51 protein-coding genes, 1 tRNA gene and 2 pseudogenes (2 of these 54 running past the window's edge) are annotated in these 57,378 nt (G+C 64.5%); 16 read left to right on the top strand and 38 right to left on the bottom strand.

The genetic code is table 11. The annotated features are described in order from the left end of the window. From AC5RUQ_RS20295 to AC5RUQ_RS20275, 5 genes are all read right to left on the bottom strand, one after another. Positions 1–310 carry the 5' end (the start) of an MFS transporter gene (locus AC5RUQ_RS20295; protein WP_493949061.1) on the bottom strand. 1,331 nt of this gene lie to the left of the window's left edge, so the window shows 310 of its 1,641 coding nt (coding positions 1–310); it begins with the start codon at positions 308–310; the stop codon falls past the left edge of the window. A gap of 12 nt (positions 311–322) precedes the next feature. Next, complete coding sequence (locus tag AC5RUQ_RS20290; protein WP_493949060.1) at positions 323–799, bottom strand: MarR family winged helix-turn-helix transcriptional regulator; 477 nt, start codon at positions 797–799, stop codon at positions 323–325. A 290-nt stretch (positions 800–1,089) separates the two neighbouring features. After that, a complete protein-coding gene (locus AC5RUQ_RS20285) occupies positions 1,090–2,787 on the bottom strand; it encodes a thiamine pyrophosphate-binding protein (protein ID WP_493949059.1) in 1,698 nt (565 codons plus the stop codon). Between the two features lie 5 nt (positions 2,788–2,792). Next, positions 2,793–3,857: an agmatinase gene (gene speB / locus AC5RUQ_RS20280; protein WP_163165588.1), complete on the bottom strand. Its 1,065-nt coding sequence runs from the start codon at positions 3,855–3,857 to the stop codon at positions 2,793–2,795. 149 nt (positions 3,858–4,006) lie between these two features. Continuing rightward, positions 4,007–4,582, bottom strand: a complete 576-nt coding sequence (locus tag AC5RUQ_RS20275; protein WP_493949058.1) for a cupin domain-containing protein — start codon at positions 4,580–4,582, stop codon at positions 4,007–4,009. Between the two features lie 274 nt (positions 4,583–4,856). Here AC5RUQ_RS20275 and AC5RUQ_RS20270 point away from each other — a divergent pair, with 274 nt between their 5' ends. Continuing rightward, the gene (locus tag AC5RUQ_RS20270) at positions 4,857–6,377 is read left to right on the top strand and encodes a sodium:solute symporter family protein (protein WP_493949057.1); all 1,521 of its coding nucleotides are present in this window, start codon (positions 4,857–4,859) and stop codon (positions 6,375–6,377) included. An 80-nt stretch (positions 6,378–6,457) separates the two neighbouring features. Here the strand turns inward: AC5RUQ_RS20270 and AC5RUQ_RS20265 are convergent, their stop codons facing one another. Next, positions 6,458–6,682: a hypothetical protein gene (locus AC5RUQ_RS20265; RefSeq protein WP_493949056.1), complete on the bottom strand. Its 225-nt coding sequence runs from the start codon at positions 6,680–6,682 to the stop codon at positions 6,458–6,460. Between the two features lie 250 nt (positions 6,683–6,932). On the opposite strand from AC5RUQ_RS20265, the gene AC5RUQ_RS20260 reads away from it, so the two are divergent. Next, on the top strand, positions 6,933–8,132 hold the full coding sequence (locus AC5RUQ_RS20260; protein ID WP_493949055.1) for a VIT1/CCC1 transporter family protein: 1,200 nt from the start codon (positions 6,933–6,935) through the stop codon (positions 8,130–8,132). 60 nt (positions 8,133–8,192) lie between these two features. Next, positions 8,193–9,128, top strand: a complete 936-nt coding sequence (locus tag AC5RUQ_RS20255) for a matrixin family metalloprotease (protein ID WP_493949054.1) — start codon at positions 8,193–8,195, stop codon at positions 9,126–9,128. 27 nt (positions 9,129–9,155) lie between these two features. On the opposite strand, the gene AC5RUQ_RS20250 is transcribed toward AC5RUQ_RS20255, so the two are convergent. Both AC5RUQ_RS20250 and AC5RUQ_RS20245 read right to left on the bottom strand, forming a co-directional pair. Continuing rightward, complete coding sequence (locus AC5RUQ_RS20250; RefSeq protein WP_493949053.1) at positions 9,156–10,289, bottom strand: LOG family protein; 1,134 nt, start codon at positions 10,287–10,289, stop codon at positions 9,156–9,158. Further along, positions 10,231–10,819, bottom strand: a pseudogene (locus AC5RUQ_RS20245) (MFS transporter). The gene AC5RUQ_RS20250 and the pseudogene AC5RUQ_RS20245 overlap by 59 nt, the downstream one beginning before the upstream one ends. 282 nt (positions 10,820–11,101) lie before the next feature. Between AC5RUQ_RS20245 and AC5RUQ_RS20240 the strand changes: the two are divergent. Genes AC5RUQ_RS20240 through AC5RUQ_RS20230 form a run of 3 tightly spaced genes read left to right on the top strand, consistent with a single transcriptional unit; the run spans position 11,102 to position 13,813 of the window. Next, positions 11,102–11,842, top strand: coding sequence for a GntR family transcriptional regulator (locus AC5RUQ_RS20240; protein WP_493949052.1), 741 nt, complete (start codon positions 11,102–11,104; stop codon positions 11,840–11,842). Between the two features lie 17 nt (positions 11,843–11,859). Then, positions 11,860–12,753 carry a 5-deoxy-glucuronate isomerase gene (iolB, locus tag AC5RUQ_RS20235; protein WP_493949051.1) on the top strand — a complete coding sequence of 298 codons (894 nt, stop codon included), beginning with the start codon at positions 11,860–11,862 and terminating at the stop codon, positions 12,751–12,753. Positions 12,754–12,796: 43 nt separating this feature from the next. Then, the gene (locus AC5RUQ_RS20230; protein WP_493949050.1) at positions 12,797–13,813 is read left to right on the top strand and encodes a LacI family DNA-binding transcriptional regulator; all 1,017 of its coding nucleotides are present in this window, start codon (positions 12,797–12,799) and stop codon (positions 13,811–13,813) included. Between the two features lie 76 nt (positions 13,814–13,889). Here the strand turns inward: AC5RUQ_RS20230 and AC5RUQ_RS20225 are convergent, their stop codons facing one another. The 7 genes from AC5RUQ_RS20225 to AC5RUQ_RS20195 all read right to left on the bottom strand — a co-directional run bounded on the left by AC5RUQ_RS20225 (position 13,890) and on the right by AC5RUQ_RS20195 (position 21,129). Continuing rightward, positions 13,890–14,930, bottom strand: a complete 1,041-nt coding sequence (locus AC5RUQ_RS20225; RefSeq protein WP_493949049.1) for a Gfo/Idh/MocA family oxidoreductase — start codon at positions 14,928–14,930, stop codon at positions 13,890–13,892. Then, positions 14,927–15,712, bottom strand: coding sequence for a TIM barrel protein (locus AC5RUQ_RS20220; protein WP_493949048.1), 786 nt, complete (start codon positions 15,710–15,712; stop codon positions 14,927–14,929). The genes AC5RUQ_RS20225 and AC5RUQ_RS20220 overlap by 4 nt, the downstream gene beginning before the upstream one ends. Next, positions 15,712–16,800 carry a Gfo/Idh/MocA family oxidoreductase gene (locus AC5RUQ_RS20215; protein ID WP_493949047.1) on the bottom strand — a complete coding sequence of 363 codons (1,089 nt, stop codon included), beginning with the start codon at positions 16,798–16,800 and terminating at the stop codon, positions 15,712–15,714. Before AC5RUQ_RS20215 ends, AC5RUQ_RS20220 begins: the two co-directional genes overlap by 1 nt. Before the next feature lie 144 nt (positions 16,801–16,944). After that, positions 16,945–17,880: an ATP-binding cassette domain-containing protein gene (locus AC5RUQ_RS20210; protein WP_493949046.1), complete on the bottom strand. Its 936-nt coding sequence runs from the start codon at positions 17,878–17,880 to the stop codon at positions 16,945–16,947. An 11-nt stretch (positions 17,881–17,891) separates the two neighbouring features. Beyond that, on the bottom strand, positions 17,892–18,941 hold the full coding sequence (locus tag AC5RUQ_RS20205; protein WP_174175979.1) for an ABC transporter permease: 1,050 nt from the start codon (positions 18,939–18,941) through the stop codon (positions 17,892–17,894). Between the two features lie 24 nt (positions 18,942–18,965). Then, complete coding sequence (locus AC5RUQ_RS20200; protein WP_493949045.1) at positions 18,966–19,961, bottom strand: substrate-binding domain-containing protein; 996 nt, start codon at positions 19,959–19,961, stop codon at positions 18,966–18,968. A gap of 154 nt (positions 19,962–20,115) precedes the next feature. After that, entirely contained in the window at positions 20,116–21,129 is a 1,014-nt protein-coding gene (locus AC5RUQ_RS20195) for a LacI family DNA-binding transcriptional regulator (RefSeq protein WP_493949044.1), read from the bottom strand. Between the two features lie 152 nt (positions 21,130–21,281). Between AC5RUQ_RS20195 and AC5RUQ_RS20190 the strand changes: the two genes are divergently transcribed. Together AC5RUQ_RS20190 and AC5RUQ_RS20185 are read left to right on the top strand one after the other, a co-directional pair. Then, a complete protein-coding gene (locus tag AC5RUQ_RS20190; RefSeq protein WP_493949043.1) occupies positions 21,282–22,460 on the top strand; it encodes a Gfo/Idh/MocA family protein in 1,179 nt (392 codons plus the stop codon). Beyond that, positions 22,457–23,476, top strand: coding sequence for a sugar phosphate isomerase/epimerase family protein (locus AC5RUQ_RS20185; RefSeq protein ID WP_493949042.1), 1,020 nt, complete (start codon positions 22,457–22,459; stop codon positions 23,474–23,476). The genes AC5RUQ_RS20190 and AC5RUQ_RS20185 overlap by 4 nt, the downstream gene beginning before the upstream one ends. A gap of 700 nt (positions 23,477–24,176) precedes the next feature. Here AC5RUQ_RS20185 and AC5RUQ_RS20180 read toward each other — a convergent pair. The 9 genes and pseudogenes from AC5RUQ_RS20180 to AC5RUQ_RS20140 form a co-directional block, all read right to left on the bottom strand. Further along, positions 24,177–25,634 carry a sugar porter family MFS transporter gene (locus tag AC5RUQ_RS20180; RefSeq protein WP_493949041.1) on the bottom strand — a complete coding sequence of 486 codons (1,458 nt, stop codon included), beginning with the start codon at positions 25,632–25,634 and terminating at the stop codon, positions 24,177–24,179. An 11-nt stretch (positions 25,635–25,645) separates the two neighbouring features. Then, positions 25,646–26,518 (bottom strand): sugar phosphate isomerase/epimerase family protein, encoded by an 873-nt coding sequence (locus tag AC5RUQ_RS20175; RefSeq protein WP_493949040.1) that lies wholly within the window; start codon positions 26,516–26,518, stop codon positions 25,646–25,648. A 42-nt stretch (positions 26,519–26,560) separates the two neighbouring features. After that, entirely contained in the window at positions 26,561–27,574 is a 1,014-nt protein-coding gene (locus tag AC5RUQ_RS20170; protein WP_493949039.1) for a Gfo/Idh/MocA family protein, read from the bottom strand. A 33-nt stretch (positions 27,575–27,607) separates the two neighbouring features. Next, on the bottom strand, positions 27,608–28,525 hold the full coding sequence (locus tag AC5RUQ_RS20165) for a sugar phosphate isomerase/epimerase family protein (RefSeq protein ID WP_493949038.1): 918 nt from the start codon (positions 28,523–28,525) through the stop codon (positions 27,608–27,610). Positions 28,526–28,710: 185 nt separating this feature from the next. Next, positions 28,711–30,219, bottom strand: a pseudogene (locus tag AC5RUQ_RS20160) (CoA-acylating methylmalonate-semialdehyde dehydrogenase); the annotation flags it as partial. A gap of 45 nt (positions 30,220–30,264) precedes the next feature. Continuing rightward, on the bottom strand, positions 30,265–32,193 hold the full coding sequence (gene iolD, locus AC5RUQ_RS20155) for a 3D-(3,5/4)-trihydroxycyclohexane-1,2-dione acylhydrolase (decyclizing) (protein ID WP_493949037.1): 1,929 nt from the start codon (positions 32,191–32,193) through the stop codon (positions 30,265–30,267). Between the two features lie 40 nt (positions 32,194–32,233). Next, positions 32,234–33,184, bottom strand: coding sequence for a Cgl0159 family (beta/alpha)8-fold protein (locus tag AC5RUQ_RS20150; protein WP_493949036.1), 951 nt, complete (start codon positions 33,182–33,184; stop codon positions 32,234–32,236). Further along, positions 33,181–34,185 carry a 5-dehydro-2-deoxygluconokinase gene (gene iolC / locus AC5RUQ_RS20145; RefSeq protein WP_493949035.1) on the bottom strand — a complete coding sequence of 335 codons (1,005 nt, stop codon included), beginning with the start codon at positions 34,183–34,185 and terminating at the stop codon, positions 33,181–33,183. Before iolC ends, AC5RUQ_RS20150 begins: the two co-directional genes overlap by 4 nt. A gap of 182 nt (positions 34,186–34,367) precedes the next feature. After that, complete coding sequence (locus AC5RUQ_RS20140; protein ID WP_493949034.1) at positions 34,368–34,772, bottom strand: tautomerase family protein; 405 nt, start codon at positions 34,770–34,772, stop codon at positions 34,368–34,370. 149 nt (positions 34,773–34,921) lie between these two features. Between AC5RUQ_RS20140 and AC5RUQ_RS20135 the strand changes: the two genes are divergently transcribed. Then, entirely contained in the window at positions 34,922–35,281 is a 360-nt protein-coding gene (locus AC5RUQ_RS20135; protein WP_430229549.1) for an ArsR/SmtB family transcription factor, read from the top strand. Further along, positions 35,278–35,760 (top strand): SRPBCC family protein, encoded by a 483-nt coding sequence (locus tag AC5RUQ_RS20130; RefSeq protein ID WP_493949033.1) that lies wholly within the window; start codon positions 35,278–35,280, stop codon positions 35,758–35,760. Before AC5RUQ_RS20135 ends, AC5RUQ_RS20130 begins: the two co-directional genes overlap by 4 nt. 147 nt (positions 35,761–35,907) lie before the next feature. On the opposite strand, the gene sucD is transcribed toward AC5RUQ_RS20130, so the two are convergent. The 5 genes from sucD to AC5RUQ_RS20105 form a co-directional block, all read right to left on the bottom strand. Next, the gene (gene sucD / locus AC5RUQ_RS20125; protein ID WP_493949032.1) at positions 35,908–36,810 is read right to left on the bottom strand and encodes a succinate--CoA ligase subunit alpha; all 903 of its coding nucleotides are present in this window, start codon (positions 36,808–36,810) and stop codon (positions 35,908–35,910) included. Between the two features lie 12 nt (positions 36,811–36,822). Continuing rightward, complete coding sequence (gene sucC, locus AC5RUQ_RS20120; RefSeq protein ID WP_493949031.1) at positions 36,823–37,992, bottom strand: ADP-forming succinate--CoA ligase subunit beta; 1,170 nt, start codon at positions 37,990–37,992, stop codon at positions 36,823–36,825. Positions 37,993–38,214: 222 nt separating this feature from the next. Beyond that, the gene (locus tag AC5RUQ_RS20115) at positions 38,215–38,913 is read right to left on the bottom strand and encodes a hypothetical protein (RefSeq protein WP_493949030.1); all 699 of its coding nucleotides are present in this window, start codon (positions 38,911–38,913) and stop codon (positions 38,215–38,217) included. A gap of 68 nt (positions 38,914–38,981) precedes the next feature. After that, positions 38,982–41,534 (bottom strand): DNA helicase PcrA, encoded by a 2,553-nt coding sequence (gene pcrA / locus AC5RUQ_RS20110; RefSeq protein WP_493949029.1) that lies wholly within the window; start codon positions 41,532–41,534, stop codon positions 38,982–38,984. 77 nt (positions 41,535–41,611) lie between these two features. Next, positions 41,612–42,442 carry an inositol monophosphatase family protein gene (locus tag AC5RUQ_RS20105; protein WP_493949028.1) on the bottom strand — a complete coding sequence of 277 codons (831 nt, stop codon included), beginning with the start codon at positions 42,440–42,442 and terminating at the stop codon, positions 41,612–41,614. Positions 42,443–42,474: 32 nt separating this feature from the next. On the opposite strand from AC5RUQ_RS20105, the gene AC5RUQ_RS20100 reads away from it, so the two are divergent. Continuing rightward, positions 42,475–43,107: a hypothetical protein gene (locus tag AC5RUQ_RS20100; protein ID WP_493949027.1), complete on the top strand. Its 633-nt coding sequence runs from the start codon at positions 42,475–42,477 to the stop codon at positions 43,105–43,107. Here the strand turns inward: AC5RUQ_RS20100 and AC5RUQ_RS20095 are convergent. Beyond that, positions 43,104–43,865, bottom strand: a complete 762-nt coding sequence (locus AC5RUQ_RS20095) for a DUF998 domain-containing protein (protein ID WP_493949026.1) — start codon at positions 43,863–43,865, stop codon at positions 43,104–43,106. The two genes, AC5RUQ_RS20100 and AC5RUQ_RS20095, sit on opposite strands and share 4 nt — an antisense overlap. 83 nt (positions 43,866–43,948) lie before the next feature. Between AC5RUQ_RS20095 and AC5RUQ_RS20090 the strand changes: the two genes are divergently transcribed. The 3 genes from AC5RUQ_RS20090 to AC5RUQ_RS20080 all read left to right on the top strand — a co-directional run bounded on the left by AC5RUQ_RS20090 (position 43,949) and on the right by AC5RUQ_RS20080 (position 44,918). Further along, positions 43,949–44,021: transfer RNA gene (locus tag AC5RUQ_RS20090), tRNA-Arg, on the top strand. Position 44,022: 1 nt separating this feature from the next. Next, positions 44,023–44,499, top strand: a complete 477-nt coding sequence (locus tag AC5RUQ_RS20085) for a DUF6314 family protein (protein ID WP_493949025.1) — start codon at positions 44,023–44,025, stop codon at positions 44,497–44,499. Then, positions 44,496–44,918, top strand: a complete 423-nt coding sequence (locus AC5RUQ_RS20080) for an NUDIX hydrolase (RefSeq protein WP_493949024.1) — start codon at positions 44,496–44,498, stop codon at positions 44,916–44,918. The genes AC5RUQ_RS20085 and AC5RUQ_RS20080 overlap by 4 nt, the downstream gene beginning before the upstream one ends. On the opposite strand, the gene AC5RUQ_RS20075 is transcribed toward AC5RUQ_RS20080, so the two are convergent. Both AC5RUQ_RS20075 and abc-f read right to left on the bottom strand, forming a co-directional pair. Then, positions 44,915–46,828 (bottom strand): ABC transporter ATP-binding protein, encoded by a 1,914-nt coding sequence (locus tag AC5RUQ_RS20075; RefSeq protein WP_493949023.1) that lies wholly within the window; start codon positions 46,826–46,828, stop codon positions 44,915–44,917. The two genes, AC5RUQ_RS20080 and AC5RUQ_RS20075, sit on opposite strands and share 4 nt — an antisense overlap. Then, complete coding sequence (gene abc-f, locus AC5RUQ_RS20070) at positions 46,825–48,468, bottom strand: ribosomal protection-like ABC-F family protein (protein ID WP_493949022.1); 1,644 nt, start codon at positions 48,466–48,468, stop codon at positions 46,825–46,827. The genes AC5RUQ_RS20075 and abc-f overlap by 4 nt, the downstream gene beginning before the upstream one ends. 248 nt (positions 48,469–48,716) lie before the next feature. Between abc-f and AC5RUQ_RS20065 the strand changes: the two genes are divergently transcribed. Continuing rightward, positions 48,717–49,454 carry a hypothetical protein gene (locus tag AC5RUQ_RS20065; protein WP_493949021.1) on the top strand — a complete coding sequence of 246 codons (738 nt, stop codon included), beginning with the start codon at positions 48,717–48,719 and terminating at the stop codon, positions 49,452–49,454. Beyond that, on the top strand, positions 49,451–50,188 hold the full coding sequence (locus tag AC5RUQ_RS20060) for a hypothetical protein (RefSeq protein ID WP_493949020.1): 738 nt from the start codon (positions 49,451–49,453) through the stop codon (positions 50,186–50,188). Before AC5RUQ_RS20065 ends, AC5RUQ_RS20060 begins: the two co-directional genes overlap by 4 nt. Before the next feature lie 228 nt (positions 50,189–50,416). On the opposite strand, the gene AC5RUQ_RS20055 is transcribed toward AC5RUQ_RS20060, so the two are convergent. The 6 genes from AC5RUQ_RS20055 to AC5RUQ_RS20030 form a co-directional block, all read right to left on the bottom strand. Next, on the bottom strand, positions 50,417–53,455 hold the full coding sequence (locus AC5RUQ_RS20055) for an alpha-mannosidase (RefSeq protein WP_493949019.1): 3,039 nt from the start codon (positions 53,453–53,455) through the stop codon (positions 50,417–50,419). Between the two features lie 150 nt (positions 53,456–53,605). Then, a complete protein-coding gene (gene fdhD / locus AC5RUQ_RS20050) occupies positions 53,606–54,493 on the bottom strand; it encodes a formate dehydrogenase accessory sulfurtransferase FdhD (protein ID WP_493949018.1) in 888 nt (295 codons plus the stop codon). Positions 54,494–54,577: 84 nt separating this feature from the next. After that, positions 54,578–55,957, bottom strand: coding sequence for a molybdopterin molybdotransferase MoeA (locus AC5RUQ_RS20045; RefSeq protein ID WP_493949017.1), 1,380 nt, complete (start codon positions 55,955–55,957; stop codon positions 54,578–54,580). Beyond that, a complete protein-coding gene (locus AC5RUQ_RS20040; protein WP_205484411.1) occupies positions 55,954–56,247 on the bottom strand; it encodes a DUF6457 domain-containing protein in 294 nt (97 codons plus the stop codon). Before AC5RUQ_RS20040 ends, AC5RUQ_RS20045 begins: the two co-directional genes overlap by 4 nt. A gap of 15 nt (positions 56,248–56,262) precedes the next feature. Further along, positions 56,263–56,907: a molybdenum cofactor guanylyltransferase gene (gene mobA, locus AC5RUQ_RS20035; RefSeq protein ID WP_493949016.1), complete on the bottom strand. Its 645-nt coding sequence runs from the start codon at positions 56,905–56,907 to the stop codon at positions 56,263–56,265. A 46-nt stretch (positions 56,908–56,953) separates the two neighbouring features. Then, positions 56,954–57,378, bottom strand: partial view of an HNH endonuclease gene (locus tag AC5RUQ_RS20030; protein ID WP_493949015.1) — the 3' portion only. It continues 76 nt past the right edge of the window; the window shows 425 of its 501 coding nt (coding positions 77–501); the start codon falls outside the window, past its right edge; the stop codon is at positions 56,954–56,956.

Here is a 57,378-nt window from a genome sequence, read left to right as displayed (position 1 = left end):
GCTGGACCAGGACCTTTTTGTTGTAGAGGTCGGCGAGCTTGCCCCAGATCGGCGTAGTGGCGGCGTTGGCCAGCAGCGCAGCTGTGATGACCCAGGCGAAGTCTGTCTGGGTGCCGTGCAGGTCGGACATGATGGTGGGCAGCGCGTTGGCCACGATGGTGCTGCTGAGGATCGCAGTAAAGAACGCGGCGAGGAGCCCGGTGAGGGCTTCCATGATCTGGCGATGGGACATTTCGGGCGGTGCCCCCGCCGGTGCGGTGGATATTGTGGCCGCGGCGGGGGCTTGGCTTGCCGCAATGTGGGTTGCCATCGGGTTCAGCTCCTAGGAGGTGTGGGTTGTGGTGGTGCCGGCCGCCTTTGCCCGGGCTGATTGCTTAAGTGAGTCGGTGAGCTTGTGCAGGACTTTTGCCGTAGTGCCGGCGTCTTCCTCGCTCCAGTCGCGCAGGTAGTCCTGCAGCGCCGCCGCTCGCTGCTCCTCGATGGAGCGGAGTTTCTCCGCTCCCATGGGTGTGAGGGCAACCAACTGGGCCCGGCCGTCGTCGGGATCCTGCCTGCGGATCACCAAGCCATGCTCTTCCAAGTCCGCGATGTGCCGGCTGAGGACCGGGGCGCTGACGCCCAGCCGCTCGGCGAGCCTGGTGGCCCGGGACTCCCCCTCCCCCACGAAGCGCAGGACACCCTGGAGCGCTACTCCGGTGTCCTGCCCGCGAACGCTGGCAGTGGCTATGCACCGCACTGCGCGTTGGAGATCGAAGATTTGGTACACGAGATCCGCTGCCGTATCCGGTGCTACTGCCATGACTTCAGGCACTCCTTACTTGTTTGCCTGAAGCAACTATATCCCAAGTTGGTTGCTTTGGGAAACTAAGTGCACGTGCGGGTGGGTCAGAGCTCGCAGAATGGGGCACAACTTCCCGCGAACAGAACCGGCCGCAGCCGAAGCTTGAAACGTAAGCATGCTTTCTATTACTCTGGTTTCAGCTACTCCGCTTGTCCCCCATCAGGCGGAGCGGTTGCCAAAAAGGCCCCGCAACACGGACTCGTGCTGCGGGGCCTTTAGCTTTCGGTTCCGGCGCAAGACCGGAGCAGTTAGGCAGGCAAGTGGGTGGGCGCGAACATCTTCAGGAGCGTTTCCACCACGACGACGTTGGGCCCGTCGCCAATGAAGCCCGCCTTCAGCGCCTCCCCCACGTCCTCGGGGGCCACTTTCGTGGCAGGCACGCCGAACGCTTCGGCGAGCTTGACGAAATCCGGCCGGGCGAGTTCGGTGGCGGTGGCCTTGCCGAACGCACCCACCATGTATTCGCGAAGGATTCCGTAGCCGCCGTCGTCCACAATCAGCCAGGTGACCGGCACGTTGTGCTGCTTGGCAGTGGCCAGTTCGGAGATGGAGTACATCGATGAGCCGTCGCCGGACACGGCAAGTACCCGGCCGGGCCTGCCCACCGTTTCCAGTCCCACTGCCGCGCCAATGGCTGCCGGGAAGCCGTAACCCAGGCCGCCGGCACCCTGCGCCGAGTGGAACTGGCCCTCCCGCGCATCCCAGCAGCTCCAGCCCCAATAAGCGGAGATCGTCATGTCCCAGAAGGTTTGCATGTCCGCGGGGACTGCTTCGCGGATGTCGGACATGAACTTCAGTTCCTTGCCCAGGTCCTGGGATTCCAGGCAGGCACGGACCTTCGCGAGCGATTCCTTCACCAGGTCCTCCGGCGACGTCCCGTGCCAGTTCGGCCTGGTTTCCGCATGCTCAACCACCAGCGCTTCGTCCAGGGCGGCCAGTGCCTGCCCGGCGTCGGCACGGATGCCCAGACCTGGTCGATTGGACTCCAGGACCCGGGGCTCGGCGTCAATCTGGATGATCCTGCCCCGCGGCTCAAAGGTGAAGTAGTTGGAGGTGACCTCACCCAGGGACGAACCGATCACCACCAGGACGTCAGCGTCCTCCAGCACATCGGTCATGTGGCGGTCCTCGATCCAGGACTGCAGCGACAGTTCATGGTTCCAGGGGAACGCGCCATTGCCGCCCGGGGTGCAGATCACGGGAGCGCGAAGCTTTTCTGCGAGGGAGAGCAAGGACTTCTCTGCCCGGCCCCGCCGGGTGCCGCCGCCAGCAATGATGGCCGGACGTTCCGCGGCCCGCAGCCATTTCACCGCTTCACGGACCAGCTCCACCCGCGGCGGGTTGTCCGCCGCTTCCGCCAGCGCGTCCTCCACGGGAGGCACCATGATCGGGTCCAGCAGGACGTTCTGCGGGATTTCGATCCACACCGGCCCCTGGGGCGATGAGATGGCTTCGGTCCAGGCGTCCTGGATGGCCGACGGGATGCCCGATGCGTGCTGGATCAGCCGCTGGCTCTTGGTGACGTTGGCGGCCGACGCCTTCTGGTCGTCCAGCTGGTGCAGCATGCCCTTGCGCCGGGCGCCCAGCCCCTCAAGCGGGATCTGGCTCGCCACCACCACCATCGGAACGCCGGTGGCATACGCTTCCTGCAGCCCGGCCAGGGACGTCAGGGCGCCGGGGCCGGTGGACAGGAAAAGGACACCCACCTCGCCGGTTGCCCGTGAATACCCGTCAGCAGCGAACGCGGAATTGTTCTCCACCCGCGACGACACGAACTGCAGGTTGCCGCGCCCCATTGCATCAAAGAGCCCCAGTGCATGCTGGCCCGGGATGCCAAAGACGGTTTTCGCGCCCAGGGCTTCCAGCGTTTCGACTACGAGGTCCCCGCCATTGCGGGCACCCGTCGCCTTTGTGGGAGCGGCCGTACCCGGGTCGAAGTCGATCATGCCGGCTACTCCTTGCCGGCCGCGGCGAAGCCTGCCGGGCGGCGGACTTCCTGGCCGAGGGCCTGGGCCGCGTAGCCCGTGGCCGCTCCGAAGCGGTCCCCCGCCACGGCATTGTCTGCCATCAAGGTGACGAGTTCGAAGGCCACGTGGCTTGCGGCCACGCCAGTTATTTCGGCGTGGTCGTAGGCGGGGGCAACCTCCACGACGTCGGCGCCCACCAGGTTCATGCCGCGGAAGCCGCGGATGATTTCCAGCAGCTCGCGGCTGGTGATGCCGCCGGCTTCGGGTGTGCCGGTACCCGGGGCGTGGGCCGGATCCAGGACGTCGATGTCCACCGAGATGTACAGCGGGCGGTTTCCGATCCGGTCCCTGACCTTGGCCACGGTCTCCAGGACGCCCTGGTAGTAGACGTCCGCGGAGGTGACGATGCCGAACCCAAAGCGATGGTCGTCGTCGAGATCCTTTTTGCCGTAAAGAGGCCCGCGGGTGCCGATATGGCTGATGGCCTCGGTATCCAGGATGCCTTCCTCGACGGCGCGGCGGAACGGTGTGCCGTGGGTGTACTCGGCGCCGAAGTAGGTGTCCCACGTGTCCAGGTGCGCGTCGAAGTGCAGCATCGCGATGGGTTCGCCGGCACGCTCGGCGGCGGCGCGGAGCAGGGGCAGCGCAATGGTGTGGTCACCGCCGAGGGTCACCAGCTTGCTGCCGCCGGCTGTGAGGTCGAGCGCGTTCTGCTGCACGGTCTCGATGGCCTCATTGATGTTGAAGGGGTTGACCGCCATGTCACCGGCGTCGGCCACCTGGATGTTTTCGAAGGGGCTCACGTCCCAGGCAGGGTTGTACGGGCGCAGCAGCCGGCTGGCTTCCCGGACGTGGTTGGCGCCGAAGCGGGCGCCGGGGCGGTAGGAGACGCCGGAGTCGAAGGGAACGCCCACCACCGTGACGTCCGCTTTTTCCACCTGGTCCAGGCGCGGAAGGCGGGCATAGGTGGCAGCCCCGGCGTAACGGGGAATACGGGATGAATCGATGGGGCCAAGGTTGCCGTTGGCTTCGATGCGCAGCTCTTCCAATGGAGGCCTCTCCTTCGAGGAGTTGAGGGACTGATGTGACTGCCATCATACAGATTGTTTCCCTGTGTGCACCAGTTGTTTACTCTTTCGACCCTTTCGAGGGTGTGCCTATCAGGGCGGGAGCGGGATGGGGACAAGTCGTCTTGGGATCAGCGACTGGCAGCCGGGACCAGGACCCAGAGAACTTCCACCGGCTTGTCGGTGGGGTTGATCCAGGTGTGCGGCTCCCGGCCAGGGAAGGTCACGGTATCCCCGGCGCTGAGGTCGTACTCCTCGTTGGTAAGGATCAGCCTGATATTGCCCTTAATGACATGGAGTACGTCCACGTCGCAGTCCACGGCGTAGAGCTCGGTCTCGCCGCGGCCGTGCGGTTCGATGCAGGCCTGGATGATCTGGATGCGCCGCTCTGAACGGGCGGTGAGCAGGCGCTCCACGATGCCTTGGCCGCCGAGCGAGATCCGCGGCCCGTCATTGCGCTTGGTGAGGTGGGTCTCCGGCGCAGCAAAGAGCTCCCCGATGGAGATTGAGAGCACCTGGCAAAGGGTCACGAGGGAAGCCACCGAAGGCGAGGTCAGGTCGCGCTCCACCCGACTGAGGAACCCTTTGGTCAGCCCGGTGGCGTCAGCTACCTGTTCAATAGTGAGCCGCTGGGCCTGCCGTGCGGCCCGGATCCTGGAACCGATGGCAACGGGCACGTTACTCGGCTCAACTGGCAGTGCCTTCATCTGCGTACCTTTCATGGCCGGCCGCCCGGCCCCACTCTGGAGCAATACTAATGGCCAGCAGCTTCTGTGACGCCTGCGTGGCGCGCGTGGCTGCCGGCAGCAACATCCCTTGACTGTTACCACGGTCACAGCCTACTCTTTGGAAAACACTTGTTGCCTATAAGGCAATATCTGAGAACTTACTCTCATCCCACCCCTCGTGCAGCGGCTTCCGGCTTCCCCACCAATTCCCCGGAGGCCACCCCGGCTGCCAAACAGCTCCAAGGAGTCCAACGTGGACGCAAATGTCATCAACATCGCCATCGTGGTGGTGTACCTTCTCGCAATGCTGGCATTCGGCTGGTGGGGCAAGTCCCGCACCAAAAACAACAGCGACTTCCTTGTCGCCGGCCGGCGCCTTGGCCCCTTCCTGTACACCGGCACCATGGCCGCCGTCGTCCTGGGCGGCGCCTCCACAGTCGGCGGTGTAGGACTTGGCTACAAGTTCGGCATCTCAGGCATGTGGCTCGTGGTCGCCATCGGCGCTGGCGTCCTGCTCCTCAGCCTGCTGTTCGCCGGGACCATCCAGAAGCTGAAGATCTACACCGTCTCGCAGATGCTTACCCTGCGCTACGGCAGCCGGGCCACTGAGGCATCGGGCATCGTGATGCTCGCCTACACGCTCATGCTTTGCGCCACGTCCACCGGCGCCTACGCCACCATTTTCGTGGTGCTCTTCGGCTGGGACCGCGCCATTGCCATCGCCATCGGCGGCGCCATTGTGCTGGTCTACTCCACGGTGGGCGGCATGTGGTCCATCACCCTGGCGGACCAGGTGCAGTTCATCATCAAGACTGTTGGCATCTTCTTCCTGATGCTCCCCTTCACCCTCAACGCCGCAGGCGGCATCGACGGCATCCGCAGCCGTGTTGACGAGAGCTTCTTCCAGATCGACGGCATCGGCCTGCAGACCATCATCACCTACTTCGTGGTGTACACCCTCGGCCTGCTGATCGGCCAGGACATCTGGCAGCGCGTCTTCACGGCCAAGACGGCCAAAGTGGCCCGGTGGGGCGGCGCCACGGCCGGCATCTACTGCATCCTTTACGGTGTTGCCGGCGCGCTGATCGGCATGGGCGCCAGCGTGGCCCTGTCAAACATGGAGATTGCCGCCAAGGACGACGTCTATGCCGAAGTGGCCCAGACCCTGCTGCCCGTCGGCATCGGCGGACTCGTCCTGGCAGCCGCTGTTGCTGCCATGATGTCAACAGCTTCAGGCGCCCTCATCGCCGCCGCAACCGTTGCCCGCGCCGACGTCCTGCCGTTTGTGGCCAGCTGGTTCGGCAAGACCATTAACACGGAGGACACGGACAACCCCGAGCACGACGTCAAAGCCAACCGCATCTGGGTCCTGTCCCTGGGCATTATCGCCATCGTCATCGCCATCATCACCAAGGACGTGGTCGCGGCCCTGACTATCGCGTACGACATCCTGGTGGGCGGCCTCCTTGTGGCCATCCTCGGCGGCCTGGTCTGGAAGCGCGGCACCGGTGTGGCCGCGGCCGCTTCTATGGCTGTGGGTTCGGTAGTCACGCTCGGCACCATGATCATCCTGGAGATCAACGCCAAAGCGCCGCTGGACGGCATCTATGCGAATGAGCCCATTTACTACGGCCTGCTCGCCTCCGCCGTGGTGTACGTTGCGGTCTCCCTGCTGACCAAGCCCACGGACCCCCAGGTGATGCGCAACTGGCAGCGCCGGGTCGCCGGGCAGGAAGCCCCGGATGCTCCGGCGGAACCGGTGTCCGCCCCGTAGCAGCAGCTAACTGCCCCGCATACGACGGCGGCACCTCTCCTTCGCATTCCGCGGAAGGGGAGGTGCCGCCGTCGTCCGTTCTATTCGGTCTCGCGGATCTCGTCCGGGTCCAGCGGAACCGGGCGGTCCTCTGCGTCGATGACTATCGGGGCCGGGTGTACCACCGGCTCCTCTTCGTCCAGGAGGTCATCCTCGGTGTCCCAGTCGTCCTCATTGACGGGTGCATCCTCTGCGTAGTCGTAAGCGGGGTCCGCTTCGACGGCTTCCAGGTGCGGCATGTCCGCGTGCGGTCCGGTGGTGCCCATGATCCAACCTCCGTTTGTTCGCCTGACGTGCTCTTACAGGGCGCTGGCGTGCGCCACAGTTTCATCACAGCACCGCCGGGAGCCGCGGTCAAGGGTGCGCTGCTTGCCCCAAATGCCTCCGGAAGCCTGCTGATTTTGAGGGTCACCGAAACCCAGGAGTGAGGGAAGCCAGCCGAAAAACCGCGGATTTCCTCTGTAAGCTGGCGGAGCAATGGGGCCGAACCATGCCCCGTCCAGCCCAGGAGTTTTCGTGTCCCAGCACGCCAATCCAGACCACCACCGCGACTCCCCTGCAGGGTCCGTTCCCTCGGATTCTGTTCCGTCAGTTCCCGCTCCATCCCTGCCAGGCGCGGAAGCCCGGCGCGTAGCCCAGCCCACACCCGCGGACATCCGGCGCTGGCGCCAGTACCTGGCGGACGAACGGGCCGAAGCCGCCGTCTACCGGGACCTTGCGCAGAACCGGCAGGGCGAAGAACGCGACATCCTGCTGGCCCTGGCCGAAGCGGAGGGACGGCACGAGGCCCACTGGTTGGGCCTCCTCGGTAAACACGCCGGCAAGGCCCGGCCGGCGTCAATCCGGAGCCAGCTGCTCGGTTTCCTGGCGCGCCACTTCGGCTCCGTCTTTGTCCTGGCGCTGGCCCAACGGGCAGAAGGCCGCTCCCCCTACGCCAAGGATCCCAACGCCACTGCTGCAATGGCCGCAGACGAGCAGATCCACGAGGAAGTAGTACGGGGGCTGGCCACCCGGGGCCGCAACCGGCTGGCTGGCACCTTCCGTGCCGCCGTGTTCGGTGCGAACGACGGCCTGGTCAGCAACCTTTCCCTGGTGATGGGCATGGCAGCATCGGGCGTAGCCAGCAGTGTGGTGCTGCTCAGTGGCATCGCCGGGTTGCTGGCCGGTGCGATGTCCATGGGAGCCGGCGAATTTATCTCGGTCCGCTCCCAGCGCGAGCTCCTGGCAGCCACCCGCCCCACGCAGGTCACACTGGCAGCCGCCCCGAAGCTGGACATCGAGCACAACGAACTGCTGCTCGTTTATCTGGCCAGGGGAATGTCCCAGGAAGCGGCGCAGCACAGGGTCGCCGAACGCATGGGCCTCCTGTCCTGCGACTGCGACCCCAGCCTGTCCCTGCAGCCGGAGCTTCCCGAGGCCGAGGACCAGCACGAGGCCGTGGGCACCGCCTGGGGCGCAGCGTTGTCCAGCTTCTGCTTCTTTGCTTCAGGCGCCATCGTCCCCATCCTTCCGTTCCTGTTCGGACTGACCGGAGTGGCTGCCCTGGTGGTGGCGGGCGTACTCGTGGGCCTCGCCCTGCTGGTGACCGGCGGCATCGTGGGCCTGCTCTCCGGCACTTCGCCGCTGACCCGCGGCCTGCGGCAACTCGCCATTGGCCTGGGCGCCGCCGCCGTCACGTACCTGCTGGGGCTGGTCTTCGGCACTGTCGTCCACTAGCAGTAGGGTTTCACTGGCAGTAGTGGATAAGCGGGGGGACAGAATAATGGGGATGCAGTAGTGGAGGGCCAGCCGCGCCACGCCGGAAGGCGGGCACGCACTGGAAGTACCGGCAAGGCCCTTCGGTTCGTGCTCACAGGCGCCCTGTTCTCCGCAGCGTTGGTGGGGGCAGCGCTGGTGCTTGACGATCCGCGGTTCAAGGATCTCCTCGATGTCCGCCTTGGTCCGGGGCCCTTTGGGCAGGGCACCGGCGGGCAAGAAGGCGGCGTGCCCCAAGCCGGGACTGCCGGGGAGGCCGGAGCGCAAACCCCTGCAGAGGCACGGACGGGAGCGCCGCCGGTGGGAGTTGAGGAAAAGGATGCTCCCCTCGGCCAGCCCACGCCACCCACGATGGGCAGTGACGCGTACCGGTTCCTGGCAGTCAACGGCGACGGCAGCCCAGTAGGTTACTCCCCGTGCCGGCCACTGCACTATGTCGTCAACGATGCTTTGGCGCCGGCGGGGGCGCAGCAGCTGGTCGCAGACGCCATCACTACTATTTCCGCAGCCACAGGCATTGCTTTCGTTTACGATGGCACCACAACCGAACAGCCGTCGCCCCAACGGCCCCCGTACCAGCCTGATGCCTACGGCGAGCGCTGGGCTCCGCTGCTCATTGCATGGACCACACCGGATGTGGCGCCGCAGCTGAAGGGCAAAGTAATCGGCACCGGCGGCAGCACCCACTACAGCTACGGCGACGGCCCGAAGACCTTTGTTACCGGCGGCCTGGACCTGGACGCACCGCAGATTGCGGACGAACTGCTGAACCCCGATGGCCACCTCTATGCCACGGCAGTGATCCTGCACGAACTCAGCCATGTGATGGGCCTTGACCACGTAACGGACCCCACTCAGCTGATGTACCCGGAGATCGGCACTCCTGAGGGGTTGTCCGCAGGGGACCTCAACGGCCTGTTCGAACTCAGCAAGGCCCAGTGCCGAAAGGATCTCTGAGCAGCCTGATCCACGCCGATGTCCTGGCTAGCCGTGAAGGACGGCCACTGCCTCGTCCACTGTGTCCACCAGGAAGAGCCGTTCGGCCATGGGCCTCCCCTCAGCCAGGCTGCGGAGCATGGGCCACGCCGGATACCGGTGTTCCCAATGGTGCCTGCCCACCAGCACCATGGGCGTGATTTTCTCGCGGGCGCCGTAGTAGTTCTCGCAGGCGTCCTGGAAAATCTCCTGGACCGTCCCTGCGGCTCCGGGCAGGAAGATGATGCCCCCTTGGCACAGCTCGAGCAGGATGGCTTCGCGGATGGCGTTGGCGAAGTACTTGGCGATGTGGGTGGCGAAGTAGTTGGGCGGCTCGTGTCCGTAGAACCAGGTGGGGATGCCAAGCGACGGTGTTCCGCCCGGAAAACGTTCGACGACGGCAGCGGCCGCCCGCGCCCACGCGGACACCGAGGGACGGAACCCCGGAACGGAGGCGAGGCCCGCCAGCGCAGCCTGCAGCCCGCCGTCGTCCGCTTGGCTCAGGTAGGCGCCCAGGTTGGCTGCCTCCATTGCTCCCGGTCCGCCGCCGGTGGCCACCACGTGCCCGTTTCGGGCAAGCAGCCAGCCGAGCCGTGCTGCCTGGGTATAGTCCGCACTCCCCCGCTGGGCAGCATGTCCACCCATCACACCCACCACGGACCGGGCTGCGAACGGCCCGGAATGGATTGCCTCCTCGAGGGCATCGCCGACGGCGTGGTCGTGCAGCGCTGAGGCGAGGGTGGCGTCAAGCCGGTGCCGTTGCCCCGGTTGGATACTCCACTGGTAGATGCGGGCGTCGGGCAGTTGCTCGTACGGGGCATCGGCGAGCCCGGCGTAAAGCTCTGCGGGCGAATACAAACTGCCCCGGTAGGGGTTGAACGGAACGGACTCGAGGCGCGGAAAAATCAAGGCGCCGCGGCGGCGGAGGGTATCCTCTGTCCCATCGTCAAAGGTGCAGCCAAGGAAGATGGCGCCTTCAACGTTCATACCCTCCAGCGCGGCCGTCCTCCCCCGCAGGTCCAGGGACTGCGCATGCCAGCCGTGCATGTCCGGGGCTCCTGCGCCGACCAGCTGGTCGAAGCTTTCAAGGTCCTGGACTTCGAGGGTGTGGGGGTGGGGGCCCAGGTTTCCGGAGAGGTTCACGCTCTAAACCTAAAGCAAAGCGGGGCCAGATACCGCCCGTCCAGGAGTTCCGGATGGGCGGTATCTGACCCCGCGTCTGTGGAGCCAGCATCTGGCCTGTCACAATCATGAGCACATTAATGGTCACCATCCGGCCGCGGAGGTGGGAGGGTGCCATCTCCGCCAGGTACAGCGGGCAGGTGACGGCTGCAGCGCCCACGCCCAGGCCCAGCAGGATGCGGGCCGCGATCATGAATGGCGCCGAAGAGGAACAGGAGCGCGCAAATCAGCAGGGAGCCGCGGCGTCCAAGTATGTCAACCATGCGGCCGCCGGCCAGGGCGCCAACCGCCGCGCCAGGAAAGAGCAGCGCACTCACCACTGTTGCTTCCTCAACGGAGTTCATGTTTAGCGAATCGTTCATGTACAAGAGTGCGCCGGAGATAACGCCTGTGTCGTAGCCGAAGAGCAGGCCGCCGAGGGTGGAAATCACTGTCAGCCGCGCGAGGTAGCCGCGGCTTTTGGCGCCAGGGGATTGGTTCTGCAACAGCATTGTTGCCTCAGATTCTCTCAGGGACGGTTGCTTCGATGTGATGCGTGCCACCGTCTTTAGAGCGCTCTGACAGGGGCTGTCAATGAAAAGTCCTAATGTCAGAACAATTACCTCAGCCCATGCTGCCCTGCTCTATTCCGCCGCGGGCTCTTGACCGGCCAATCCGGCCTGCTACCATCGAGGAGGAGACTATGTCCTATCAAGCGAACATATTGCGAAGTGGTCAAGCGCTTCCTGGCCCCGACCGGGTCGAAGCTGTAACCGAGGAGCAGGAACGTAAAAGTGGCAAACAACCTGGGTCTCAGCGTGGATCGATCTTCCCCTGTGCCCCTTTATCATCAAGTGGTCCAGGGCATAGAAGCGGCGATCTACAGCGGCGTCCTGGAACCGGGCAGCCGGCTGGACAACGAGATCGACCTCGCGGCCCAGCTGAACCTTTCCCGCCCCACCATGCGCAAGGCCATGGACGAGCTGGTCAGGTCCGGGCTGCTGGTGCGGAAACGAGGTGTGGGAACCCAGGTGGTGTCAAGCCAGGTGCGGCGCCCGCTGGAACTCTCCAGCCTCTATGACGACCTCACCAACAACGGCAAGAAACCCACCACCGAGGTTCTGAGCTTCGCCCATATCGAGGCGGACGAAGCCACCCTTGCCACGCTGCAGCTCCCGGCCGGTTCAAAGGTTTACCACTTCACCCGGCTGCGGAAAGTGGGCGGCAAGCCCTTGGCCCTGATGGAGAACTGGGTCCGCGACGACATCACGGATATGGACGAGGCGATGCTGTCCGCAGAGGGGCTCTACGCCATCCTGCGCCGCGGGGGCGTCAACTTCCGGCTGGCCACCCAGCGGATCGGGGCAATGACCGCAAACGAATACCAGGCCGGCATGCTCGACACAGAGCAGGGATCCGCCTTGGTCACCATGGAACGCACCGCAGTGGACGATACCGGCCGCCGGGTTGAAACCGGCCACCATGTGTACCGCGCGGATTCCTACAGCTTTGAAATGACACTCGTACAGCGCTAATCCAAGGAGTCAACTCCATGACCAACTGGGTCTACCCCCTGGGCACCGCCGCCGACGGCAAGTGGGACGTCTCGATCGGTACCTCCGATTCCGCGCTCGCCGTGGAAGGGTGGGCCCACACCGGCCTGAAAGTTGCCACCCTCGCTGCAAGGGCCGACGTCGTCCTCCCGGCCGCAGACGAGGAACGCATTGTGGTCCCGCTCAACGGGTCCTTCACCGTCACCATGGACGGCGCGGAATACGAGCTGGCGGGACGCTCCTCCGTGTTCCACGGCCCCAGCGACGTCCTCTACTCCGGCACGGGGCGGCAGGTCACCATCAGCTCGGCCGACGGCGGCCGGGTGGCGGTTGCCACCGCACCGGCAAAGGATTCGTACCCCACCCGCCTGGTGACCGCCGCCGAAACCCCGGTGGAACTGCGCGGGGCCGGCAACTGCTCACGCCAGGTCCACAACTTCGGGACGCCCGCCGCACTAGAAGCCGACAGGTTCATCGTCTGCGAAGTACTCACCCCCGCCGGCAACTGGTCCTCCTACCCCCCTCACAAACACGATGAGGAAAAGGACGGCGAGACGCACCTGGAGGAGATCTACTACTTCGAGACACAGGTGGCCGCCGGTTCAGCTGCCCCGGCCGACGCCGATGCCATCGGCTACCAGCGCGTCTACGCTTCCGATGACCGTCCCATCGAGGTGTCCGCCGAGGTCAGGACCGGCGACGTTGTCCTGGTTCCCTACGGCTGGCACGGTCCCGCGATGGCCGCTCCCGGCTACGACCTGTATTACCTGAACGTGATGGCCGGACCTGGACCGGTGCGCGAATGGCTCATCAGTGACGACCCCCACCACGGCTGGGTGCGCCAGACGTGGGACGGGCAGGACATCGACCCCCGACTGCCGTTCGGCGCCTGAACGCGGCACGGCCGGACGATGGCATAGTGGACAGTGGACACCTGTGAAGCAGACTTCCCCCGCCCGGTCCGTGACCATGGAGGATGTGGCACGTGAAGCCGGCGTGAGCCGGGCGCTGGTCTCCCTGGTGATGCGCGATTCCCCGAAGGTCTCGCCCGCCAAGCGGACGGCGGTGCTGGAAAGCGCCGCCGCCCTGGGGTACTCCCCCAACCGCCTGGCCAGCAGGCTGGCGAGCCGCCGCACCAACACCCTGGGCGTCCTCTTCCTTGACCTGCACAACTCGGTCTTCGCCGACATTTACGACGGCATTGCCGAGGGCCTCGCCGGCAGCGGCAACCAGGTGATGGTCGCCGTCGGCTCCGCTGATCCCCGCACTGAACTCGAAGCCGTGAAGAACTTCGTGGACCTGCGGGTGGACGGTGTGATCCTGGCCGGCTATACCGGCTCGGCCGGTGAACTGGAGGCCGCACTCCGCGGAACGCCCGCCGTCGTCATCACCAGGGAATTGGAGGCCGACGGCGTTGATTCAGTTTTGACCGATGACTTCCGCTCCGGAGCACTCGCCGTGGAGCACCTGCACGGACTGGGGCACCGGCGGATTGCCCACGTGGATATTTCGGACTGGCTGCCGTACACCGCGCGACGCGAAGGCTACCTGCACGCCATGAAGCAGTTCGGCCTTGAGCCGATGCTGGTGCACAGCGACATGACCGAGCGCGGCGGCCGGGACGTCATGGAACAGTTCCTGGCTTCCGGCGCCGCCCTGCCCACAGCGATCTTTGCCCACAACGACCTCACTGCCATCGGCATCATGGAAGCCCTCGCTTCCCGCGGACTGCAGGTCCCGGATGATGTGGCAGTCGTGGGCTGTGACAACATCGAGGTGGCGGCCTCTCCTCTGATCGGCCTGACGTCCATTGACCAGCACGCCGGGGAACTCGGCCGGCTCGCGGCACAGGTGATGCTGGAGCGCGGGGCGGGCAGCCAAGGACCGCCGGTGACCCGTAAGCTGGAACCCGTCCTGATGGTCCGGCGCTCCTCCGGACTGGCCGCCACCTAGAGTTTTTGTCCACATATGCGGACTCAGGCACCACCTCAAGGCCTGCATATCTGGACAAGAACTCGCACCCGAACTTTCAGCGGACGCCCGCCGTGGCTGGTTCCACCCTCACCGGGACACGAGTGGCCAACGATTCCTGGGCGGCGTCGGCCACCCGGGAGGCGGCCACTGCGTCCTCCGGCGTGCAGGGATTGCCACGCTGGCCAAGGACAAGCTCAACGAACGCGGCCATTTCGGAACGGTAGGCCTGGTCAAAGCGCTCGGCGAACGTCCTGTGCGGCTCACCGGAAGGGAAACCTACGCCGGGCTCGGCCGACGCCATGGCGGTCTTCTCATCCAGTCCCACCGTCAGCGACCGGCTGGACCCTTGGATCTCCAGCCGGACATCGTGGCCGGCCCCGTTGTAACGCGTCGCTGAGACAGTGCCCACGGTGCCGTCGTCGAAAGTCACCAGCGCCAGCGCGGTATCCACGTCCCCTACTTCGCCGATTGCCGGATCACCGTTGTTGGAGCCTTTGGCGTAGACCTCGACAATCTCGCGGCCGGTCAACCAGCGCAGGATGTCAAAATCGTGGACGGAGCAGTCGCGGAAGAGTCCCCCGGACGTGGCCAGGAACTCCACGGGGGGCGGTGCCATGTCACAGGTGACAGCGCGCAGGGAATGGATCCAGCCCAACTCGCCTGCCTGGTAGGCCCGTTTGGCTGCCAGGTAGCCGGAATCGAAGCGGCGCTGGTGGCCAATCTGGACTACGCCGTTCCTGCTGCGGATGTAATCGAGCACGGGGAGGGCATCCGCCACATTCATTGCCACCGGTTTCTCGCAAAAGACCGGGATGCCGGCGTCCACCCCGGCTTTGATCAGCTCGGGATGGGTGGCGGTGCCTGTTGCCACCACCAGGCCGTTTACGCCGGAGGCAAGGAGGGCTTCAACGGACGGCATGAACCCGGCGTCCAGGCCGGCTGCCACGGTCCGCGCGTGCTCTTCGGCCACATCCGTGAGTCTGAGCCTGACGTTGATGCCCTTCGGGTTGAGCACCCCGTTGAGGCCTGCGATGTTGGTGGCGTGCATGACGCCGATCCGGCCAACCCCTACCAGGCCAAGCGTTACATCCTTCATTGTTTTTCCTCTGCATACACGGTAAAGGCGTTCCGGAAGGCATCGAGGGCCTGGGCGCTGCTGTCGCTGGCCCATGCTTCCAGGCCAACTGTGCCCTCGTAGCCGGCATCGGCGAGGGCCCTGGCAACAGCTGCGTAGTTGATTTCTCCGGTTCCGGGCTCGCAGCGGCCGGGTACATCCGCCACCTGGATTTCCCCGATGTACGGCAGGGCGCGCCTCACCAGTTCGATGAGGTTCCCCTCCCCCAGCTGGGCGTGATAGAGATCCAGCATCAGCTTGGCGTTCGGGTGCCCGGCGGCCTCCACCAGGGCGAGGGTGTCCTTGGCCCGTGCCAGTGGAATGCCGGGGTGGTCCAGGATGGTGTTCAGGTTTTCCAGGCAGAACGTCACGCCGTGCTTCTCGCCCAGGTTGCCGAGCCTTTCCAGCGTCCGTGCGCCGGTGGCCCACATGCGGCCGGTGGAACGGTAGGCGGGGCGGGCGGCCCGGCCTTCCACCAATTCCGCCGGGTGCACCACCATCCGGCTGACGCCAAGTTCAAGGGCTGTGGGGAGCAGGGATTCAGCTGTCCGCACCACGTCATCGGCCGTGTCCGGATCCACCAGGCTGCCGGACGCGTAACCGGTCATCGAGGAAAATACTGCGCCGGTGGCCGCTAATGCCTTGACGTCCTTGGTCCGCGAATCCCACAGTTCAACATCGAATCCGGCCTCGTGGACCCGGCGGACCCGTTCCACGAAAGGCAGGTCCAGAAACACCATTTCCGCACAGACGGCCAGCCGCATCAGACGTTTGCCTTCTGGGCGACGGCAGCCGGGGCGCCGCTTTTGACCGACTCGATGCAGGCGAGGGCCATCGCCAGGGCGCGGCGGGCGTCGGCGGCGCCGGGCGTAAGGGTGACATCCGACGACGGCGAGGCCACGCCGTCGCGCCTTGCCCGCACCGCGGCGGCGAAGTCGGCGAGTTCGTCCGTATAGGCCTGGCGGAACAGCTCCACGTTGAGCCGGGGCGTGTCCGCCGAAAGTCCTTCTGCGGTATAACGCCGGGACGCCGTTTCGGTGGCCCGGCCGGCCTGCACCATGCCTTTGGAGCCGAAGACTTCGCCGCGGACGTCGTACCCGTACAGTGCACTGAAATTCGCTTCGGCCACGGCCACGGCGCCGTTGCTGTACCGGATTGTCACCACAGCCGTATCCAGGAACCCTTGGTCGCGCAGGGACGGCTCCACGAGCGCATCCGCCACCGCGTAGACCTCCACGGGCTCGGCCCCCTCGTTGAACCAGTTGAGGGTGTCGAAGTCGTGGATGAGCGTCTCCAGGAAGATGGTCCAGGCCGGGACCCTGGCGGCGTTGGGGATGTTTCCCGTCCCGGGATCGCGGGTCAGCGAGCGCAGGAGTTGAGGGGTCCCCGCCACTCCGGCGGCGAGATCCTTCTTCGCTGCCTGGAAGTCATCCGCGTAGCGGCGGTTGAAGCCGATCTGGAACAGGACGCCGGCTTCGTCCACAGCGGCCAAGGCGGCATCGAGTTCGGCCAGGGACTGGCCGGCCGGTTTTTCACAGAAAACGTGTTTTCCGGCTGCAGCGGCCTGGGCAATCAGGGCGGAATGGAACCGTGCCGGGCTGGCGATGATCACGGCGTCAATCTCCGGATCGGCCAGGATATCGTCGGCAACCGCCGTCACCTTCGCGGTCCCCAGTTCCTGGGCAAGGTTTTGCGCGGACTCCACGTTGGGGTCCGCGATAGCGGTTAGATCGGCACCGGGGACGCGGCGGGCAATGCTTTCGGCATGGAACGCGCCCATCCAGCCTGAGCCGATGAGTCCAATCCGGACCGGTACGGGCGCTGCCGCAGGGTGCTGTGAGATATAAGCCAATGGCTCGTCCTTTCGATGGTGTGAACAGGGATGGATCAGGCGACGCCAACCCGGATCGTCATACTGTCTTCCCGTCTGATGTTGTGGTGCACTTGCGGCATGGCGAGGGGGCGCATTCTAGCCGCGGGTCCCCTCCTCCCCCTGCTAGGCGTGCCGCGGGCTGCTTTCCCTTGGCGTTTCTGCGCCGTGGGTGACGTCGGCGACCTCGGCCTGGACTTCCTTGACCACATCACCGTGACCGCCGAGCTGCTCCAGCTCGTGGGCGAGCTCTGCGAGTTCTGCGCCGCCGGCCATCTGGGCCGTCAGCTCGTCCAGGGAAATGTCCTTCTTGTCGTAGTAGCCGATTGATTTCCCGCGCTTGAGCAGCAGGAACCTGTCCCCCACCGGGAAGGCGTGGTGCGGGTTGTGGGTGATGAAGATGACTCCGAGTCCGCGGTCCCTGGCCTGCAGGATGTAGCGCAGGACGACGCCCGACTGCTTCACGCCGAGGGCCGCCGTCGGCTCGTCCAGGATGAGGACCTTGGCGCCGAAGTACACCGCCCGGGCGATGGCCACACACTGGCGCTCACCGCCAGAGAGCTGGCCGATGGGCTGTTCCACATCGCGCAGGTCGATGCCCATCTCGGCCAGTTCCTTGAGCGTGATGGCCTTCATCTTCTCGACGTCCATGCTCTTGAACGGGCCGAAACCGCTGGTCAGTTCCGAGCCGAGGAAGAAGTTCCGCCAAATCGGCATCAGTGGCACCACCGCGAGGTCCTGGTACACGGTGGCAATGCCTGCATCCAAAGCATCACGGGGGGAAGAGAACTTCCGTTCCTCGCCCATGATGTTCAACACCCCTGCATCATGCTGGTGCAGGCCTGCGATGATCTTGATCAAAGTTGACTTGCCTGCACCATTGTCGCCAAGGACGCAGGTGACCCGGCCGTTATCCACGGCCATGGTGACGTCGCTCAGGGCGATGATGTTGCCGTAATGCTTGCCCACGCCCTCGAGGGAAAGCAGGTGGACGGGGGTGTGGGTGAGGGGGTCCCGTTCGTTCTGGAGCAGCGTTTGCTGGTCTATTTCATGTGCGTTCATTTTCCGGCCCCTTACTTCAGTTCTGCGCGGCGCTTGACGATAAGGTTGACGATGGTGGCCAGGAGCAGCATCAGGCCCAGGAAGAACTTGAACCAGTCCGGGTTCCACTGCGCGTAGACGATGCCCTTGTTGGCCATGCCGAAGATGAACGCTCCAATCGCGCCGCCGATCGCAGAACCGTAGCCGCCGGTCAGCAGGCACCCGCCGATCACCGCGGCGATGATGTAGAGGAACTCGTTGCCCACACCTTCACCGGACTGGACGGTATCGAAGGCGAAGAGGTTGTGCATGCCGAGGACCCAGCCACAAAATCCCACGCCCATAAACAGGCCAATCTTGGTGGCCTTGACCGGCACGCCGACTGCGCGGGCCGCGTTCTCGTCCCCGCCCACGGCGAAGATCCAGTTCCCAACCCGGGTCCGCATCAGCACCCAGGTGGCTACGGCGACCAGTGCGATCCAGATGAAGACCGTGATTTTTACTTCGATGCCGGCGATGTTTACCGCGGAGGCGAAGACCCCGCGGGCCGTATCGAAGCCATCCATGTTGGAGATTGACGGCGATGAGACGGAGCCACCGATCAGACGCGTAAGGCCCAGGTTTAGGCCGGTCAGCATCAGGAAGGTTGCGAGAGTGACGATAAAGCTTGGCAGCTTGGTCTTCATCAGGATCCAGCCGTTGATGAAGCCGATACCGAGGGACACCAGCAAAGCCAGGAGGACCCCTACCCAGACATTCGTGCTGAAGTACCAGCTGAACATAGACGCCGTCAGCGCCGATGAAATCACGGCGACACCTGTGGAAAGGTCGAACTCCCCGCCGATCATCAGCAGCGACACCCCTACGGCCATGATTCCGATTGTGGAGCTGCCGTAGAGAATGGTTGCCAGCGCATTGGGCTGGGTGAACGTCGGGGACACCAACGCGAAGAAGACAAAAAGGACGATTGCGCCCACCAGGGCACCGACCTCAGGCCGGCCGAGGAGCTTCTGCAAGGGATTGCGCTTGGCGACGCGCTCATCGGTCGCCGGTGATGCGATCTTGGTCTGGGTGATGGTCATGATGTTTCTCCTTGCTGCCGGCTGTTAGCGGATTCCCTGTTCGGCAAACTTCAGGACTTCGGTTGCATTGGACTGGTCGACGATTGCCGGGCCAGTGAGGACTGACTGTCCGCCACCGAGCTTGAAGCCGCCCCGCTTGTTCTGCCACAGCGCATCCACTGCGCCGTAGCCCTGCAGCCAAGGCTGCTGATCCACGGTGAACAGTACGCTGCCATCGGCAACCTTCTGCGCGAGTTCCTTGTTCAGGTCGAAGCTGGCAACCTTGGCCGAGCTTCCGGCCGTAGAGACTGACTTCATGAGCGTCAGCGTGATGGGTGCGCCGAGGCCGATGATGACGTCAGCATCCGCGGAAGCCTGGAGCTTTGCGGTCGCCGTCGATTCAACAGACGTCATGTCTGCACCGTTGACATACAGGATTTCGGTACCGGGCACTTTGGCCTTCACGCCGGCGCACCGGGCCTCGAGCCCCACGTGCCCCTGCGCCTGGATGACGCAGACCGGGTGCTTGTAGCCGCCCTCGGCAAGTTTCGAACCCACTGCTTCACCGGCGAGCTTCTCATTCGAGCCGAAGTGGGTGAACGCCCCGAGTTGGGCAGAAGCCGCTTCGCCAGCATTAAAGCTCACGATCGGGATTCCCGCATCAGAGGCCTTCTTGAGCGCACTCTTCAGCGCGTCGGGAGTGGCCAGCGTTACCGCGATCCCGTCCACCTTCTGGTCCACCGCCTGCTCGATCAGTTGCGCCTGCCGGCCGGCCTCAGGATCTGACGTGTAGAGCAGTTCGACATTGTCCTTTGCTGCAGCTTCTTCTGCGCCCTTACGGACGGTATCCCAGAAGGTGTCACCAGCGGGGGCGTGCGCTATCAGTGCTATCTTCATCCGCTCGGTGGTGGCAACCTGGCCACCACCGCCCCCTGTTCCAGTTTCGGGAGTCCGTCCACCACCGCTTGAGCATGCGCTCAACGCCAGCATGGGAACTACTGCTGTCAACAGAGCCGCTTTACGCCAAGAAAAATTAGCCACCATAATCTCCTTTGATCTCAGGTCCCGGGCTGCCACTTTGCAGCCTCCGGGGCACTGCCTACCTCGATCATGGTGATCTAATTCACGAATGTCAAGAGTTTGTCCTGACATTAGGATGTTTAGACCAACGTCTGGCGCTCGGCCTCCTGCACCCTCAGTCGGATAGCGGAGCAGTGGTTCCGCGGACAACCAATGTCGGCGCAATAAGGGTCCGCCCTGGGCTTGGGGCAGCGCTTTCTATCCGTGCGAGCAGCGCTTTAGCCACTTCCTTACCCACAAGGTCGCTTCGGTTGTCCACGGAGGTCAACTCCAGATAGCGGGACTTGGCGAGGGTTGAGTTGTCATATCCGATCACGGAAATTTGAGACGGGACCGCCAAGCCGCGCGCCTTGATGGCTCCAAAGGCGCCCAGCGCCATGGTGTCGTTGGCAGCGAAAATAGCCGTTGTGTCAGGATGGTGGTCCAGCAGCCAGCAGGCCGATGCGTACCCGTCCTCCTCCGACGTACCCCCCGTCTCCCCAACGACGCGCATATCAGCGCCTGCGTCCCGAAGGCGGCTGGCAAAACCCGCCCGGCGGTGGGCGGCGGCGCCGCCGAACCCCGACAGGTGCCCAATCCTGGTGTGGCCGAGACCCAGCAGGTGGTCGGCAGCCATGGCACCGCCGCCGTCGTCGTCATTGGTGATTAGGTCCGCGCCGGCGGGTACGCCGTTCCGCCACCCTGCCACCACCGTGGGCACGCCAGCGCCGGTGAGCATTGACTCGCTGGGTTCAGCCGCAATCACCAAACCGTCAACATGCATGGCGAGCAGGCCGTCCACAGCGTCACTGATCCGGTTCTCGCCGGGCCGGGAGTCAGCCAGCATCACCCGGTAGCCTTCCTGCGTCAGCACGGACTCCATGCCCCGCAGAAGATCAACGAACCACAGGTTTCGGTAGTCGTCGATCACGAGGCCTATGCTCTTCGTCCGGCTGCTTGCGAGGGCCGTGGCTGCCTGGCTTGGGCGGTAGCCAAGTTCCGTGATTGCCGCCTGCACAGCCTCGCGCCGCTTCTCGCTTACCCGCACCGGATTCTGCAGCACCAGCGAAACCAACGACGGCGAGACTCCCGCCTGCTTTGCGACGTCATAGATGGTGGGGCGCCGGGTTTTGGGGCGATCATTCGTCATCAAAAAGCCTTTCATCTCTGGGTTGAGAATATCCCGGCGGATGATTGACAGGACAAATAGACATGGCTACGCTCAAGGTCAGCGTAAAAATTGTAGCGCTACAAAATGCCGTCGGACCTTCATGCCGCGGCTGAATTTCAAAGGAGAAATTAATGGCTGAAAGCCTTGGTGTAGCCGTCATCGGTGCAGGCATGGCCGGCAAGGCCCACGCCGCCGCATACCGGACGGCGTCCGTCCTCTATAGCCCGGTCCTTCCTCCGGTGCGCCTGGTTTCGATCGGTGACGTCAATCCCGAATTCGGCTCCCTGGCCGCCCGGCGCTTCGGTTACGAGCGTAACGACACCTCATGGCAGGCAATCGCCGAAGCCGATGACATCGACGTGGTCAGCGTGGTCATCGCCAATTCCCTCCACCGTGAGGTTGTTGAGGGCCTGCTCGCCGCCGGCAAGCACGTGCTGTGCGAAAAGCCCCTGAGCGATTCCATGGAAGACGCCCGGGCCATGGCTGACGCAGCCCGCAGCGCGTCCAGCATCGCGCGGATCGGGTTCACTTTCCGCCGCACACCGGGCATCGCCTATATCCGGGACCTCATCCGGACCGGAGTGCTCGGCAACGTCCTGCACTTCAGCGGCCGCTACTGGACGGATTACGGCTTCAGCCCGTCCGCTCCCATGAGCTGGCGCTATAAAGGCGGCCCCGGCTCAGGCGCCCTCGCCGACGTCGGATCCCACCTGACGTACATTTCCGAATTTCTGTGCGGCGACATCAAGTCCGTTTCCGGCGGGCAGCTCAGCACCGTCATCAACAAGCGGCCACTGCCGCTCACTGCTGTAATGGGCCATGACCATGCCGCTGTCAGCGACACCTTCCAAGCCGTCGAGAACGACGACTATGCGGCTTTCAATGCGGAATTCGCCACGGGCGCCGGCAGCTATGAAGTCTCCCGCGTTGCGGCCGGACACGCCAACAGTCTTCAGTTCGAGGTGTTCTGCGAAAACGGTGCCGCAAAGTTCGACCAGCGCCGTCCTTCCGAAATCCAGCTGTTCCTCAACGACGGCTCCGGCAACGAAAATGGTTACCGGCAGGTCATCCTGGGCCCGGGCCACCCGTACATCGCCGGCGGGCTCGCCATGGACGCCCCCGAAGTGGGCTTTGGCCAGAACGATGCCTTTGGCTACCAAGCACGTGCATTCCTCGAAGAGATTGCCGGCCTCAGCGAAGAAGAGTCTCTCCCCCGCTGTGCCACGTTTGACGAGGGCGTGCGGAACATGGAACTGCTGGGCGCCGTCACCGAATCCGCCCTTAACAACGGAAAGAAAATCACGCTATGAAACTCGGTGTCTACAACGCGATCCTGCATGACCGTCCACTTCCCGAAGCGCTGAAGGTCATAGCCGATCTTGGCCTCACCGGCATTGAAATCAACACGGGCGGATTCCTCCCTGCCGTCCATGTCCCCACCATGGACCAAATCCTGGAAAGCGACGCCGCGCGGGACGACTACCTTGCGATTTTCGAAGGCACCGGCGTCTCGATCGCCGGCCTGAACTGCAACGGCAACCCGCTGCACCCCAAGCGTGAGATCGGTGAGAAGCACGCCGAAGACATCCGCCGTTCCGTCCGGCTGGCACACCGCCTGGGGCAGAACCGGGTGGTTACCATGTCCGGTCTGCCCGGAGGCGAACCAGGCGCGACCACCGTCAACTGGGTAGTCAACGCCTGGAACTCGGCTGCGCTGGATGTACTGGACTATCAGTGGGGCGTGGCAGCGGAGTTCTGGAAGGAAACTGACCGCCTTGCTGCTGACCACGCCGTCAAGGTGGCTCTTGAGCTGCACCCCCAAAACCTCGTTTTCAACACCGCCGATGTCCGCAAACTTATCGAGCTCACGGGTGCAACACACGTCGGAGTGGAACTTGATGCCTCCCACCTGTTCTGGCAGCAGATGGACCCGGTGGCTGTGGTCCGCGAACTCGGCCCGCTGGTGTTCCAGGCAGCAGCAAAGGACGTCCGCGTGAATACGGAAAACGCCGCGCTCTACGGCGTGCTGGACAACAGTTTCCGTCGGCTCGCGCCGGAGGAGAACCGCACCAATCTTGGTGGCGACGAGTGGGCCAACGAGTGGCCCAAGAACTCCGCCTGGGACTTTGTGGCACTCGGACGCGGGCACGACACGGCCTTCTGGACGGAGTTCCTGCGCGCACTGCACGAGGTAGATCCGGACATGTTGGTCAATATCGAGCACGAGGACGTTTCGCTGGGCAGGATCGAAGGACTGGAAGTAGCCGCCAAAGTTTTGAAGGACGCTGACGCAGCCCTCGTGGCCTCATTGAACCCGACCGCCTGATAACCCGAGGGACACCCCGACAGCAGGAGGGGCGGCGCAAACGCGCCGTCCCTCCTGCTGTTTTCCACCCGAACAATAAATTCAACAGGCAAAGGAAACGAATGATGCGGATCGGCATTGTGGGCTCTGGAGCAGGCGGCCGGTACCTCCATGCCCCGTTTGTGGAAGCGGCCGACCGCGTGGAACTCGCCGGGGTGGTGGCCAGGTCGGCGGCGAACCGGCGCCCACAGCGAAAGACGCCAGGGAGCTGGAACTCGCGGCCAGCCAGGCCGGGGTTGTCCTGAACGTCTATCACAACCGGCGGCGTGACGCCGATATCATCACTCTCGCGAACGTCCTCGCATCAGGGAAACTCGGTGAGCTGTGGCGGGTCCACTCGTTTGGTCCCAGTGGCGGACTCCTCCGGGATTTTGGCCGCCACCTTATGGACCAGATGCTGTGGCTCCTGGGTCCTGCCATCTCTTTATGCCGGCTTCTACGCGGAATTCGCCCGCGCTGTCAGGGGGGAAGGCCCCGAACCGGTACCGGCGACTGAAGGGGTCCGGACACTGGAGGTTCTTGACGCCGCCGGGAAAGCGCGATGCGGAACGCGGTGATTGCGCTCTAGCACCGCCCTCATCCTGGACGCAGAAACGCCCGACGCCGGCAGGCGTCGGGCGTTTGTTGTGGCGCCCGGTGCGCCGCCCCGTGGTTGAGGGCCTTAGGCGTCCACGCGGGAACGTTCCTTGAACAGGTGCTCGAGCTCCTCGAGGGACTTGTCCTTGGTTTCCGGGACCACCCGCTTGACCCAAACGATGGCGCAGAGCTGCAGCGCCACAAAGATGAGGAACGTAGCCGAAACACCGATCCACGCGACCATCTGTGGGAAAAAGAAACCAATGAGGAAGTTGACCATCCAGAGCACAAAAACGCAGATACCCATAGCAACGCCACGGACGTGCATCGGAAAGATCTCGGACATGGTAAGCCAGGTGACGGTGCCAATGCAGCCCTGCATGGAGGCCAGGAACGTCACCATGAACAGCAGAACCAGGTAACCGCGCAGGGTGCTTTCCGGCAGGGCGAAGGAGATAATCGCGATCGCCAGCAGGGACGAGGACGTGCCGCACAGTCCCACTACCAGCATGGGTTTACGGCGTACCCGCGACATCAGGTACATACCTATGACCACGGCCACCACAGAAGTGATGCCGTTGAGGACATTCGCGATCAGTGCGCCACGGTCACCGAATCCCGACGAGGACAGGATGGACGTACCGTAGTACATGATCGCGTTCACGCCGCTGATTTGGTTGATGATGGCCATGCCGAGACCCACTACGAAGATCCTGCGGATCCACGGGACGGTGAGGTCCTTGACCGTTCCGAGTTTGGCCTGGTAATCCTCCCTGGCCGCCTGCCGCACCTCGTCGAACTCTGCTGACACGTCCCCGGCAGCGCGAGTGGAGCGCAGCACCTCCAGGACGGCGCCGAACCTGCCGGCGGACGCAAGCCAGCGAGGGCTTTCCGGCAGGACGAGCATCCCGAACCAGAGCACTACGGCCGGCAACGTAGCAATCACGAGCATCCAGCGCCAGATGTTCGCTTCTTCAGGAAACAAGTTGCCCAGCACCGCGTTGAACGTGAAGGCCAGGAACTGCCCGGTGACGATCATCAGTTCGTTCTGCGTGACGATTCGGCCGCGCTGGGCCGCCGGCGACATCTCCGCGAGGTATACAGGGACGATCACCGAAGCACCACCCACGGCGAGGCCCAACAAGGTCCTTGCCGCTATCAGCAGTTCAGTACTCGGCGAGAGAGTGCAGAAGATGGTGGCGACGACGAAGATCAGTGCCAGCCCCATGATGGTTTTCCGCCGGCCGAAGCGGTCCGACAAGCGTCCGGCACTGATGGCACCAAATGCTGCACCGAAGAGGAGCGTGGAGGTGACGAGCCCTTCAGTCAGCGGAGTAAGGCCAAGATCCCGCTGCATAAAGGGCAGTGCGCCGTTGATGACGCCAGTATCGTAGCCGAACAGCAGGCCGCCGAAGGTGGAGAAGAGCGCCACCTTCCGCATGAATTTCTTCGGGTCGGAGGACTTTGACGGTGTGGAGTTTCCTGCAATGCCGGACGTTCCCACCGCGCGGGGCGCGGTCGTGGTTCCTTTGCTGTTTTCCATCCGCGCCTCCACTACTTCGTTTTGGCGATATAGTCCTGCATCGTCTCCAGCTGGTACCGGGAGACGTCCTCGGCCTTCTCGTCCTCAGCGAAGACGCTGGACACCATCACCGTGTTGTCCTTGTCCAGGAAGCCGATCTCCTTCAGGCCGCCGAAGAACTCGTCCCAGTTCACGTCGCCGTCGCCGATTTTCAGGTGCTGGTGCACACGCACGGCGTTGCCCGGCGGGTTGGTGATGTAACGCAAGCCATGGGAGGCGTGGTGGTCCATGGAGTCAGAAACGTGGACCAGGCGAAGTTTGTCACCGGCGGCCCGCATGATCTCCAACGGCTTGTTGCCCATGTGGAACGAGTGCGAGGCCACGTAGACCATGCCGATGTTGGGCGAGTTGACTCCGCGGATAACGCGAATGGCGGCCAGGCCGTCTTCGACGAAGTCGTCCGGATGCGGGTCGATCAGGACATCCAGTCCCTCGCGCTCAATGATCGGGAGCAGTTCCTCCATGGAGCGGTAGAAGGCCCGTTCGGATTCTTCGGCTTTCTCCGGGCGGCCACTAAATTCAGTATTCATGGTGCTGACGCCCAGGTCCACCGTGATTTGGATGGCACGCTTCCAGTAGCGGACAGCTGCCTCGCGGGCATCCTCGTCCGGACCGGACCAGCGGAGCACAGGGAGCACTGAGGCGATTTCCACGCCGGCATCCTTGCAGGCCTTGTTCATCTTCGTAACGAGTTCGTCGTCTGCTTTTGGGTGGTTATAAAAGGGGATCAAGTCTGCATGCGGTGTCATCTGCAGGTATTTGTAGCCCAGGTCCGCAGCCACGCGGGGAAATTCCAGCAGGTTGTGGCTGTGGTGGAACGGGGTGGGGTCAAGCGCGATTTTCACGGGGAACACTCCATTATGGATGAGTCAGGAATAGAAGGGCTGCTAGCTGTAGAGGGCTGGCTTGGCGGCCAGCTTTACTGCCACCTTTTCGCCGTTCTTCTGCGCCTCGACGCCGGCTTCGCAGCAGGCCGCAGTGGCGTAACCATCCCAGGCGGTGGGGCCACCGATCTCGCCCTTAAGCGCAGCGTCCACCCATGACTGGATTTCGACGTCGTACGCCGCGCCGAACCGCTCTTCGAACCCGGGAGTGACGTTGCCGCCCCAGCGGCCGGCGCTGCGGGTGTAGGGTCCCTTGTCGCCGCCGATGCTGACAACGCCTTCTTCGAATGACGCCTGGGTTCCAACCTCATAGCCGTACTTTGCGTTGACAAAGATTTCGACGTCGGCCAGGACTCCGGATTCAGTTTCCAGCAGGACGTGCTGGGGGTCGTGCTGGCCGGCCGGGGCATTCCTGGTGGCCTTGCCCAGGCGGACCTGGATGCTGGTGATTTCCTCGCCCGTGAAGAACCGAATGGCGTCAAACTCGTGGACCACCGAGTCGTTGATCAGCATCTCATTAGTGAAGCCGGCCGGCGTCGTGGGGTTGCGGTGCTGGTGGTGCAGCATCAGCAGCTCACCCAACTCATGGTTGCGGATGATCTGTCCGAGTGCGGCGTATTCGGCGTCAAAGCGGCGCATGAATCCAACCTGGATGCGCTTGTGGCCCAGTGCAACCTCGGCCTGGACGATCTTCCAGGAGGACTCGGCGTCCGGGGTCAGCGGCTTCTCGCACAGGATCGGGATGTCCTTGGCAATCGCCTTGAGAAGGATGTCCTCGTGCAGGAAGCCGGGCGTGGCAATGAGTACTGCGTTGACATCACCGTTATTGAGGGCTTCCTCGGCGTCGGCAAGGGCCACGGCGCCTGGGATGCCTGCGACAGCTGCCTGGGCGCGGGCAAGGTCAACGTCCACGACGGCGGCAATTTCGGCTCCGTGAATGCGGGTGTAAAGGCGCTGGATGTGGTCAGCGCCCATGCGCCCGGCGCCGATGACGGCGACGCGGAGGGTTTCAGTCATTGTTTCGTTCCTTAGTGTCTGTGGCGGATGCGGTTAGCTGACAGCAGTACGGGAACCGCAGGACAGCAGATAGTTGCGGGTGCGCTTGGCGATCGGCATGGGCACATCGAAGGCAACCGGATACATGTCCTGTTCCACGATGCCGAAGATGGGCCGGTTGAGTGCCTCCACGGCTTCGATGACGGCCTGGAGGTCCGGCAGGCCGTTCGGCGGCTCGGTCATGACGCCAGCCAGGTTGGCTGCGGCCCAGGTCATGTTTTCCTCGTTGACCTTCTTCAGGATCTCCGGATTGATCTGCTTCAGGTGCAGGTAGCCGATCCGCTCCGGGTAGTTCTTGATGAGCTCAAGGCTGGAGGCGCCGCAGTATTCGGCGTGGCCGGTGTCCAAGCAAAGGTTCAGGTACTGCGGATCCGTGGCGGCCAGGAGATTTTCAATGTCCTCCTGCGCGCCAACGTGGGAGTCGGCGTGGGAGTGGAATTGCTGCTTCAGGCCGAAGTCCTCCAGCAGGGTCTTGCCCAGGCGGTTGTGCCCGCCGAACAGGTCGCTCCAGGCCTTGTCGCTGAGCGTGCCGCTTTCCACGGCTTCACCGGTAACGTCGTCGCGCCACATGGCCGGGATGACCACGATGTGCTCGCCGCCCATGGCTGCCGTCAGTTCAGCCACCTTGCGGGCCGGCTCCCAGGCGGTCTCCCACTGGTCCAGCCCGCGGTGGAAAGCGGTGAAGACGGTGCCGGCGGTGACCTTGAGGTCGCGCTGCTTGAGCTCCTCCGCGAGGCGGCTGGGGTCGGTCGGAAGGTAACCGTAAGGGCCCAGCTCAATCCACTTGTAGCCGGATTCGGCGACCTCGTCCAGGAACCGCTCCCACGGCGTCTGCTTGGGGTCATCCGGGAACCAGACGCCCCAGGAGTCCGGCGCGGTGCCGATGATGAGCTTGTTCTCTTGGTCTGTCATGACAGCGTTGTCTTTCTGTTGTCGGGGTGCTCAGCTGGGATGGCGTAGGTCGAAAGGGGTCAGTCGCGCCGTCCGCGGCCTTCAGTTGCATCGTCGGCCCGGCCCGGAACGGAGTCTTCTCCGTGCGCCAGCTCGTCAGGGAGTCCTTCTGCGATTCCGTCGTGGCGCACTGCATGATCGTCGGCGTGGGAGGGAAAGTTGTAGGAGGCGCCCGAAGCGGCGGTGGGTTCGGGCCAGCGGGAGGTGATGACCTTGCCGCGGGTGTAGAAAGAGACGCCCTCGGGGCCGTAGATGTGCTTGTCACCGAACAGGGAGGCTTTCCATCCACCGAAGGAGTGGTACGCCACAGGAACGGGCAGCGGCACGTTGATCCCGATCATGCCGACGGTCACGGAGCGTTGGAAGGTACGGGCGTGGGCGCCGGAGGAGGTGAAGATGGCGGTGCCGTTGCCGTACGGGTTGGCGTTGATCAGGTTGATGCCGTCTTCGAGGCTGTCGACGCGGACAACCACGAGGACGGGTCCGAAAATTTCCTCGGTGTAAGCGGTCATTCCGGTCTTGACGTGGTCGATGACGGTGGGGCCTACCCAGAAGCCGTCTTCGTGGCCCGGGACCACCACGTCGCGGCCGTCAACCACCATGGCGGCACCGGCTTGTTCTGCCTCGGTGACGATCTTGACGATGCGTTCCTTGGAGGCAGGGGTGATGACCGGGCCCATTTCCGCGTCGGGCGCGGTGCCGTTGTTCACCTTCACGGCCAGTGCGCGCTCTTCGACCTTCTTGACGATCAGGTCCGCGGCGTCCGCAACGGCGACGGCGACGGAGATGGCCATGCAGCGTTCCCCGGCAGAGCCGAAGGCAGCGGCGGCGAGGTGGTCGGCGGCGTTGTCAAGGTCGGCGTCGGGCATGACGATGGCGTGGTTCTTCGCCCCGCCCAGGGCCTGGACGCGCTTGCCGTGCTTGGTGGCGGTTTCGTGGACGTACTGGGCGATCGGGGTGGAGCCGACGAAGGAGATGCCGTCCACGTCCGGGTGGGTGAGCAGCCCGTCGACGGTTTCCTTGTCGCCGTGCAGGACCTGGAACACGCCGTCGGGCAGGCCGGCCTCCGTCCACAGCTTGGCCAGCAGCATGGACGCGGAGGGGTCGCGTTCGGAGGGCTTGAGGATGAACGCGTTGCCGGTGGCGATCGCCATCGGCGCCATCCACAACGGCACCATGACGGGGAAGTTGAACGGGGTGATCCCGGCGACCACGCCGAGGGGCTCGCGGAAGGAGAACACGTCGATGCCGGTGGAGACCTGGTCCGAGTAATCGCCCTTGAGCAGGGTGGGGATGCCGCAGGCGTACTCGATCACTTCCAGGCCGCGGCCGATCTCGCCCTTGGCGTCGGAGAGGACCTTGCCATGCTCGGCCGTGATCAGGGCGGCGAGCTCGTCCACATGGGCGGCGACCAGTTCGCGGAACTTGAACAGGACGGCGGTGCGCTTGGCCAGAGAGATGTCGCCCCAGGTGTCGGCGGCTTCGCGGGCGGCGGCGACGGTGGCGTCCAGGTCGGCGCGGTTGGCCAGCCGCAGCTCCGCAGTAACCTGACCCGTGGCCGGGTTATAGACGGACGTGGTGCGCTCACCCTCGCCGGGAGTTTCGGCACCGTTGATGAAGTGGTTGATGGTGGAGGTCTCGGTGGTGACAGTCATGGCGACTCTTCCTTGAGTTGTAAACGTGCGGGGTCGAGGAGGGATTCAGCCGAGCAGTTTGCGCTGGCGTGACTTGTGATCGGTGTAGGTCTGGAAAGCAGCTTTGGTGGAGTCCAGTTCGGAGACCTGGGAGACGGGCACATCCCACCATGACTCGGAGGACGGGGCGTCCAGCAGCGGATCGGATTCGACATGGATCAGGATCGGGCCGCCCCGCTCGGGGGCGGCCTTGGCGTCGCGGATGGCCTGCTCCAGTTCGGCGATGACTTTTTCGCCCGGTTCGACCCGGATGACCTTCACGCCGAGTGATTCGGCGTTCAGGGCCAGGTCGACGGGCAGGATTTCACCTTCGTCGAAGCTGTGCTGTTCCTTGTTCAGTGCCCGGTACTGCGTGCCGAAGCGCTGGGAACCGAGCATTTCCGAGAGGGAGCCGATGGAGGCGTAGCCGTGGTTCTGGATCAGGACCACGATCAGCTTGATGCGTTCGGCGACGGCGGTGACCAGTTCGGTGTGCATCATCAGGTAGGAGCCGTCCCCCACCATCACGACAACGTCGCGCTGGGCCCCTCCGGCGGTGGCTTCGGAGAGGGCTGCACGTTTCACACCGAGGCCGCCCGGGATCTCATAGCCCATGCAGGAGTACGCGTACTCCACGTGGTAGCCGAACGGGTCGCGGACCCGCCACATCTTATGCAGGTCACCCGGCAGGGAACCGGCCGCGCAAACGACGACGTCTTGAGCGTCCATGGCCCTGCTGGTGGCGCCGATAATTTCGTTCTGTGCAGGCAGCGGGGTGTAGCGGGTATCGAATGCCTCGTCCACGGTGGCGTTCCAGCGCTTCTTCTCGGCTGCGACCTTCTGTTCCAGGTCCGCGCCCACACGGTAACCGCCGAGCTCTGCGTTGAGCTTCACCAGTGCCTTCCGGGCGTCCGCCACGATCGGCAGGGTGGTGCCGTGCTTGTACGCATCAATCGGTGCGACGTTGATGTTGATAAACCGTACGTCCGGGTTCTGGAACGCCGTCCGCGAGGCGGTGGTGAAATCCTCGTACCGGGTGCCGATGCCAATGATCAGGTCCGCCTCTGCCGCGAGGGCGTTGGCCGCTGTCGTGCCGGTGGAGCCGATGGCGCCCAAGGAGAACTGGTGGTCCCAGGGCAGCACGCCGACGCCGGCCTGGGTGTTCCCCACCGGGATGCCGGTCAGCTCGACAAACTTCGCGAGTTCCTCGTTGGCGTAGGCGTAGAGGACACCGCCGCCGGCGATGATCAGCGGCCGCTTCGCGGCACGGATGGCCTCGGCTGCTCGCCGGATGTCGTCGTCGTCCGCGTCCGGGCGGCGGATCCGCCACTCCCGCTCGGCCAGGAACTCCTCCGGTACGTCGAACGCTTCGGCCTGGACGTCCTGCGGCAATGAAATGGTGACCGCACCGGTTTCAGCCGGGTCGGTCAGGACGCGCAGGCCGTGGTGGAACGCCGAGAACAGCTGCTCGGGCCGGTTGACCCGGTCAAAGAACTTGGACAGCGGCCGGAACGCATCATTGACGGTGATGTCGTAGGCGTGGGGCTGTTCCAGCTGCTGCAGCACCGGGTCCGCGGCGCGGGTGGCGAACGTGTCGGATGGCAGCAGCAGCACCGGGAGCCGGTTGGTGGTGGCCAGCGCGGCGCCGGTCAGCAGGTTGGAGGAGCCCGGGCCGATCGAGGTACTGATCGCAAAGGTCTGCCGGCGGCGGGTGTGCCGGGCATAGCCCACAGCCTGGTGGACCTGGGCCTGCTCGTTCCGGCCCTGGTAGTACGGCATGATCGCCGGGTCCAGCTGCTGGTACTGCTTCAACGCCTGGCCCACACCGGCAACATTGCCGTGCCCGAAAATACCAAACGTCCCCGGAATCAGGCGCTCACGGTACTCAACACCATCGATCGAATCGACCGTGTACTGCTTGGAAAGGTATTCCACCACGGCCTGGGCGACCGTCATTCTGCGGGTTGCAGTTCCTAATGTTGTTCCCATGGGGAGGCTACTCCGATACTTCTTCGGTTCGGTCTGGGGTGGTGTGGCTCAGCAGTGAGGCGGCCATGGCCACGGCGCCGGCAACATCGCCGTCGGCCGGGTAGAGCAGTGTCCGTCCAACAGTGAGGCCCTGCACTCCGGGCAGGGCCAGTGCTTCCTGCCAGCTCGCGAAAACCTCGTCCTGGGTTCCATCGGGGTCACCGCCCAACAGGACAGTGGGCATGGTGGTTGCCGCCATGACGCGCTCCATCTCCGCCACCACGGGCAGCTTCATCCAGGTATAGGCGCTGGTGGAGCCCAATCCTTCAGCGATAGCGATGGACTTGATCACGGCGTCCGTGGAGAGGTCGTTACGGACCCGGCCGTTCTCCCGGACCGACAGGAACGGTTCCACCATAGCGATGAGCCTGCGCTCAGCCAGCGAGTCGATGGCCTTGGCCGTGGCCTCGAGAGTGGCAACTGTGTCCGGGTCCCCAAGGCAGATGCGGGTGAGCATCTTGCCGCCGTCGGCACCAAGCGCCTCCAGGGCAGCTGCCGTGTGGCCGGTGAAGCGGTCATCGAATTCGTTGACAAGGCCTGTCAGCCCGCCGCGGTTCATCGAGCCGAAAACGAGTTTGCCTTCCAGTGCACCCAGCAGGAGCAGGTCATCCATAATGTCGGGTGATGCCAGCACGCCATCCACGTCCGGGTTGGCCAGCGCAATCTGCAGCCGGTCCAGGAGCTGCCGGCGGTCCGCCATAGCCACCGGATCATTGCCGACGGCGAGGGCACCGCGGGCGGGGTGGTCAGCGGCGACGATGAAGTTTTGTTTGCCGTATTTGAGGCCGGGATGGCGGCGCCGTGCTTTCGCTGCCCGGGCTATAGCGTCCGGGTCTTCGAGCCGGATGGTACTAAGGTGGGCGTAGCGGCGCGGGTCGTCGTCCACGCCGTTGTTCGAGGCAAGAGGCGTGAGAGTCACAGTGCTGCTCCTTCCGTCGAGAACTGACCAGGCACCAGGCGGCCGCGTTCGACCAGCAACGAGGTGACCTCTTCCGGCGTCGGCATGGCGTCGGCGCACGAGAGGCGGGAAGCGACGATAGCGCCGGCGGCGTTGGCGTAGTCCAAAACTTGGGCCAACGGCCAGCCGGACAGCAGTCCGTGACAGAAGGCGCCCCCAAACGAGTCGCCTGCGCCCAGGCCGTTGAGGGTTTCCACCGGCACCGGCGCTGACACCACGCGCTCAGTCCGGGTTTTGGCCATAACCCCTTCGGGGCCAAGCTTGACAACGGCGATCTCAACGCCGGCGGCCAGCAGCCGGTCCGCCTGCTCATCGGGAGTGCCCTCGCCAACGGCTACGGCGCATTCCTTGTCGTTTCCGATGGCGACGGTCACGTGCGGCAGGATCTTGGCGACCTGGGCGCGCGCTTCTTCTTCGGAGTCCCAGAACATGGGCCGGTAGTCCAGGTCCAGGATGGTGAACTTGCCGTCCGCCAGCCCGGTACGCGGCCGGGCCTCATGGGCGGCAAGGTGCGCGCTGCGGCTGGGTTCCTGGCAAAGGCCCGTGACCGTGGACCAGAAAATACCGGCCTCGCGGATGGCCTCAAGGTCCAGTTCCTCTGGCCTGATCTGCAGGTCCGGAGCAGTGGGGAACCGCCCGTAGAAGTACAGCGGGAACTCGTCCGTAGCCGGCTTTATGGCACAGAAGGTCACCGCCGTCGGGTACTGCTTGACGGGTGACACGAAGGTGCCGTCGACGTTGAACTTTCGCAGTTCGCGGTGGAGGTACTTGCCGAACGCATCGTCCCCGGTGCGGGTGATGACACCCGTCCGGCGGCCATGCCGCGCGGCAGCGACGGCGACATTCGACGGAGAACCGCCAAGGTACTTCCCAAAGGACGTCACGTCCTCCAGGTCAACCCCAATGTCGTTCGGGTAGATATCAACGCTGATGCGCCCGATCGTGAGAAGCTCGTGGGTCACGGTGATCGCGGACCTTTCTGGTGTGGAACTCTAAACCTGTTCTGAGGGAGCCCTGGACTTTCTGCCGTGACCTACGCCACGGGCACTACTTTGCCCTAGTTTGGATGTCCTGTCAAAGGTTTGTACTGACATACTTACAACATAGTTAGAGCGCGCTACTTTTGGCATTCATCGTGCTGCGCCTACTTCCGGGGCACAGCCAGCTCCCCGGTTACATACTGGGCCCGGCCGAATCCGAAGGACCAGTCGCCGGCAGTGTTTTCTACGTAGCCGATGAAAACATCCTCGCCCGCGACCCCCACCTCAGAGAGTTCACTCGCAACCGCCGCGAACAGTCGCTGCTTCGCCTCCTGCGTCCGGCCGGCCTGGGTAAAAATCTGGATCATCACCACTCCCCCGGTCCGCTCGAACCCGAGACCGGCATCCTGGGCGAAGATCTGCCCCCGCGGGTGTTCGGTGAGGATATGGAAGTAGTCCCGCTCGGGGATGCCATATTCGGCAAGGATTGCGTCATGGATGCCCCGGCTAAGCCGCTGCAACTCCTCTGCGCTGCGGCCTTCATTCACATCAATACGTACAAGTGGCACTTTTACTCCTCTTCAACTTTGTATTGACATACTAACAAAGCTCGTCCCGGCGAAACAAGGGTCGAAGGGTCTTGAAGTGGATGGCGCATACGCGTAGTCTTAAACAACCAGAACGTTGATAAACATCTAGGTTGAATAAGAAGGCCGCGATGGACACCGAGAGCACAGCGCTGGACTCGGCCTTTATGGCCCTGGCCGACCCCGTGCGGCGGAGCATCATCGCACGGCTCAGCCGGGGACCGGCCACGGTAAATGAACTGGCGGAACCATTCGAAATCTCCAAGCAGGCAGTTTCGAAGCACATCCAGGTACTCGAGCAGGCGCAGCTGGTCACCCGCACCCGGGAGGCCCAGCGCAGGCCCGTTCACCTGAACCCCGCACGGCTGGAGGCACTCACCGCCTGGATCGACCAGTACAGGTTGGTCCGCGAGGAGCAGTTCCGCAGTCTCGACGCCGTGCTTCAATCCAGCGCCGGGCATGACGGCGCCAAGGCAAAGGAAAAACAATGACCAACGCACTGAAGCTCACAGTTCCCGAAGGCCTTCCCTTCATCAACTACGAGCGCGAGTTCGATTTCCCCGTCGCGGACGTCTTCCGGGCCCACAAGGAACCGGACCTGATCGTCCAGTGGCTTGGCCCGCGGGGCTACAAGATGGATATTGACCACTACGATTTCCGGACTGGAGGCAGCTACAGCTACCTGCATACCGGACCGGAAGGTGTCCCCTATGAGTTCAAGGGCATCTTCCACACGGTGCGCGAGAACGAGTTCGCCATCCAGACCTTCGAATTCGGCGGGTACCCGGATGTGGTCAGCCTGGAGTTCATGACGTTTGAGGACCTGGGCAACGGCCGGACGCGGCTGCGTGGACACTCGGTCTACCCCTCACAGGAGGCACGGGACGGCATGGCCCAGTCCGGCATGGAAGGCGGCATGACTGAAGGCTACGAGCGCCTGGATGAGCTGCTCACCGGCGCCAAGGTCTAGGACGCAGGAGTACGACGGCGTCAGGTCACCTCCCGGGGGAGGGTAACCTGGCGGCGTCGTCCTTAAACACCAACGCGGGGTCACTCCGTGCCCGATCCGAGTGAAGGAACGGGCCGGGAGTGACCCCGCGTGGTTCTAACTGAACTGTTAGAGGGCTGCGTAAACTTCGCGCAGCAGTTTGGCGGTCTCGGACGGCGTCTTGCCGACCTTTACGCCTGCAGCCTCAAGGGCTTCCTTCTTGGCCTGGGCGGTGCCGGCGGAGCCGGAGACGATGGCGCCGGCGTGGCCCATGGTCTTGCCTTCGGGAGCCGTGAAGCCGGCAACGTAACCAACAACCGGTTTGGTGACGTTGGCCTTGATGAAGTCCGCCGCACGCTCTTCAGCGTCACCGCCGATTTCGCCGATCATCACGATCGCCTTGGTCTCGGGGTCGGCCTCGAACGCGGCCAGGGCGTCGATGTGGGTGGTGCCGATGACCGGATCACCGCCGATGCCGATGGCGGTGGAGAAGCCGAGGTCGCGCAGCTCGTACATCATCTGGTAGGTCAGGGTTCCGGACTTGGAAACGAGGCCGATGGGGCCCTTGCCCGTGATGTTCGCCGGGGTGATGCCCACCAGCGCTTCGCCCGGGGTGATGATGCCGGGGCAGTTCGGTCCGATGATGCGGGTGACCTGGTTGCCATCCGCGTCCACCGTTGCCTGGGCGAGGGCCCAGAATTCGGCGGAGTCCTGGACCGGCACGCCTTCGGTGATGACGACGACGAGGCCGATGCCTGCCTCGATGGCTTCCACAACGGCGCTCTTGGTGAATGCCGGCGGCACGAAGACGATGGAGACGTCAGCGCCGGTTTCTGCCATGGCTTCCTTGACGGTGCCAAAGACGGTGATCTCTTTGTCGCCGTGCAGGACCGTGGTGCCGGCCTTGCGGGCGTTCACGCCGCCGACGATGTTCGTGCCGGCTTTCAACATCAGTGCGGTGTGCTTGGTGCCTTCGCCGCCGGTGATGCCCTGGACGATGACCTTGGAGTCTTTGTTCAGATAGATAGACATGTGGCTGTCCCTTTACTTAGCTGCGTTGGCGAGCTCGGCGGCCTTGTCGGCGCCCTCGTCCATGGTTGCGGCCAGGGTAACCAGCGGGTGGTTCGCCTCAGCCAGGATGCGGCGGCCTTCCTCAACGTTGTTGCCGTCGAGGCGGACTACCAGCGGCTTGTTCGCGTTGTGGCCCAACTCGGCCAGCGCGCCCACGATGCCCTTGGCGACGGCGTCACAGGCGGTGATACCGCCGAAGACGTTCACGAACACGGACTTGACCTGCTCATCGCCCAGGATGACGTCAAGGCCTGCGGCCATGACCTCTGCGGAAGCTCCACCGCCAATGTCCAGGAAGTTGGCGGGCTTGACGTTGCCGTGGTTTTCACCGGCGTAGGCAACAACGTCAAGGGTGGACATGACCAGGCCGGCGCCGTTGCCGATGATGCCCACTTCGCCGTCCAGCTTGACGTAGTTCAGGTCCTGCGCCTTGGCCTTGGCCTCAAGCGGGTCAGCAGCGTCCTTGTCCTCGAGGAGGGCATGCTTGGCGTGGCGGAATTCCGCGTTTTCGTCGAGGGTGACCTTGCCGTCCAGTGCGACGATCTCGCCGGCGCCGGTCTTGACGAGCGGGTTGACCTCAACGAGGGTGGCGTCTTCCTTCTTGAAGACGTCCCAGAGCTTGAGAATCACGGCGGCCACCTTGCCGCGGAGTTCCTCAGCGAAGCCGGCGGCTGCGACGATTTCGTCGGCCTTGGCCTGGTCAATGCCCACTGCGGGGTCGATGGCGATCTTCGCCAGCGCCTCGGGGCGTTCGACGGCGAGCTGTTCGATTTCCATTCCGCCTTCAACCGAGCACATGGCCAGGTAGTTGCGGTTGGCCCGGTCCAGAAGGACGGAGAAGTAGTACTCCTCGGCAATGTCTGCACCCTGGGCAATCATCACCTTGTTGACGGTGTGGCCCTTGATGTCCATGCCCAGGATGTTGGTGGCGTGCTCAAGTGCCTCGTCCGCGGACTTTGCGACCTTTACGCCGCCGGCCTTGCCGCGGCCGCCAACCTTGACCTGTGCCTTGACGACAGTTACGCCGCCGATCTTATCGGCAGCTGCCTTTGCTTCTTCTGGGGTGTGCGCCACGATGCCGGCAAGCACGGGTACACCGTGCGCCTCGAACATATCGCGCGCCTGGTATTCAAACAGGTCCACGGTTTAGTGTCCTTCTACGTCGAAGTAGTTTCTGTACAGTCGGACACCATCGAAGACGATGACCGGGCTGCGGAATTGCACGCACCGGCGGCCTGTTGGAAACGAGCCACGCGGCGTGATGCTCCACTGGGAACTCTAGTCCTTTGAAGGGACCGGCCCGTCCAAGACTACCGCTTATGTGAGTAAGGACACTATTCTATGGAGCGTAGAAAAACCGCGGAATTACGGGGTTTTTGAGGCCTCCGGCGGTGCTGGTGGGGCGCTTCCGGCGGACCTGGAAATCAACTCGTAACGCTCCGGTGAAACAAAGAATCCGACGCCGGCGGACACGTTTCCGCATGCCACGCCACCGTTGTAGGCCGAACAGCGAAGTCCGTTCCCTTCGAGGTTCTGCCCCTCCCTCAGTACCTGCAACTGGGCCAGGGGACCGGCCTTGCTGCCGCTGGGGCCATACGTTGCTTCCATTTGTGTGACGCCGGAACGGCATTCTCCGTAACGTGCGCTGTCCGGGGCCAGTACCGCAACACCGCCCAAATAACCCAGGTTGGTTCCAGCACAGTCGTCCTTGACGTCAAGCTGCTCCGGCTTGGGGTACCGGGCGAGTTCACAATGCGCCACGGGCACGGTTGCGAGCTTGTTGTTGGCCGTATCGCTGAAGTTGTTGGCCTCATAAGGGAGGTTGACGTGCTCACCCCGGGCTGACGTGAGGGAACAGGCAACGCTGCGGTCTTCCGTGATGAAGGAAATAATCCCGTCACCGGTGGAAAATCCTTCGGGGCTCACCAGCGCCGCCCGTTCCAGCTGTTCCAGGGGCGGCAGCGGTGCAGGCGGGACGTAACCCGGATCTTCAATAGTGATGGTGCAGGCCGTGGCCGCCGTCAGGATCAAGGCGGCGAAGATCCCCAGAACAGTCCGTCGCATGGCCCCATTATGCTTTATGGCGCCGGTTCACCTGGAGCTATGGGGCCCTTGCGGTTCCGCTTCCGCTGCTAGGCGTCAAGCTTTGTGAGCGGCGCGTACCGCAAAAGCAGCCGCTTTTCACCGACGTCGAACTTTACCTTTGCCACGGTCTTGTCCCCCGCTCCCTCAAGCGCCAGGACGGTTCCGTTACCGAAACTCGTATGGTTAACCTTGTCCCCCACATTGACCGCAACGATCTCCTTCTGCGGCTGCACCCGGTTCCGGGCAATGACGGCCGGGACATCTGCGTTGAAACCGGCCGACGAATCAGCCGCTGCGCCACGTGCTGTTCCGGCGCCCCAGAAGGATCCGCTGTAGCGGTTCGAACCGATGGATCCGCCGCCCCAGGCGCCGGCCTGCCTGCTGGTTCCTTCACGCTTCCATTCCACGAGTTCGGCGGGGATTTCCTCCAGGAATTGGCTGGCGGGGTTGTACTGGCTCTGACCCCACATGCTCCGGACCTCGGAACGCGTGACATAAAGACGTTTGCGGGCCCGGGTAAGGCCCACGTAAGCGAGCCGGCGTTCTTCAGCAAGTTCCTTCGGGTCCGTGGCCGAGCGCTGGTGCGGGAACAGTCCGTGCTCCATGCCAGTGAGGAATACCACGGGAAATTCGAGCCCCTTGGCGGTATGCAGGGTCATCAGCGTTACCACGCCCAGCCGCTTGGCCTCCGCAACGGCGGCAGCAGTGTCCTCGGCGTCACCACCGGGGGCATCGGGGATCTGGTCGGCATCTGCCACCAGCGAGACCTGCTCCAGGAAAGCGGCGAGCGACCCTTCCGGGTTCTCCTGCTCATACTCACGCACCACGGCCACGAGTTCCGCGAGGTTCTCCACCCTGGACTCGTCCTGGGGATCAGTGCTGGCCCGCAGCGCGGCGAGGTAACCGGTTTGCTCCAAGACTGCTTCAAGGGCCGCTGCTGCGCCTGAGCCCGCGGCCACTTCAGCGAGGTCATCCAGCAGCTTCACAAAGCCGAGGACCGCGTTGACGGAACGGGTTGCCATCGCCGGCGCCTGCTCGGCGCGGCGGGCTGCTGCCATAAACGAGATGCGCTCACGCTGGGCGAGGGCGGCAACAGCTCCCTCGGCGCGGTCTCCGATGCCGCGCTTAGGTTCGTTGAGCACCCGGCGGAGGTTGACGTCGTCGTCCGGATTAACCAGGACGCGAAGGTACGCGAGGGCGTCCTTGATCTCCTTGCGCTCGTAGAAGCGCGTGCCGCCCACCACCTTGTACGGCAGGCCAACCCGCACCAGAACGTCTTCGATGGAGCGCGACTGGGCGTTGGTGCGGTAGAAGATGGCAACATCCCCCGGGCGGAGGTTGTCCTCATCCTGGAGCCTGTCAATCTCCTTGGCTATGAACTGGGCCTCGTCGTGCTCGTTCTCTCCCACGTAGCCAATGATTTTGTGGCCATCACCTTCGGCCGTCCACAGCCGCTTCTCAGGGCGGTTGGGGTTTCGCGAAATAACCGAGTTGGCCGCAGTGAGGATGTTCTGCGTGGAGCGGTAGTTCTGCTCCAGCTTGATGGTCCGTGCCTCGGGGTAGTCCTTTTCGAACTCCACGATATTGCGGATATCCGCGCCGCGGAAAGCGTAAATGGACTGGTCCGAGTCGCCCACCACAGTGAGCTCGGACGCTCCCGGCCCTTCCCCCACGATTTCCCGGACCAGTGCGTACTGGGCGTGGTTGGTGTCCTGGTATTCATCCACCAGGACGTGCCGGAACCGGCGGCGGTAGGACTCGGCGAGCGCCGGAAAGGCACGGAACATGTAGACGGTCTCGGCGATGAGGTCATCGAAGTCCATGGCGTTGGCCTGGCGCAGCCGCTGGGTATAGCCCTTGAAGACCTCGGCCACGGCCTGCTCGAAAGGATCGTTGTAGTTCGCGGCGGAGGAGTACGAATCGGCATCGATCAGTTCATTCTTCAGCGCGGAAATCTTGTGCTGGATGGCCTTGGGCGCAAACTTCTTGGGATCCAGGTCCAACGCTTTGGACACCTGCGTGACCAGCCGGAGCGAGTCTGCGGAATCGTAAATGGAGAAGTTGGACTTCAGCCCGACGTTGGCAGCTTCCTGACGGAGGATCCGGACGCAGGACGAGTGGAACGTGGAGATCCACATGATCTTGGCGCGGCCGCCCACCAGCACTTCAATGCGTTCCCGCATTTCCGCCGCTGCCTTGTTGGTGAAGGTGATGGCGAGGATTTCGCCATGGTGGGCCCGGCCGGTGGCGATCAGGTAGGCGATCCGGTTACTGAGCACCCGGGTTTTGCCCGACCCGGCACCGGCCACGATCAGCAGCGCGGAACCGGCGTGTTGGACCGCCTCCTCCTGCTGCGGGTTCAAACCCTCCAGCAGCTGCGCGGCATCCGGGCGGTGGCTGCTGTGGCGGCGCACCTGTCCCTGTTCCCCCTCCTCCTGCCGGCTGCCAGGCAAACCGGGGCCCGGCTGGCTCTCCCAGGGCAGGCCACCGCCGGGACCGGCCGAGGTTACGACCCCTTCAGGGCGGGCCCTGGTGCGGGCAGCGGCTGCGGGAGCGGCCTTGAAAGGTCCGTCAGAGTACGGGTCAAACAACATATCCATGGTGCCTACAAGTCTAGGCGGTGGGACCGACACCCACTTCCAGCCTGTGGATTACGTGTTCAAGCTGCCGCCGAATCCTAGGCCACCGAACCGGACTCGAGCGCGGCACGCAACTCACGCACCGCCGTCGTGCCGCCTGCCATAAACCATTCCAGGCCGTTCACCCGGACTGTATCCACCGCACCGCCCGCCGCGCGGACGATTGCCTTTCCCGGCAGCCAGTCCCACTCCGGGCAGCTGTGCTGGAACCAGCAACCGAGCTGCCCGTCAGCTACCCGGCCGAGGTCGCAGGAGCCCGAACCGAGCATCCGCAAGGCGGCGGCAGAGGTGGCAGCCGCATGCCAGGGCATCGCGCAAAGTGGGTCCATGAGCCAGCTGGGGTGGATGTAGGTGGCAGCGCCGAGCTCGGCTACGGCAGTGCCGTTGCGCGCTCCTCTGTCCTCGTGGAACACCGTCAGGGATTCGCCGTTAAGAGTGGCGGGATGCGTCCGTCCGCCCAGCCAGAGCTTGTCCTCCTCAGGCTGGAAAATGGCGCCGAGCACCACGTCGGAGGAATCCTTCAGGGCGATGGCCGAGCACCAGTACGTGGACCCATGCAGGAAGTTGTAGGTGCCGTCCACAGGGTCAATGACCCAGGTGCGTCCGCTGGTCCCCTGCACCGAGGCGCCTTCCTCCCCGAGGATTCCGTCCTCGGGACGGCAGCGCTGCAGCTGTTCCAGCACGTAGGCCTCGGCGGCATGGTCTGCGGCGGTCACCACGTCCGAGATGGACGTCTTCTGCTCCGACTGCAGGCCTGCCATCCGCATGAGCAGCGCCAGCTGCCCGGCTTCGCGGACCAGGGCTGCAGCCAGCTGGTAGTCGTCCAAGGAGGAGTCGAGTTCAGCAGCACTGTGCCGGCCAATGGTCATGGCTTCAGTTTATGGGGCGGGATAATGGTGGCATGGCCAAAACCCCTGCCCAGCGGATCAAGAAGCACGGCTCCAAGGCGGCTGTACCGCAGCACCACCTCCCGCCCGTGGTCAATCCCACCACCGCGCGCACGCCGGAGAAAGCCGAAAACAACGGCAACCTCATCCTGATCGCAGGCGTGGTGGCCAGCCTGTTCCTGTTCTGGTACCTCCACCTGCTGACGCTCGACCAGTTCCGGCAGCTCTCCGGCGGCCTGGCCATGCCGGATTCGCTGATCAGCGGGTTCGACCCGGCCTACATCAACCAGCTGCACCTGGCCATGAACGAGGAAGCGCGCGGCCAGCTCAACTACGTCCACAAGACGGCCGGCACCCTGTTCCCGCTGATCTTCGGGTTCACCTGGCTGCTGCTGATCGGGACGAGCGTGGCCAGGAAGGCCCTGCGCTGGGCTTTGTGGGCGCTCCCCCTGCTGTTTGTGGTGGTCCGGCTGTGGGGCAACGCGGCCATCGACGGCATGCTGGCAGCGGGAACGCCCGACGCCGGCCAGGTCGCCCTGGCCTCGGGCCTCACCGTGGCCGGCTGGGTCCTGCTGGTCCTGAGTTTGCTGGCAGGGGCGGCGGCGGTCTTTCTGCGGGCGCGGAAGCCCAAAAACCTCGAACCCTAAAGCCGCTGACCAGCCGCTGCCCGGACCTGATTCCGGTGCCGATGCACCCGCTGCGCGATAACCAAACCTGCGGCGGCCATCCCCACGGTAACCGGGTAACCCATAAGCCGCTCCAGGGCGCCCGGTTCCGGCACATGCATGCCGGTCAGCCCGCCCGTAACCAGGGCGGCAGCGGACACGGTCCCGCAGGCCAGGATGAACCAGGCCATCGCTGTCTTCCCCAGCCAGAGGAACCCCAGGACCAACAGGGCGACCGCCCCGGCAGTGAAGTACATGATTGCGCCGGCCAAGTGCCAGCCCGAGCCAACATCCTCCGGCACCAGCCCCACAATCACCGTCCCGGCTCCCGCCGTTCCTGTCAGCACCCGGACGGCCACGGCGGCCAGCCATGGTACCCGCCGGCCCGGGCGGACCCGGGCGCCGGCCAGGGCAGCCACGCGCAGCAGCCCCGAGCTCAGGAGCAGCGCCCCCAGCAGCATCCCCAGCCCCTGGACCACGAACGATGCGTTCATCAGCCAGTTCAGCGGGGAACACACCTCGCGGCCGTCAAAGACGCCGCAGTTGATGGCCCCGAGGTCGCTGATGTAGCCGGTGCGCAGGTCATAAGGCCGGGGACCGGCCCAGGCGCCAATCACCGCCGCCTCCGCCGCGAAATACTGCAGCACGCTGAGCACGGACCATGCACCGATGTACTGCCGGGTGGAGGTGGTGTCCGGGATGAACGCCACGGATCGTGCGGTGGACGGCACTGAACTCATGCCTTGAGCGTAGTACGGCTCCGCACCTTGTATGCTTGTATCCGTGTCCGGCCGGACCGGCCTTGCCGATCCATCGGACGCCCGCCCTCGTAGCTCAGTGGATAGAGCACGGCTCTCCTAAAGCCGGTGTCGTTGGTTCGATTCCAATCGAGGGCACTTGAACTTTCCTCCCCCGGAGTTCGCCCTCCGCCCCTACCTTCTCGGCCCAGCCGTCAATGGGCACGCCGGGCAGTGGACCGTTCAGCGGGACCTGCTGGACCGGACGAATGGCACCCGCGGAACCTTTGCCGGCGTCGTCCACTTTGTTCCCATGGACGACGGCGGCTTGACCCTCCGGGAGGAAGGAACCATGCGCTGGCCCACCTTTACCGGGCCCGCCTCCCGTGAATACCTGTTGAAGACCACCGACCGGCCCGATGCCATGGACGTATTCTTCCCGGACGGGCGTCCCTTCCACACCATGAGCTTCACGCCGGAGGCCAACCTGGACCAGCACTGGTGCGCTCCTGACACCTACCGCGTGACGTACGCCTACGAGGGCCCCCACACGTTCAACTACAGCTGGGACGTGCAGGGGCCGCGGAAGGACCTCCTGCTGAGCTCGCGCCTGGTGCGGCAGGAGCGGGACACATGAAAAACCGCATCGTGGTGTCCGCCGTCTGCGTCTTTGACAACGCCGGCCGCCTCCTGACCGTGCGGAAGCGCGGCACCTCCATGTTTATGCACCCCGGCGGCAAGCCCGAAGCCGGGGAAACGGCCGTGCAGGCCGCAGCGCGGGAGTTGGCCGAAGAGGTGGGCATCGTGCTTGATCCAGCCAACCTGCAGCTGATGGGCGTCTGGATTGCGGACGCCGCCAACGAGGCCGCCACGGACATCGAAGCCACCGTGTTCCTGGCGCCGGGCACGTGGGAGGCCCATCCTTCCGCCGAGATAGCGGAGATCCGCTGGCTGGAACCCGGCGGCGAACTGCCGCAGGACCTGGCCCCGCTGCTGACGGAGCACATCCTGCCGGAACTCGCCGCCAGGCCTCAAACCGTGTGGACGGAAGGCTAGAACTCGGGAACTGCTTCCTGGGCCACGGCCGTGGCTTCGGCGAACTGCGTCCGGTACAGCTCGGCGTAACGGCCGTCAGCGGCCAGGAGTTCCGTGTGGGTGCCCCGCTCCACAATCCGGCCGTCCTCCACCACCAGGATCGCGTCAGCGGCACGGACAGTGGACAACCGGTGTGCGATGACGACGGCGGTGCGCCCCTCGAGTGCGGCGCCCAAGGCAGCCTGCACTGCGGCCTCGTTGGTGGAGTCCAGCGCGGCCGTCGCCTCATCGAGGATGACCACGCGGGGCTGGGCGATGAGCAGCCGGGCGATGGTGAGCCGCTGCCGTTCACCACCGGAGAGGCGGTAGCCACGTTCACCCACCACCGTTTCCAGTCCATCCGGCAGGGAGCGGATCATGGCTTCAAGCCGCGCCTGCCGGATGACCTCCCACATATCCGCTTCCGTGGCATCGGGCTTTGCGAGCCGGAGGTTGGAGGCGATGGTTTCGTGGAAGAGGTGGCCGTCCTGCGTCACCATGCCCAGGGTGTCCCGCAGCGAGTCAAAGGTGGCGTCGCGCAGGTCCAGCCCAGATCCGGCAGTGGTTCCGCCCAGGCGCACGGCACCGGAATCCACGTCGTAGAGCCGGGCCAGCAGTTGGGCGATCGTCGATTTTCCTGCACCGGAGGATCCGACCAGTGCCACCGTCTGGCCTGGTTCCACACGGAAGCTGATGCCGTGCAGCACTTCCTCCCCCCCGCGGGTGTCCAGCGTGGACACCTCCTCGAGGGAGGCCAGTGAAACCTTGTCAGCGGAGGGGTAGGCGAAGCGGACATCGTCGAACTCCACGGAAACCGGGCCGGGCGGAACAGCTACAGCCCCGGGTTTCTGCTGGATCAGGGGTTTGAGGTCCAGGATTTCGAAGACCCGCTCGAAGCTCACCAGGGCACTCATGATCTCTACCCGGGCATTGGACAGGGCTGTCAGAGGGGCATACAGCCGGGTGAGCAGCAGGGCCAGCACCACAACATCGCCGGGTGCGAGCTGGCCAGTGATCGCCAGCCAGCCGCCCAACCCGTAGACCAGTGCCAGGGCGAGCGCGGAGACCAGCGTCAGGGCCGTCACGAAGGTGAACTGCAGCATGGCGGTCCGAACGCCGATGTCGCGCACGCGGCCGGCGCGGACGGCGAACTCCCGGGATTCCTCGTCCGGGCGCCCGAACAGCTTGACCAGCGTGGCGCCCGGCGCCGAAAAGCGTTCGGTCATCTGAGTGCCCATGGCGGCGTTGTGCTCCGCCGCCTCGCGGCGGAGGTCGGCGAGTTTGGAGCCCATCCGCCGCGCCGGGATGAGGAAGACCGGCAGCAGGATCATGGCCAGGACGGTCACCTGCCAGGACGTGCCGAGCATAACGATGAGCGTGAGGATCAGTGCCACCACGTTGCTGACAACACCGGACAGGGTGCCGGCGAACGCGGACTGGGCGCCGATGACGTCGTTGTTCAGCCGGCTGACCAGGGCTCCGGTACGGGTGCGGGTGAAGAATGCGATGGGCATCTTCTGCACGTGGTCGAAGACCCGCGTGCGAAGGTCCACGATGACGCCTTCGCCGATGGTCGAGGAAAGCCAGCGGTTGACCAGGCCCACCCCCGCCTCGGCGATGGCGACGACGGCGATGAGCACAGCAAGCCTGAGCACCTCGCCGGCGCCGGCCTTGGCCACGATCGCGTCCACCACCTGCCCGGCCAGGACGGGGGTGGCCACAGCGAGGAATGCCATCACAATGGACAACGCCACAAAGGCAAGAAGTTTGCCGCGGTGCGGCCGGGCAAATCCGAGGACACGCTTCAGGGTTGCCTTGGAAAACGGCTTGGAACCGCTCTTGGCCCGGGTGATCTTGTACAGGGAGTTCCAGGCCACCCCTTCCATGCTCATTGCTGCTGCTCCTCTATCATTCCGTTTTCAACATGCCAACGTACATCCAGCCGCACGTTCTCGAGCAGCCTCCGGTCGTGCGTCACCAGCAGGAGGGCGCCGTCGTAGCTTTCCAGCGCCTCCTCAAGCTGTTCGATGGCCGGAAGGTCAAGGTGGTTCGTCGGCTCATCCAGGACAAGCAGGTTCACGCCTCGCGCCTGCAGCAGTGCCAGGGCGGCCCTGGTCCGTTCGCCCGGCGACAGCGAATCGACGGTACGGGCAGTGTGGTCCGCCTTGAGGCCGAACTTGGCGAGCAGGGTCCGGACGTCTGCCGGGTTCAGGTCCACCAGAACTGCCTCGACCGCCTCGGCCAGGGCAAGATGGCCTGCAAGCAGCCCCCGGGCCTGGTCGATCTCGCCGATGGCCACCGAAGCGCCCATGGCAGCGCTGCCGGACTCCGGTGCGAGGTCGCCCAAAAGAAGGCGCAGCAGGGTGGACTTGCCTGCACCGTTGGGACCCGTGATGCCGATCCGCTCCCCCGCATTGAGCTGGAGGTTGACCGGCCCGAGGGTGAAGTTACCCTGACGGACCACAGCGTCGCGGAGGGTGGCCACCACGGCGCTTGAGCGCGGCGCCTTGCCGATGGAGAACTGGAGCTGCCATTCCTTCCGGGGCTCGTCCACCACGTCCAGCCGGGCGATCCGTGATTCCATCTGCCGCACCTTCTGGGCCTGCTTCTCGGAGGACTCGGTGCTGGCGGCGCGGCGGATCTTGTCGTTGTCGGGATTTTTCTTCATGGCGTTCCGAACGCCCTGCGAGCTCCATTCCCGCTGTGTCCTTGCCCGTGACACGAGGTCCGCCTTGGTGGCGGCAAACTCCTCATACTTCTCGCGTGCGTGGCGCCGCGCCACTGCACGTTCTTCGAGGAAGGCGTCATAGCCGCCGTCGTAAACGGCGACGGAGTTCTGCGCCAGGTCCAGTTCAACTACCGTGGTGACGCAGCGGGCCAGGAACTCCCTGTCGTGGCTCACCAGGACAACGCCGCCACGCAGCCCGCGGACAAAGTCCTCGAGCTTTGCGAGTCCGGCAAGATCAAGATCGTTGGTGGGCTCATCCAGGAGGACGACGTCGAACCGGCTGAGCAGCAGGGCTGCAAGCGCCACCCGCGCTGCCTGGCCGCCGGACAAACCTGTCATCTCGGCGTCCGCCCCGGTGTCCAGGCCCAGATCGGCCAGTACGGCGGGGATTCGGTCGTCAAGGTCCGCAGCACCGGAAGCCATCCAGCGGTCGAAAGCCCGCGCGTAGGCGTCATCGGCACCGGGCGCGCCGGAGCCAAGCGCCTCTGCTGTGGATTCCATCTCCGCCGTGGCCTCGGCGCAGCCGGTCCGCCGGGAAATGTACGCGGCAACAGATTCACCGGGGATCCGCTCGTGCTCCTGGGGAAGCCACCCCACGAAGGCGTCGGCCGGAGCAAGGCTGACATTGCCGTCCTGCGGCTGGTCGACGCCTGCGAGGAGGCGGAGCAGGGTGGATTTGCCGGCACCGTTGGCACCCACCACACCTACAACGTCGCCAGGGGCAACGGTGAGGGAAAGTTGGGAAAAGAGCAGCCGGTGGTCGTGGCCGCCGGATACATCCTTTGCCACAAGGGTCGCAGTCATGGGATCCATCCTTTCACCGGAGCGCACAGCAGTTCTGGGCGTTTTTCGGCCCGCAAAGCCTCGCGCATTCCGGCTGGAGGACGGCGCCCGGAGCCCGGACATAAAAGAACCCGCTGGTCCGGACTTGGGGGGTGTACGGACCAACGGGCTCGACCATCAAGCATAGTCGAAACATGCGGGCGGGTAAAATCGGCGTCAATGTCGTCAGGCTAAGATCGACAAACCATCCGTTCTCCAGAGAGCTCCCTATGACCCTCCCCGCCAAGGCGTTCCAGCGCTGGCTGCAAGGCATTGCGCCGGACGCCAGCACGGCAGACGTCTGCAGGATTTCCGGGATCAAGCGGACCACCCTGGCCCAGCAGCTGGTCCGTGGGAAAGTCTCGGTAAGCACAGTGGTCAGCATCAGCCGCGCTTACAACATCAACCCGGTAGCGGCTTTGGCTGACTTCGAACCCTACCGGGAACTGGCCGGTCCCCAGCAGCCACCTACGCGCTGCGAGTTGGTAAGCCAGATCTCCACCGCCGACCTCCTGCGCGCCATGCTGACGCGTCCGGGGATGGACCCTGCCGGGCCACCGGGTGATGAACCGCCCGCACTGTCGCCGGCGCCGCACGCCACGTCCGTCAGGAACTGGGTTGATGCCATTGACGACGGCGAGCTGCGGCACCGTGTTTCCGCCGCTACGGGCATCGCACCGCAGAATTATTCCGCGCAACTATCGGCAAACCGGCTGTCAGCCGGGCTGGCGGTTGCCACGGCTGCCGCAGCAGGTGTTGGACTAACCGATGGACTGGTGGCCACTGGCCTGATCACAGAGGAAGAAGCAGGCTGGCCTCCGGGCGCACGGCAGGGAGCACTGGACAGCCTGTCCGACGGCGACCTCGCGGTCCTGGCCGGCGACAGGCTGCAGGCACTGGGCAAGGTGCTGCGGCGCCAGGAGCAGGACCAAGCGCAGACGGAAAAGATTTGGGAGAACCTGGGATGATCGAAACCCTTCAGTGGTCCACGCTGGCCATCTGTGGCCTGATTGCCGCAGCCCGGGTGCCCAGCGCCGTCCGGGGAGAGAACAGGTCGCTTTTCTACATCTTCGCCCTGATGACCGTGGCCATCCTTCTAAGCATCGAGGCTCCCTACATCGCCGTTGACACGGCTTTGGGAGGCGTCAACCTCGCCAATCTGCTGTTGCGCTTCATCATTTTCGCGGCCATTTATTTTGTTGGCATCCGGGTCACCCGCGGGTTCGGAGCCGAGCATGGTTATCGGCTCATCACGGGAAGGATTGGCCAGGCCGTCCTGCTGGTGGTTTCCCTGCTGATGCTCGGTGTTTTCTTCCTGATGGACACTGCAGGTTCCTCGGCCGGTTTGGGCGCCATCGCCGGGAAGGACCACCGTCACGGTGTCCTGGTGGAGTACTACGGCGCAGCCGGACGGGCCTATCCCTCGTATGTCTCCCTGGTACTGCTTCCAGCGATGGTGCGCGCAGCCCAGAGCAGGTTGCCGGTTCTGGTCCGGCTCGCCGCCGGGCTATTGGCGGTAGGTGGAGTTGCTATTGCGCTGACCCTCCTGTTCCCCCTGGTGCCGGAGGAATGGTCTGCAGGCAAATTCATTGTCAACTACACAGCAGTGCTCTGTTACGTCCTCGGCCTGGCCCTGATCTGGGTAGCCAGGGTTAGAAGCAGCAAGAACTTCAAGCCGAAAAGGACATCTACCGAAACGTAACCTTTTGGGCTTTCACAAATTCATTAGAGTGTGAAACAATCATGAATGTGTGAAGGTGGGAGCCCGGGGCGTTTACGAACGGGGATACTTTCTTGAACGATGTGGCTCCCGGGGGCCTTTGCACGCTTTGGGGGGATGAGTGGTGGCGGCCGTTGGGGACCGCCCCCACTCAGCCATTTAAGGGCCCTTTCTGCTCTTTTCCAGGAAACACGCGAATAAGCCGGATTTCTAGGCGCGAGGGCGCACAAACCGCAGCGTGACCAACTGGAACGGCCGCAGGAGCAGCTGCGCTCCCTCCGGTCCTGCTTCGACGCCGGACGCCTGCACGGGGCGCTCCAGCAGGTCCACGGCCTCGACCTGCTGAACCGGGAAGTTCGCTGCGAGCCGTCCCGCGGAGCGCTGCCCCAGCGACTCGTACAACCGGACAACCACATCTCCGGAGCCGTCCTCCGCCAGCTTTACCGCCTCGATGACCAGGGCAGGGTTTGACACGGAAAACAGCGGCTCCACCGGCGCGGCGCCAGTGACGAGCCGCGGAGCGAGATTCGTCCGGTAGCCTTCCTGGACGGCATCGGCGATGTCGGCGCCGGGCCGGATAGTGACCGTCAGCTCGTGGTGTCCGCGGTCTGCATCCGGATCCGGGAACTTCGGGGCGCGCAAAAGTGACATACGCACGGTGGTGGTGGTGCCGCCGTCGGCCTCCCTGATACTCCTGGTGACGTCATGACCATAGGTAGACGAGTTGGAAACTGCGACGCCGTAGCCCGGCTCGGCCACGTGGATCCAGCGGTGCGCGCAGATTTCGAACTTGGCCGCTTCCCAGGACGTGTTGATATGGGTGGGGCGGAAGACGTGCCCGAACTGCGTCTCCGCCGCCGAACGGTCCGCCCGTACGTCCAGCGCGAAGCCTAGCTTCAACAGCTTTTCCCGCTCCTGCCAGTCCACAGAAGTGGTGACGGAGAGCGAGGGGCTTCCGGCGGCCAGGCTAATGCGCTGGGTAATGGCAGAGGATCCGGCCATCCGCTCCACCACAACAGTAGCCTCGCCGTCGTGCTCCGCGAGGCGCACCGACTCCGCGCAGGTCAACGGTGTGACGTTGCGGCGGTAGAACTCGTCAATGTCCCAGGCGTCCCACTCGTTGGGTGTGTCACGGTGCAGTTCCAGCAGGTTGCCGCGCTCCCCCGGGGCAATCGCCTCCCGGCCGCTCGCGTAGTCCCGAAGCGAGGTGAGCAAACCGTCTGCGTCCAGGACCGCCCGGATGATGCCGTTGTCCAAAACGAAGCCGGCGTTGCGGGCTGCGGCACGGGCCGGTAGTGGTGACCCGACCGGCTCGCCTGCTGCCAGTGCCGGGACGCCGTCGCGGGCATGCGGCGCGGCGTTCAGCAGGAACTGCCGCTCCCCGTTGCCTAGGACTGCCCTGGCTGCCTGGGCGATCAAACCTTCGAGGGCGGATTCGATGGCCTGGTAATTGCGCTCGGCGTCCTGGTGGACCCAGGCGATGGAACTGCCGGGAAGGATGTCATGGAACTGATGCAGCAGCACCAGCCGCCACAGCCTCTTGAGCTCGGCAGCGGGGTAGGCAAACGAGCCTTCTGTCCGGACAGCGGCCGTGGTGCACCACAGTTCTGCTTCGCGCAGCAGGTGTTCACTGCGCCGGTTGCCCTTCTTGGTCCTGGCCTGGCTGGTGTACGTGCCGCGGTGCAGTTCGAGATACATCTCGCCCACCCACACAGGCAGCGAGGAATATTCGCCCTCAGCCTGCCGGAAGAAGCTCTCCGCGGATCCGATCCGTACCTTTGGCGAGCCTTCAAGGTCCGCTGTCCTGGCCGCCGCAGCAAGCATTTCCCGCGTGGGGCCGCCGCCGCCGTCGCCATAGCCGAAGGGCACCAGCGATACCGAACCGCGGCCATGGTCACGGTAGTTCCGCTCGGCGTGGGCCAGCTCGCGGCCGCTGAGCTGGGAATTGTAGGTGTCGACCGGCGGGAAGTGGGTGAAGAGCCTGGTGCCGTCGATTCCCTCCCAGTTGAAGGTATGGTGCGGCATCCTGTTGGTCTGGTTCCAGGAGATCTTTTGGGTGAGGAACCACCGGCTGCCGGCGGACTTGACGATTTGTGGCAGGGCCGCCGAGTATCCGAAGGAGTCCGGCAGCCAGGCTTCCCGGCACTCGACGCCAAATTCGGCCAGGAAGAAGCTCTTCCCCTCCACGAACTGCCGCGCCATGGCCTCGCCGCCGGGCATGTTGGTGTCCGATTCCACCCACATTCCGCCAACCGGCACGAATTGCCCTGCATTCACCTTTTCCCGGATCCGGCCGAAGAGTTCAGGGTAGAACTCCTTGATCCAGGCGAACTGCTGGGCGGATGAGCAGGAGAAAACGAAATCGGGGTATTCATCCATCAGGGCAACTACGTTGGAGAACGTCCTGGCGCATTTGCGGATGGTTTCGCGGACGGGCCAAAGCCACGCGGAATCGATATGCGCATGCCCGGTGGCAACGAGCTGGTGGGCGGAAGCATAGGCCGGGCTGGCCATCACTTCGGCCAGCGCTTCGCGTCCGGCAGCGGCGGTCCCGGCAACGTCGTCGGGGTCCATCACATCCATCATGCGCTCAAGTGCCCGGAGGATTTCGTGCCGGCGCGGCAGCTCCAAGGGAAGTACGTCCATCAGCCCGGACAGGGTCCAGATGTCCTGCTGGAGTTCCCACACGGTCTGGTTCAACTCCGCGATGGAGATGGTTCCCAGCCTGTACTGCGGTGCTGTTCCGGCCGTTGATTTGTCCCCATAGGGCGTGGCCGCGAAAGTCCAGCCTTGGGCGACATCGGGATTGGCGGCGGCCTCCACATAGAAGTCCACCGCCATTCCCCCTCCCAGCAGCTTCAGCGGGATGTACTGGTTCCGGGGGGATACGGCCTTGATGATGGTGCCATCGGCGCGCCAGGCGATCCCCTCGCATTGGAAGCCGGGCACTTCGATGGTGAAGCCGAGGTCAACCACCACTTCGATAGTGGTGTCCGGCTCCGTGCCCCAGAACTCGGGTACTTCGCCTTGGAGGCGGAGCCACTTGGTACCCCAGGGCTTTCCCCATGGCGCGCCGTGTTCCTGCGGCTGGAACTTTTGCCGCATGGCTTCGAGGGCCGGCACCGGTTCGTCCGGCACGTCCCAACTGCTCAGCGTCAGGGGAAGGCTCCGGCTGTATACGGCGGGGTTGATGCGTTCGCGGACGAACCTTTCGAGGCGGACTTCCGTAATCCGGCGGTCGTCATGCAATGTTGGCCCTCTTCAGCGCTGGAAACGTGGACCATGGTGTCCATTCGGTGGATAAAACTACCCGCTGGTAGCTTACTCGCCATTCGCGGCGGATGACATCCCTGGAAAAGCGGTTTCCGAAAAAAGTGGGGCTTGCGGCTAAACGGGTGGTCAGCTCCGCGCGCCGGCGGGAGCCTGGGCGACAGGCCTGACAATACGGTGGTCCCCCGCGTAGATGTTGAGGCTGGTTCCCCGGCTGAACCCGGCGAGGGTCAAGCCGCTGGCCTCTGCCAGTTCAACAGCAAGGCTGGAGGGAGCGCTGACGGCAGCCAGCACGGGGATTCCCGCCAGGGCTGCTTTCTGTACAAGCTCGAAGGAGGCGCGCCCTGATACCTGGAGGACCGTGCCGCGCAGCGGGAGCAGTCCTTCACGCAAGGCCCAGCCCACAACCTTGTCCACGGCGTTATGGCGCCCTACGTCCTCGCGGAGGCACAAAAGCTCCACGCCGCCGTCGTCCTGGATCCTGAACAGCCCGGCCGCGTGCACTCCGCCCGTATCCTCGAAAAGGCGCTGGGACTTCCGCAGCAGGCCCGGCAGGGATGCGAGGAGCTCCGCGTCGATGGTCAGCGGATCCGCGGCGGGGCTGTAGTGCGAGGACTTCTGGACAGACTCCACCGAATCGGTCCCGCAAATGCCGCAGGAGCTCGAGGTATAGATATGGCGGCCAATGGACGGAACTGTGACATCGGGCCGCAATTGGACCTCAACCACGTTGAACGTCTGGACGCCGTTTTCATCCTCGCCGGCGCAGAAACGCAGTGACACGAGCTGCTCTGAGGTCCAAATGATGCCCTCCGACACCAGGAACCCGGCCACCAGGTCAAAGTCGTCCCCTGGCGTCCGCATGGTGACAGAGAAGGAGAGCTGGCCCAACCGGATCTCCAGCGGCTCCTCCACAGCGAGGACATCTTCACGGTGCCTTACCGGAAACTCCAGTGCCTTCGGAGAACCGTCAAGCACATACTTGTGCACCTTGCGGCGCTGGGTCACGCGGCCCATGGCCACACCTGCCTTTTCATAGGTCCATCATGACAACTGCCGTACCCGGATACCAGCAGAGTACGGGCTGGCCACGGAGTGTGGTCAGCCAAGAAGCGCGCTCCAGTCCACGGGGCCGCCGGACGCCGCTTTGCCGGCTGTCCTGCCTGGCCGCGCCGCGTTCCTCGGCCTGGCTTTGCCGGCACTCTCCGAAACCACTGGGATGGGTGGTCCCCAGGGCAGCGCAAACGCCGGCACCGGCTCGCCGAACTGGACCCCATGCGGCGGCACCACCATCACGCCGGCGGCCGACGCCAACCCGCGCATCATGCCCGGGCCGGTGTGCTGTGCCGGAGACGCCATGCCATAGAGGAGCCGGAACGGCATCAGCCGGGTGCGCCCCGGATCGGGTTCGATGGCGCTTCCGCAGGGCACTTCGTGGATTTCGGGCAGCCGGCCGTGACCGAGCGCGGCGAGCAACGGGGCCCCCACAGTGCACAGCGCCATCATTGCGGCGAGGGGGTTCCCTGGGAGGCCGAGTACGAAGCGGCCGTCCGGCAGTTCCGCCAGGACGGCGGGGTGGCCTGGCCGCATTGCGATCCCGTCGATAACGAGGCGCCCGCCCAGTTCCGCCACCGCCCGACGCAGGTGGTCCGTGCCTGAGCGGCCCGTCCCGCCAGTGGTGATAACGACGTCGGCCGGCAGGTCCGGAGCGCCCGGCGCCTCGGGCACCACGTCTTCCAGGGCCGCGAGCCACTCCTCGTAGGAGTCCCCGATCCGCTGCTGTCCCCCCGCTATTCCTCCCAGCATTCCCACCACGGCCGGTAATTGTGGACCGAACGTATCCCGCACTTGGCCGGGATCTGGAACACCCTGGCCTATCACCTCGCCACCGGTCAGCAGGAGCCGGACCAGGGGTTTTCCCTGGACCTGCAACTCGTCGTAGCCGGCAAGGGCAGCCACTGCGAGATGGGCAGGGTTGAGTTCCGCTCCTGCCTTGACCAGGATGTCCCCGGCAAGCGCTTCCTCGCCGGCTTTCCGGATGTGCTGGCCGTTCCGCGGTTCGCCAGGCCTCGCGCTTCCTCCGGTCATCAAGACAGGCAAGCCGTCATCGTCCTTGCCAAGCACCGCGCTCTCACTGCGCAGCACCGCTTTGGCGCCGGGAGGAATGAGCCCGCCGGTGACGATCGGACTGGCCTGATGCGGGGCCAGCCGGGTGCCTGGTTCGGCAAGGATCCATGGCCCGGTCCCGTTAACCGCCCAGCCGTCCATGGCCGAGGACGCGTAGTGGGGCATGTCCTGCAACGCCACAATGTCCTGGTCCAACGTACGGCCGAGGGCCAGGTTCAGGGGAACCGGCCCGGCAGGGATCGGGGTGGCTGCGTCAAAAGCTGCCTGCCGGGCTTCTTCCCACGTATGGTCCAGGTGCTCCGGCGCTTCCGGCAGGTCGGTTGGACTCCGTTCTTCCCCGGGTTCCTCAGTCATTCGCCGGGAGTCCCGGCGGCTTCAGCATCGTAGTCCGCGGCCAGGGAACGTGCCACATCCAAAGCCCCTTCCATGGACGCGGCATCGGTGCTGCGTCCGGACGCTGAGGCTAAGCCGGCGGCATAGCCGGCGATGAAGGTGGTGAGTGGCGCCGCGGGCCGCACAACGGAGTGGGCGGCTACACCCGCAAGGGCGAGGATGGCGTTGACGTCCACCTGGACGTCCTCAAGCTCATACGCCTGGAGCAGGGACCTGCACCATTCCTCCAGCGTTTCATCCTGGCTTTTCACGAACTGCCTCCCAATTTAACTGCTGCCGCGCCGGTCCTGGCCCTCGTCCCGGCGTCCGGCGTTTACTCCAAGTGCGGCGGCATCATCCCAGGTATCCACATCGGCTGTGGAACCGGCCGGGACGGTAACAAGCTGCACGTCAAGACTAGCAAGGAGCGCCCGCATGGAGCTGTTGTTTAAGGCACCTCGCGAGGCCAGTTCCCGGGCGGCTCTTTTTAACACGAGTGTGCGGTAAAACCCGGCGAGCTGCTGGGCCCTGCCGTCTTCGGCGCACGCGATGATTGCATCGGCCCCCGGGTCACCTGCCAGTGCTGCCGTTAGTGCCTCCACCGCAGCCGAGACCTTCGGCATGTCGCATGCCAGTACCAATGTGTAAGGCCGTTCGCTTCCGGCCTGGGCCAGTGCCTCCAGACCAGCAGCCACCGCGGCAGCCGGCCCTGCAAACTCCGGCTGCTCGCGGCACGAGAGCACCCCTGCGGGGAGCGCGCCGGGGTCTGGACCAACCACTACTGTGCGGATCGCCCCTGACGCGGCAGCAAGGGACCGTTGCAGGAGGGTGTCACCATGAAAGACCAGCCCTTGTTTGGGTACGCCGCCCAGCCTGGATGACCGGCCGCCAGCCAGGATCAGGGCGTCGAAGTCCAAGCGGTCTTGTTCCACTCCCCCAGCCTAGCCCTGGGACGGCGGAGGCAACCTATCCGCTGCGTCAGGCAGCGCGCTCGGGCAGCAGGAACGGATCCCACGCGGGCGTTGGCTTCTCGAGTTCCTTGATCTGCCACATGGTGCCGTGTGGAGGCTCAGGAACGAACCGCAGCTTCCAGCCCATCTCGGCCGGGGTGTGGTCGCCTTTGAGGTTGTTGCACCTCAGGCAGGCAGCCACCAGGTTTTCCCAGGAGTCCCCACCCCCGCGAGACTTTGGGTGAACATGATCGATGGTGTGCGCAGCTTTCCCGCAATAAGCACACTTGTGCCCGTCACGTCGAAGCACCCCTCGGCGGCTGACAGCGGTGGACTGGTTATATCTGGGACGGATGTAGCGGTTCAGGAGGATCACGGACGGGCGGCCCAGGATCTCCTGGGGGCCCACTACGGGCTCATCCCCTTCAGCCACAACGCTCGCCTTGCCCGTGA

The sequence above is a fragment of the Arthrobacter sp. MDT2-3 genome (assembly GCF_059090465.1).
This window is presented reverse-complemented; position numbering and strand designations above follow the sequence as displayed.

Coding starts and splice junctions, on each gene's coding strand:
- AC5RUQ_RS20290 (WP_493949060.1), bottom strand. CDS start 799: ATGGCAGTAGCACCGGATACGGCAGCGGATCTCGTGTACCAAATCTTC.
- AC5RUQ_RS20285 (WP_493949059.1), bottom strand. CDS start 2,787: ATGATCGACTTCGACCCGGGTACGGCCGCTCCCACAAAGGCGACGGGT.
- AC5RUQ_RS20275 (WP_493949058.1), bottom strand. CDS start 4,582: ATGAAGGCACTGCCAGTTGAGCCGAGTAACGTGCCCGTTGCCATCGGT.
- AC5RUQ_RS20265 (WP_493949056.1), bottom strand. CDS start 6,682: ATGGGCACCACCGGACCGCACGCGGACATGCCGCACCTGGAAGCCGTC.
- iolB (WP_493949051.1), top strand. CDS start 11,860: ATGACCAACTGGGTCTACCCCCTGGGCACCGCCGCCGACGGCAAGTGG.
- AC5RUQ_RS20225 (WP_493949049.1), bottom strand. CDS start 14,930: ATGAAGGATGTAACGCTTGGCCTGGTAGGGGTTGGCCGGATCGGCGTC.
- AC5RUQ_RS20220 (WP_493949048.1), bottom strand. CDS start 15,712: ATGCGGCTGGCCGTCTGTGCGGAAATGGTGTTTCTGGACCTGCCTTTC.
- AC5RUQ_RS20210 (WP_493949046.1), bottom strand. CDS start 17,880: ATGAACGCACATGAAATAGACCAGCAAACGCTGCTCCAGAACGAACGG.
- AC5RUQ_RS20205 (WP_174175979.1), bottom strand. CDS start 18,941: ATGACCATCACCCAGACCAAGATCGCATCACCGGCGACCGATGAGCGC.
- AC5RUQ_RS20195 (WP_493949044.1), bottom strand. CDS start 21,129: ATGACGAATGATCGCCCCAAAACCCGGCGCCCCACCATCTATGACGTC.
- AC5RUQ_RS20190 (WP_493949043.1), top strand. CDS start 21,282: ATGGCTGAAAGCCTTGGTGTAGCCGTCATCGGTGCAGGCATGGCCGGC.
- AC5RUQ_RS20185 (WP_493949042.1), top strand. CDS start 22,457: ATGAAACTCGGTGTCTACAACGCGATCCTGCATGACCGTCCACTTCCC.
- AC5RUQ_RS20180 (WP_493949041.1), bottom strand. CDS start 25,634: ATGGAAAACAGCAAAGGAACCACGACCGCGCCCCGCGCGGTGGGAACG.
- AC5RUQ_RS20170 (WP_493949039.1), bottom strand. CDS start 27,574: ATGACTGAAACCCTCCGCGTCGCCGTCATCGGCGCCGGGCGCATGGGC.
- AC5RUQ_RS20165 (WP_493949038.1), bottom strand. CDS start 28,525: ATGACAGACCAAGAGAACAAGCTCATCATCGGCACCGCGCCGGACTCC.
- iolD (WP_493949037.1), bottom strand. CDS start 32,193: ATGACGGTCGCCCAGGCCGTGGTGGAATACCTTTCCAAGCAGTACACG.
- AC5RUQ_RS20135 (WP_430229549.1), top strand. CDS start 34,922: ATGGACACCGAGAGCACAGCGCTGGACTCGGCCTTTATGGCCCTGGCC.
- AC5RUQ_RS20130 (WP_493949033.1), top strand. CDS start 35,278: ATGACCAACGCACTGAAGCTCACAGTTCCCGAAGGCCTTCCCTTCATC.
- sucD (WP_493949032.1), bottom strand. CDS start 36,810: ATGTCTATCTATCTGAACAAAGACTCCAAGGTCATCGTCCAGGGCATC.
- AC5RUQ_RS20115 (WP_493949030.1), bottom strand. CDS start 38,913: ATGCGACGGACTGTTCTGGGGATCTTCGCCGCCTTGATCCTGACGGCG.
- pcrA (WP_493949029.1), bottom strand. CDS start 41,534: ATGGATATGTTGTTTGACCCGTACTCTGACGGACCTTTCAAGGCCGCT.
- AC5RUQ_RS20105 (WP_493949028.1), bottom strand. CDS start 42,442: ATGACCATTGGCCGGCACAGTGCTGCTGAACTCGACTCCTCCTTGGAC.
- AC5RUQ_RS20100 (WP_493949027.1), top strand. CDS start 42,475: ATGGCCAAAACCCCTGCCCAGCGGATCAAGAAGCACGGCTCCAAGGCG.
- AC5RUQ_RS20095 (WP_493949026.1), bottom strand. CDS start 43,865: ATGAGTTCAGTGCCGTCCACCGCACGATCCGTGGCGTTCATCCCGGAC.
- AC5RUQ_RS20080 (WP_493949024.1), top strand. CDS start 44,496: ATGAAAAACCGCATCGTGGTGTCCGCCGTCTGCGTCTTTGACAACGCC.
- AC5RUQ_RS20075 (WP_493949023.1), bottom strand. CDS start 46,828: ATGAGCATGGAAGGGGTGGCCTGGAACTCCCTGTACAAGATCACCCGG.
- abc-f (WP_493949022.1), bottom strand. CDS start 48,468: ATGACTGCGACCCTTGTGGCAAAGGATGTATCCGGCGGCCACGACCAC.
- AC5RUQ_RS20065 (WP_493949021.1), top strand. CDS start 48,717: ATGACCCTCCCCGCCAAGGCGTTCCAGCGCTGGCTGCAAGGCATTGCG.
- AC5RUQ_RS20060 (WP_493949020.1), top strand. CDS start 49,451: ATGATCGAAACCCTTCAGTGGTCCACGCTGGCCATCTGTGGCCTGATT.
- fdhD (WP_493949018.1), bottom strand. CDS start 54,493: ATGGGCCGCGTGACCCAGCGCCGCAAGGTGCACAAGTATGTGCTTGAC.
- AC5RUQ_RS20045 (WP_493949017.1), bottom strand. CDS start 55,957: ATGACTGAGGAACCCGGGGAAGAACGGAGTCCAACCGACCTGCCGGAA.